This window comes from Jutongia huaianensis (genome assembly GCF_014384985.1).
GTDB lineage: Bacteria > Bacillota > Clostridia > Lachnospirales > Lachnospiraceae > Jutongia > Jutongia huaianensis.
This window is the reverse complement of sequence record NZ_JACRSX010000018.1, coordinates 1-57,671: the sequence shown is the minus strand read 5'-3', so window position 1 is coordinate 57,671 and position 57,671 is coordinate 1. Positions and strand designations below refer to the sequence as shown.

Here is a 57,671-nt window from a genome sequence, read left to right as displayed (position 1 = left end):
GTTTTTGATGATCTGGATCGCCTTTCTGTAATCTGTTTCGCCCGAAAGTCCTTCATACCGCTTTGCGGCTCCTTTCATGGCGCCCAGTAAGTAAAGCGAATGATCGTTTATACTGGCCTGAATGTCCGGGTATGCGCGGAAATCGGCAACGACGGAATATTCTTCGCCGTTCTTCTTCTGTTCTTTTGTGGTCTTCGTATATTTTGAAGCGCCGTCCCAGACGCTTTTCCAGGTGTTCCCACTTAAAGAACACTTCATTCCGAAAATGTTGTTTGCGTTCACGGCCAGGTCAGTAGAGCCGTAACCGCTTTCTAAAATTGCCTGTGCCATTGTTACGGAAGCAAGTATTCCGCTTGCTTCCGCGTCTTTCATGGCATACGGCGCGATTTTGATAACAAAATCTTTTTCCGACATTGATTAGTCCTTCTTTCTGTAAAATCTGGCCCAGATCTCGAACAAATAGTCCCAGCCCTTACAACACACGATCGCCACGATGAACGCCGCGAAAATGACGGCTACAAGGTAATACCACACGAACGCGATTGACGCGTAAGACAGGTAAGCAAAGAAGCCGATCACGCAAATTGCAAGGGACAGAATAAGAACCTGGAACTTTGTCGGGATCTTGTCCAGGAAGCCGATCCCCTTTGTAAACTCTGTGATAACCGAAATCAATGTACAGATTGCGGCCACAATCAGGATGATTTTTGAAGCGTTTTCAATGATAAATTCAATGTTCATGTTGTTTTCTCCCTTCTGGTGTAAAAATAGTTTTCAGTTATAATCCGAAGCCGGTTCGAACAATGGTTGTTAAAAGCCCGATGGCCGCGACGATAATAGCCGCCACAACAGTTCGGAAAAGCCATTTATTCGATTCGGTGAGATCTGCGACGGTCTTCTGGACGTCTTCAAGATCGCTTTTGATTCGAAGAATTTCTTTTTCGTTTTCATAGGTCTTGATTTTGGCGTTGTTGTAACCGTCAAGTTTTCCTTCGATCTTGATAAGTCGATCAAGAACTTCTCTTTCAAATTCTGCTTCCATACCGTGAACCCCCTTTCCTGATTATTAGACAAAAAACAACCTGGTAAAATGCCAGGCTATGAATTGTTATCTGGAACCCGGAAAGAAAATTCGTCGATAATCTTTCGGAGAAGGTTTCCGGCCGTGAAGTGGCTTATCAGACCGAAATAACTTTGCATGGTGTTGTTGACTTTCTCCCATGTAAGCCGGCCCATTTCAAACATTTTCTGAATGAACCGGATCCGGCGATACATTCTTTGTCGTGTCGATTTTCGAACACGGATTGTCAGCGGCGTAATAAGGGCGCCGACAAATGTTACCGGAAGATAAGCCGGTCGGATTGATGTCTTGTTATTTAATTCAAGGTGCAATTCCTCATTCAGAAATCTTTCGATTTCATCCCTTGCCGCGAACGCCTTTTCCTTACTGTCAAAAAGTGCGATCACGTCGTCTACAAACCGAATATATTTTTCGATATGAAGAACGTGTTTACAAAACTGATCCAATTCGTTCAAGTAAATGTTCGCGAACATTTGACTTGTCAGGTTTCCGATCGGCATACCGCGATTGTATAACCAGTCTTCTTGTTTGCACAACTCCGGCTGGACGCCGGAAGGAAGGCCGAAGGCGGTATGTTCGCAATTTATCAGTTTATCCAGGTCGCGAAGAATCAGTTCGTCCTTGATATGCTTTTTCAAGATCTTCATAAGGATTTCGTGATCGACGCGGTAAAAGTATTTTGCAATGTCAAGTTTTAAGACGTACCAGTGTTTCGGACTCCGGTTGACCTTCCGAAGCCAGATCTGTAACTGTTTTCTTGCCTTGACGGTTCCCTTACCCTTCCGGCAACCGTAACTATGCGTTATATACTGCCGGTCGAATAAAGGGTTTAGTTTCTGGTAATACGCCCATTGAACGACACGATCCCGGTACTGTAAAGCCATGATAATTCGGGGTTTCGGCTCATAAATCTGTTTCATGCGGTACTTACCGACACGATAGGACGATTCAAGCGGATTCCCTGGGATCCCGTCTTTCGGGTAGTATGTTAGTCGATTCGTGAGATCAATGATTTCTTCTTCCCTATGCGCGGAGAATTTCAAGTTTTCGTCGCGGTTGTGCTTGCCCTGGGAAGCGTTGCGATCCGCTTCAAGTAGGTTCGACGGGTCGATGATTTCTTCGTGCGTAATGTCGAAAGTCTTCATTGTGGTTAATTCCTTTCGTTGGAATTGTGCGCCCTTGCTTTCGGCGTGGGCGCGGCGCTGATCGTTACGCCCTTCACTGGCTTTCGCCAGGTACTAACCGCATTATCAGCAAATTTAATTTCTCCGGCGCTATGGCCGGAACTGAAACAGATCCCTTTTCCCTTTCTTGCACTGTGAAAAGTCCGTAAACTTTCCCGTCTGGCTAAAAGGATAAGCGGAGAAGAAGCCGATGTTCGTCCTGACGTTCGAACGTGGGTTGTTCAAGTTCAACGCGGAAGGGCCAGCGTTCGAAGTGTTGTTGTAACTGCCAGAGACAATCGGCAAGCGTTTTTGACCTGTTCCCTCTGCCGGAAATTATTTTCCGGCGGTTGTGCTGGTTTCCTTTTGTGATCGGATCCAGCCGCCGAGTAGCCGCCCGATTTCACATAACTTTTCTGAAACCAGTATGTAACGCTTTTCGTCTACAAATTTCATGTCATACGACAAATCATTGAACATTCGCAATAATTCAAGCTGAACGTCCGCGTCTTGAAGTGTCGTTTTCTTGAAATACTTCTTTTGTGCCGTGATTATAAGAATCAGGAATTGAAACAGACACTTTTTATAGTCCGCCACAAACCCCAGCTTTTCACTTCTGGGATATTTCACAAAAGAAGTGTACAGATATTTCATAAGGTCTTTTGACCTTTGAAGAATTATCAGGCCGCTTCGTTGTTCCCGTCCTTCGTCGGTTTCGGGATTTCCGGGCGCCCCGTATCTTCGCATATTTCCCATTGTTGCAATCCTTTCTTGTGTCTCAAAAATATAGGGGCTACTATCGTAGCCCCAAACAGAACACGGCTATCAGATTGCAGATTCCAACTCCATAAAAGCGGAGAAGAAGCCGATGAACGACCAGACGTTCGAACGTGGGTCGTACAAGCTCAACGCGGAAGGGCCAGCGTTCGAAGTGTGGCTGTAACTGCCAGAGACAATCGGCAAGCGTTCGTCTTCGTTGTTGATCCAAAAAGCGCCGGTATGTGTGACGCCGCTTACCGGTGCAAGGAATAATTCCTTCAAGATCTCCGGGATCGTTGTCACGCCGGTTCCGGCCACAAGATTTCCGAAGTTTGCCGTGTAGGTACTGCCGGCCGCGCCGGTATCGGTTGCGATCTTGAAATCTTTTGTATATTTCAAGGTGCCAGGTGTTCCAGGCTCTACCAGGCTACCATTCGGAAGAATGGCCTTCCAATATGTGGACGCGGCAAGGTGTGAAACCTGTTTTGCGGCCAGGTTGCAGACGAAGATCTGGATTTCGCCTTTGTAAATTCTAAGGCCGGACATCCATTTCCAGACGTCACCCACGTAGTCGGCGATACCGTTTCGCGTTCCGTCATGGAACCAGGTCGCCGGGCCGGATCCGGTCGCGGTTCTGGTTGTTCTTGTTCCGCCCGATCCGTCGCTTTCGGTTGCGGTTGTCTCGCCAACCTCATAGGTGTATGTGTGGTGTTTTCCGTACTGGGTGTTGCCGCGCGGAATAAAACCGGATTTATAGATCAAATGGTTAATGACCGCACGTTCCGGGATTGACGCTAAATGCCAGCCCGTTCCCTTCGCATTACAAGCCGCGTGTGACGCGTCGTAATTGATGGACGCTTTCGGATCCACCAGCGGCCAGGAATAGGCCAGACCGTCCACAATACAGTTAATAAATTTGCTGAAAAAGAAGCGCTTGTATTCCACATCGTCAACCACAAAGGCCGAATGTGTCTTTTCGCTTCCACCGTCGAATAACTGGGCGTTTGTGCGCTTATTAAACGGGATCATAAAGGACGGAAGGCCCTTGACGTCCGAAATAATAGTGCAACCGCCGCCAGTCAATCCTTCCGTGGCGAATTTCAGGCTGTCAAACTGGTAATTATTCATAGATTACACCTTCTTTCAGCGCGAACAGTGTCAAGGTCACGTTGTCCATAGAGAACGGAACCGGATCGCGCTTGATAATTGTTTTCTGGCTGTTTTCTGTTTCTTCGGAATAGTCCGGGTTCGGGATTTCTTCTTCTGTGTAGGCTCTGGCCGGAATGTCCACCTGTGCCACATAAAGAAGACCGACACCGGTTTCCAGGTTGCCGGCCATATCCGAAGTAATGTCGATATGGACGTCGTTGTCGGCTTCGTATTTTTTCAGATTCAGCATGATCTGATCGCCGACGTTCAGCCAGGTTTTCGTTGTGGAATAGGAAATCTTCTGGCCTTCGTTTGCTTCGATAATTTTCATCGTCTCATTCCCACCTCTCTTTTTACATCATTCATTCGCGCGTTGATTTCTTCCGCGTATTCGCGATTCTGGGCGGCTGAATTGCCTTCGTGGCCGCCACCGAAGGCGCGTAACATCGCGGATTCCTGGGCGCGTCTTTCGTCTGATTTAATAATTACATTTGCTGGCATTAGTACAGTCCCCCGATCACATGAAGTTTTAATGTTACATTTTTGGCGCTACCATAGTAACGCACCTTAAAGGCGTTCAGGGCCTTGTCGAATACTTCTGCATACTCGACCGGGCCGTCCGCTTCCGTGACCTCAATATCGACCTTGTAATCGGTCTTATTGACAATCTTCGGAAGGGTGATCGTCTTCGCGGAATTGGTCGCCGGATATTTCAGCGAATTTGTGAGTGTCGCCGTTAATATCTGGCCGCGAAGATCGTCAACTGATTCCTGGATAAGTCGAAGGTGAATGGCGTTCGTGGCCGCGATCAGGTTTCCTTCCAGGATCCCCATGTCTTCGTTTCCGAAGTTGGTCGCGCTCTGCTGTGTGCCTTTCTGGTGGATCTCACCAGGGGCCGGCGTCCATTCTTTCACACCGTTTCCCAGATCCACGACGGAAACCCGTCTAGGGTACTGGACAATTCGGTCTTTCCAAAAAACCGGAATATACATCTTTTATCGCTCCTTTCTACTCATTCCCCGAAGACTGTACAATTTTGATCGCATAACGATACATGACGCCTTCGTCGAATTCCTCTTTGTTCAGGCTTTCGTTACCGCCGGCCCATAAGAAGCCGCCGCGATGATAGAAGCGAATTCCTGTAATAGAATCCGGGGCGTTATGATCGAACATAACATAGATCGCGATCCGGCCATCGGATAAAGTTTCCACATGGTCGATCGGAATTTTTGTCCAGGTATTCCCGGAACGGTATTCCGCGTAAGCGACAACCTTTTTCAAATATTCCTTCACGTCGTCGATTGCTTCGTCCGTTAAAGGAATATAATTTCCTTCTGTCATGCTGTTTCGATCTCCTTTCATTCTTCGTCCGCGGCGTATTTCTCCGCGGTGCTGTCATAATATAAGTTAAGTCCTTCACTTTCAGGCGCGACGGAAACGCCGCTTTCCGCCAGCGCAAGACCAGTCGCCGGATCTGGATAAGAACCGGTTTCCTGGTCGCTGTCCGTCGGATAAACGATTGTCTGTCCGTCGGTGGCGCCTTCAAGATCGACTGTAACTTCGGATAAATGCAAGCCGGTTGAAATGTCCGGCGTGGTTCCGGCTGGCGTGTACTCTGCGAACGCTTCTTCTCCCTCTGCTTCAAGTGAAAGCTGAACTTCGGTCGGGATAAATCCAACCGCGGCCGCCGGATATGTGCCACACTCGAAATCACCACAAAAGGTATAGAAAAACGTCTGGTACTCTGATTTATCGAAAAATTTAAGCGTGATCCCGTTCTGAAAAGCCATGTAGTCGAAACGGGAACGCGCATTTTTAACTTTATTCAAATAATTCAGAAATTCTTTTATGGAAGTCTGCGTCACTTCCGTTCCGACTGCAATTCGGAAATGGAAAGGCGCTCCGGCGTATGTGTACCATTCTTCAACTGACGTGTTATTGTCGCCAAATACGGTGTCAATCATTTCTGTCATGGCCTGGCTGGTTCCTAGCTTAATGTACCAGTAAATCGAATTTCGGATCAGACTTCTTTTGATTTCCGGCGAAAGCGACGTGTTATAAAACAGAACACGGCTTTCAACTGCCAGGAAGTCCAGCTTGTCGTCTTCGACCTTATCCAGATCCGCCCAGATATGCACCCGGCGCAACCGTTCCATGAATTTCTTTTTCTGAATATCAAACACCCGGCACGAAGCCAGGCGTTCAGGTGTCTTCATTTCTGCCGGAAGCGCGTCTTCTGTCCGGTAATCGTGAAGGCTAATCATTTTCAACGCCCCCGTAAACGAATTCGATCGTTCTTTCCTGGGCGACGGATGTTTCCGGGACGACCTGGAACGCCGGGGATTCGATAACGACGCGCTTTCCGCCGGCGGCTCTGACAAATTCTGTCAGGGTGTCCGGGTTAATGTCCCGGCCGATCTTTGTTTTTTGCCACTCGATATATGTATCTTTTGCGGCTTCGATCGCGCTCTTAATGGCCGCCAGATTGTTAATGTCACTTCGGCCAATATAATAGGTCGCCTTAATATCATATTTAACGACGTCAGGCGGTGCGATCTGGTCTTTGTCTGTAAGCGGAATAATCGGGTTGTTTTTCAAATATGCCAGACAGCCGTTGCAAAATGTCTGTGTTGGCAATTCTCCGCCGTTCAGAAGAATTCGAATGTCAACAACCGCGTCTTCCGGCTCGTAGATCTTCACATCCTCGATCGCCGCCGAATTGTACTGTTTCACCCAGTATTCGTAAGCGTCAGACGGGCCGGCTGTGGAATAGGACGACGGCGCCAGGAAAATTCGTTCACGGAAGTTTTCTTCTGTTTCTTCTCCGGCCCCACCTTCCGACTTCGTTATGTTTGTAACTTCGGCAACATAAGGAACCGGATCGACCAGGGTTTCAATCTGGCCGACAATATAATCATTTCCGACCGTTCCGACCGTTTCACACGTACAATCGACGTCGATATGATCCGCGCCGGCCGTGACCTCTGCGAAGTCGTCGGTTGCGAAATAAATTCCGTCCCCGGCGGTGACTCTGGTTCCGGCCGGGATATAAACCACTTCACGGCGGATTTCGGACAAAATAAAACGAACCGTTGTGACTGCCGCCTTCGGTTCGTTGATAAAGGTCTTTTTCATGGATCCTAAATGTTTCAGAAAATCGCCGGTTGAATACTTCAAAAGGTTCTGTTTTGCCGCAAAGTCAAGCTGTTTATACATCTGGAACCACTGGCCGGCTTCAATCTTTAACTGAATGTATTCTTTATCGCCTGGGCGAAGGATCTTTTTCTTCCCGGTTTCCTGTTCATATTCATTTTGCCAGTTTGTAATATTTTCATTCAAGATCTGATCGAATGTAATGTCGTCTATGAACGATACGTCGGGAAGATCATATAGTTTCTGGATTTCATCAGCCATTATATACAAGCACCACCTTCGGAATTAAATTTCCGTTTCCATTTGCTTCGAACCGGACTTCATCGACCGAAACGCGGTCTTCGAATTCTTCGACAACTTCGATCGCTGAAATGGTATAAAGGTTCTGGGCCTGGTAGGCCGGCGCCGATATAACATCAGGATCAATCCCGACTTCCCGGTTCATCGGAATAGTGCCTTTTAAAACGGATAAAATAAAAGACACCTTTTCCATGATTTCTTGACGAAGGGAAAGTTCCACTTCGCTATTCATTACAATTTGTACGCCGTCAATTTCAATCATCGTTCGCGCCCCCCCCCTAATAGTATTCCGTGGCCGTTACGGCGATTTCGACAGAAACAAGTTCGCCGCGGTTCCACACTTCCTTAAAGTTTGCGTCGATGGAATCAACCGTCCACTTTCCGCCGCCGATCTTGTGGCCGCCAATTACTAGCGGACAAACTTTTCCACTTTCACAATACTTTATCAGTTTGTCCTTCATAATACGGGGCCGTACACCGTGACCGGCGCGGATCTTCATTGTGAACGACACGCCTTCGTTGTTCGGGCCGATGAATTCCCGTTCCGATTTCTTCCGGTAACGGCTGTGTTCGGAATAGTTCGCGGAAGCGGCCTGTTTGAAATCATTGAAATTACAGATTTTCTTGTCGCTGGTTTCGAAGATAATGTCCCCGAAATATCCGATCATTTACACCACCGTCCTTCCTATGTCGGATAACTGCCGGAAACGGTCAGGTTGCCGCCCACATGGACGTTTCCGGTCGTGCTGATTGATTTTGCTGAAATGCTCCCGGCGCTGATCCTGCCAGTTACGGTTGCATTGCCGCCGACTGCCAGATTCCCGGAAACATTCAATCCTTCGACGTTCACGCTATCCGATACCACATCAAGGCGTTTCGCCTTCTTGTCGTACCGGATATAACTTCCGTCCCCGAAATCTTTTCGCCAGATCCCGGCGACGCCTTCCGGCGGCCGGTTTCCTTCTGCATACGGCGGCGGAAGAATCACGCCGCGCGTTCCGCCGTTTTCCAGGTGTACCACATATACAAGGGTTTCAACCGGTGGCGGATCAAATTCATTTGAGAAAAACGGCATATAAGGCGAAACGGCATTGTCACGGTCTTTATAGACGACCTGGGCCGTCCCGTCCGTGTAGTTAATCGCCGAAATATAGCCAACTCTTATAATATCGCTCATGTGTCCCCCTTTTTATCCTGGAATCGTCAGGACTGTTCCCGGCCAGATCCAGTGACCGTTGCTTGACGATGATTTTCCGTGTGATTTTGCGGCCGATTCGATGGTCGATTTATTTGTGTTATAAATCTGCATATACTTAGCACCGGATCCCAGGAATTTTGTTGAAATTCTCCACAAGGTATCGCCGCTTACAATGGTATAGGTCTTCGCCTTCGTGGAACTGCTGGCGGCTTTCTTTGTGGTGTTCCCGGACTCCACGGTCGCAACTGTGACGCCGTTTACAATCACGCATAGGTGCATATCAAGGCTTACGGTATAACCGCCGCTGGCGTCCTTTGTGTGTGTCACGGTGTCAATGTAATATTTCCCGTCCAGCTTGCCGAAGCCGGACATTTTTATATTTTTACAAGCGATATACTTCACATCGCCCCTTGTTTTCACGTTAATAGACTGGCATTTCCTGTTATGCTCTAACAGTTTCGCCTTCGCCTTGATTTCCGCGTCTTGAAGGCTTTCCGCGGTTTCGTTCAGTTTCAGGATCCTTGATCCGTTCCTCATCATAAATTTATATTTCAGCGTCTTGTTTTTCTTAGAATCTGTATAGCAGATCTGAACGCCGTCATATAGTCGCGTCATGCTCTTAGTGGCCGACCAGGAAGAACATTTTGACCGGTCAAGTGAAAGACTGGCCGCCTTCTTTTCATAGTCCGTCTGATCGAATACAACCATTTTCCGGTTATATAATTTCATAGCCAGGTTATAAGACGCGCAAAGGCTGAAAGCGAATTCAACGTCCGTCTGGTCGGATTGCTCCATTTCGTCGATCGAATAGTCCTGGCCGGAGAAATACAAGCCGATCTTTGCCGTTGCGGCAATGCTCGAAAGAATTCCTTTGACCGATGTTTTCTTCCAGGTCTTCGATTTCTTCGTGACGTTGAAATCCGTGTTGATCGGTGTCGCTATGCCCCCGATCGTGGCAATTTGCGGCGGCCCGGAATATCCCAGGTCGTCAATCAGGAAATAACCACAATTCAGGCTTCGATTGTCGCCTTCTTTGTTCCAGTTCGTTGTCTTGATGGTAGCTTCCACATAGTCGCCCTGAATAGGGATCCAGCCGCCCCACCAGACGCCGCTTCGGTTGTTTAATTTCAAGGAAACAGTGTCGGCCGTACCGCTCGCGTTGTCCACATACTCGAAGCCTTCTGTATAATCGGTTATTTTCTTTGTGATGTCCTTTCCGTTGTATTTCACGGAAACGTAAGACTGTCGCGCTTGCATGGCTTACACTCTCCATTCTGGAAGGTCTTCGTCGCTTTCTTCCGGCAACTCCGGGATATAAACCGGAGTGCCATCGGAAAACACGGAAATGTCCAGAAGGTGGGGATTGCTGTCCATCAGTAAGCCGATGTATTTCACGTCGCCATAAAAAGCGTAGGCGATAGAGTCCCACATATCGCCAGAAACGGTTGTGTAGTATCTTTTTTCGTCCATATCATGGCCCCTTCTTTATGCGAATGAAGTCCTTTCCTTCCCCTTCTTCCATCTGTCCATCATTTCATTAAACTTCTGCTGTGACATTTCAAGGGCTTCGTTCACATCTTCCTTGCTTGCGTTGCCCTGGATCACAACCGAAGGCGAATAGACAAATTTCGAACTATCCGTTGAAGAATTATCTTCCTTCGTTCTGTTGGTTGTGTTACTGGTTGTCACGTTGTTGTAAAGCTGTTTCGTGACTGATTCCGCCGGCTGGCCGTTGCTCTGAATTCCGACAAGCTGTTTCATTCTGTCGAAAACAGAAGCCGCGCCGTCATTCTGGTTGCCCTGGACGACTCCGGCGACGATGGATTTCATATTCGACCACAATTCAGCCAGCGGAAGAACCGCTTCTTTGCCGGCTTCTCCGCCGCCCAAAAGGTTGTTTCCACTTGCCCCGAAGATGGTCGGTTTGTTTAAAATACCACCGTTTTTATACCAACTGATCCCGAAATGGGGAACAGAAGGCGGATTGATTGAAAAACCGCCCGAAATAGAAACGTGCGGAAGTTTCAGCTTTGGAAGGCTCCAGGAAAAGTTGAATTTGCTTTTTAATGCGCCGATCGCGTTTGATACGGCGTTTTTCGCTGATTCCATCTTTCCACTGATCGCCGACACGATATTCCCAAAAATGCTTGTGACCGTGTTCTTCGCGGCTGATAAGCCGGAAGAAAAGGCCGAACGGATTCCAGATAATGCCGACGACACATTTGCCTTCGCTGTGTTTATTTTGTTGCTCATAGTTGCCCGGACATTTTCAAACGCCGAACTTGTAGCAGACGACACCGCCGACCAGGCCGCCGAAGCGGTTGACCGGATGGACGAAGTAACCGAAGAAACGGTCGCTTTCGCGGCGTTAATCTTGTTTGAGATATAACCCGTCGTCGTTGTCCAGGCTGAATTTGTCGCGGATGATACCGCCGACCAGGCCGCCGAAGCGGTTGATCGAATGGATGAAGCGACCGAAGAAACGGTCGCTTTCGCGGCGTTGATCTTGTTCGAAATATAGCCGCTTGCCGCCGTCCAGGCCGTGTTTGTTGCCGACGATACCGCCGACCAGGCCGAACTTGTGGCTGATTTTACGGACGACCAGGCCGCCGAAGCGGTTGATTTGATCGTCGAAGTCACGGACGAAACAACCTGTTTCGCGCCGTTAATTTTTTCGGAAATATAACCGGTTGCCGCCGTCCAGGCTGAACTTGTGGCTGATTTCACCGCCGACCAAGCCGAACCCGTGGCTGATTTTACGGACGACCAGGCGCCCGAAACCGCGTTTACGATCGGAGAAAGGAAAGACGAAATCGTGTCTTTGACCTTCTGAATTCCGTCCGAAACGGTTGTTTTGATAAACTCCCAGGCTGAAAGGATCGTGTCCTTGCAGTTCTGCCAGATAAACTGGAACGGAAGCGTGATAATCTGAAAAGCGGCCGAAATGATTTCGCCGATCAGCATAACCCCGACTTTCACGATGTTTTTTATCGTTGTCCAGGCTTCACTTACCTTTTCGGAAATCTGCGACCAGATTTTGGAGAATTTCTCCTTGATCGCGGTCAATTTTCCGCCTGTTAATTTATCTATGAAGGTATATCCGGCCGTATAGTAGCCTTTTACGCCCTCGATTGCCGCCGCGGCGATTCCCTTAATTCCGCCGCCGTGTTCCTCATACGCGGACTTGATATTCGATAACTTTTCAGAAATCGTATCTTTCGCCGCTTGCATGATGGATCCGGCTGTTTTTTTGATGGACGAAAACGCGTCTGAAACCTTATTTTTGATTACAGATAGCTTTCCGCCTGTCGCTGTGTCAATCGCATTAAAAGCACCCACGACAACGCCTTTCAGCGCGTTCAGGGGCGCAAGTGTCAGCGAAGACAGGGCGCGAAATGCACCCGAAAAGATATTTTTCAATCCATCAAGGGCTTTCGACCAGTCGCCCGTGAAGACGCCGCTAATAAACTGAACGACACCCTGGAAGACCTGTTTCACGCCCGAAAAGATATTTGTGATCGTCTGTTTCCAGCTTTCGAATACAGACGAAAGGAACGCAAAAGCAACCGGGAATTTGTCTGCGAATTCCTGAATTGCGGCCGAAGCCTTTTCTTTCAGGTTGTTAAATACGCCGACGATCCAGTCGCCCAACTGTGACGCCTTTTCTTTCACGGTGTCCCAGTTTTTATATAGCAACACGCCGATCGCAATAACCGCCGCGATTGCCACACATACAAGTCCAATCGGACTTGTTAGAAATGCGAAAGCCACGCCCAGCGCCGAAGTAACGGCCGTTCCGACCGCACAAATCGCGTTCCAGGCTGTCAAGGCCGCCGTCTGCGCCCATGTGGCCGCTGTGCTGATTCCCTTAACAACTGCGTCCTTTGCGTATAATGCGTAGAGATAGGCCGTTTCCAGCCTGTCCTTTGCTTTCAACGCAAGGTTCACGATCATAGCTTTCTTTTCCGCGCCAAACACTACCACAAGGGCCTTGACGGCTTTTACCGTGTTCATAGTGTCCTTTGCGAATTCAACCATCTTCACCGCCGCAACTGCTCCGGCGATTCCGGTAATAATCGGGATAAGAAGTCCCCATTCATCTAACTTCTGATAAACTGTCGCCGCGGCCCCGATAACTTTCATCATGGCCCCGATAACGGCCGGGATTGCGACCGTTGCAATTTGGGAAATGGCCGGTTTCACTATCTCCCATGCCTGGAACAATTTGTCTTTCAGATCCAGGGCGACCGCGATCACTTTGTCGATCGCTGGCTTGTTTTCTTCAATTTTCGCCTTGATATTCTCGAAGGCCGTGATTCCCGTATCACGTAAAAAAATAAATGCGTCCGTGGCTTTCGTGCGAATTTCGTCAAAAGCTGGCTTCGCCTGGTTAAAGGCCGCGATCGCTTTCTTCGCGAAATTCTCCGCCGCCGGAACGACTGTGTTATAAAATGACTGTGCAACGCCGACCGCGCGGTCAGTAATCGACGGGATCACATCAGCAACCCCTTTGATTGCGTCCTTTGCAAGTGGCGCGAATACCTCGCACAATCGAATTTTAGCGTCATCGACCGCCGAACCAAAAATCGCCATTGCGCCCGGTAACGTGTCCGTCATGGTATCGGCCATTGCGTCCAGGGCGCCGTCGGAATTCTCGAAGGCTTCTGTTAGCTGTGTCCAGGTGGACGCGGCCCCGTCTGCGCCTTCTGCGACGCCTTCCAACAAATAGCCGAACTGGGTATAATAGTTCGTGCCGGCGATTGCCGCCATGTAGTTGTTTTTCTGTTCCTGGGACAATCCAGACATCGCGCCGTTTAATTCCACAAGAATATCTTGCATATTCCGCATTGCGCCGGAACTATCGTAAATAGAAACGCCCAGTTCCTTAAATGCTTTCTGCGCGACGTCTTTCGTTGTCATTCGAACCAGCATAGAGTTCAAAGCCGTTCCGGCTTCCGCTCCCTTGATACCATTGTTCGCAAGGATACCCAGGGCCGCGGCGGTCTGCTTGTAGTCCATGCCGGCCGATTTTGCGGCGCCACCACAACCGATCATCGCTTCCATTAAGGCTTGCGCGGTTGTGTTCGATTTGTTATTCGCCTGGACAGCGACGTTCAAGTAATTTGTCAGATCGTCAACGCCCAGGCCCAACGCACTCATTGAGTCAGTTACCAAGTCCGAACAGGTGGCTAGATCCATCGAAGTAGCTTCCGACAAGCGAAGAACCGGTTCCAGCGCCGAAATAGAATCATTCACGTTCCAGCCGGCCAAACTCATATAACCTAATGCCTGGGCGGCTTCCGTGGCTGTCTTAGTCGTGCGTTTTCCCATCTCCTGGGCCGCCGCTTGAAGCTGTTTATATTCATCTTCGGTCGCTCCGGCAATACCGGCCGTTTCGGCCATTGCCTGGTTAAATTCCGAATATGTGTCCACCGCGTCTTTGACAAAATCGCCAATTTTTACGGCCGCGAAGGCGGCTGTTGCTATCTTCGCGGCCGTTTTTGCGGCTTTTCCGATTGAATCTAATTTGTTATTAACTCCACTAACCGATTTCGTGAGTGAACTTTGGATTTTTCCACCGATTTCAAGCGCCAGTTCGTAGCTTGTTTTCTTTGCCAATTTCGCTCACTTCCTTTGCTATGTCGATATACTCGTCAAGCGGAAGATCTGTGAAAAAATCTATTCCGGTGTTTGTTGCCATCGCAAGATGGACGGCCGTTTTTTGAATGTCGGCCCCGGAATCGTGCCTTACTCGTCTTTGTATAAAAAACCCACAACGGCGTTTTTAATCTTCTGGATCTCTGCGGCCGGAAGATCTTCGAAAAACTCCGCCGGAAGTCCGGTCACTTTGGTAGCGACGATCTTCGCGTATGTGGTTGTGCTTTCAGGTACGAAGCTAGATACACCGGTCTTGTTGAAAGCCTTTTCGATGGCCGTCAATGTACGTCCGGTCAGATCTTCCAGCCCGTGAAGATCTAATTCTGTGAACGTGTCGTCCTCGAATTTGTAGGGCTTTCTGAATTTGACGATCAGCTCGTCTTCTTCTTCCTTCTTCGGAAGAAGGGTGTCGGCGATTTCCTCGTTTGCCGGAACGACTGCGATTTCATCGCCGCCGATCATGTCTTCTCTTTTCTGCTCTTTGTTCTCTGTCATTGCTTATTTCCTCTCTTTCCTAGATCTGGCTTCTTACTTTCTGCAAACGATCAACGCCGTTCAGCTTCCAGATCATATTGTATTTATCAAGTTCCAGGACGGTAGTTCCAGCGATAGCGATCTTGCAGTAAGTAACTTCACGGGTGACTTTCGGTTCGCCCTTGCCGCCCTTTTTTAAGGATCCCAGGTCAAACGCCTTGACTTTTCCCTTTGTCGTTACGACAAGGCTTTCAAAGTCGTTTGTCTGGGTTGCGGTATTTAATACCTGCATAGATCCGCGGTAAGTAATCTGGCCGGTCTGGGTGATGAAATCGAAATATTCGCGGCTGATATTGCCGAAAGTTGTTTCAGTTTCCAAGGAACCGAAAGCGCCTTCGATCGCTTCTTCGATTTCGCCGGCGATTCCGGCCCCGTCGATGGTTTCCGTCATAGATTCGAAGTTTGGAAGCGTTACTTCGTTGGAAACTCCGACGTACTTGTGGCCGGCTCCGTAACTGTTGAAATTGTTTAAGACTGTCGGAATCTTATAGCCCATTATTCGCCACCCCCTTCAAGTGCGTTCTGTGTAATGGTAGGATCAAATTCAAAGACATTGTGAATGTCTTCGGCCGGCGTATATCCACCGATCTTCGTGTGAAATTTGATAGAGCCATTCAGGATATTTGCAATCGGGTTTTCGTCATGGTCGAAAGTGATTTCGCCGCCGGCGATGTCGTCGGAACCCTGTAAACCGTTCAACTGCATATTAAAGCCGGAAACAACCTCGTCGATCAGACGGTAATTCGTCAGGTCGTCCACATCCTGGAAGAATGTAAGTTTGAAATTGTTTTCAATGTAGTCGAAAATTGTTACAATGTTGATCCATCGGTCAATCGGATCCGTGGAAGACGGATAAACCGCGGTATTATTGCCCCAGTTCTTCCAGCCGTTCATATTGATAGCGGTAACGACTCCGCAAGCGTTACAATAATCGTTTGCTTCGTCCAGATCAGGAAGGACTTCGGAACCGTCCGCCAGGCATAAGCCGGTGATCTTCGCGTCCTTGTTGGATGGGGAACGGGACGGAATACCGTTATTATTTGCGGCTAAATACTGTAAATTTGCCGCCATCATGGCTGAATAGTACAGTTTATAGTCGCCAACCTTTACCATCGGCCACATAACAATTTCGCCGCGGCTGGAAATGGCGTTGTTGTCCTTGAATTCCTTCACCTTGTCAATGGAATCCGCCTTTCCCTCTGCGGAATCGACGTCCATCACCACTTTTCCGGTGAAAAGGCTGGAAATAGAAGACGCTTTCGCGTCCAGGGCCAATGCAACGGCCGGAACGTGCGACCAGCCAGGGGCCAGAAGTAAAGAAGGTACATATCCGTATTTCGGATAAACCATGTTTACCAGTTCCAGGCCGGTTTTCTTCTTTGTGGCCATGTCAATAGAAGCGCTTTCGTCGTGATGTACGTCGAAGCCTTCGTCTTTCAGCATATTAAGAATTTTCCAAAAGTACGCGTCGTGGACGAATTTCTGGTTCCGTCGCCATACGCCAGAAGGTCGTTCGGTTTCGTTATTGAACCGGAACATTGTGTCATAGATTCTAAAGTTATCCATATTCAATTTTCCCTTTCGCTTATTTCCAACATCTGCCGCCGATTGCAGTCGGCTTCCTGGCTATATGTCGAAGTGCTGGCGGTCTTTATCTGACCGCCATTGCAGTTTTGGCTAAGTCATTCGCATAAGCGGCGCCGGCTTCCATACCGTTCATATACGCCAGCATGACGATTTCGAACAGTGGGCGTTTACCACCAGGAACGCCTTTGATTACTTCACATAAACGTCTAGCGTCTGTGATCTGTTCGGAAGTTAAGGACTCTTTTTTGGTCTTACCCATGAAATCACTTCCTTTCTGTGTGTGCTGTGTTTTTTGTATCTATGAACATGATACTTCATAAATACAAGTTTGTCAACCTTTATTTTTTGTATTTATGAAGTTTTTTGTATTTATGATATTTTAAGATTGACTTTACAAAATTTTGGATATATAATCAGGTCAGAAAGCGAGGTGAAAAAGTTGAATATTGGTGACAGAATAAAAAAAATAAGAAAAGAATTAGATCTGACACAACAAAGATTCGGCGAAAGAATCGGTGTTAAAGGGAACACCATCGCGCAATATGAATTAGGAAGAAGCAATCCTGTTGATTCCGTCATTTCTCTAATGATAAGAGAATTCAACGTAAGCGAAGACTGGCTTCGATACGGCAAGGGTGAAATGTTTAAACCGGCTCCGTCCGACGTGTTGGATCAGTTGGCAAGCGAATATAATTTGTCGAACGCTTCTTATATAGCGATCGAAAAGTTCGTAAATCTGAAACCAGAAAAAAGAAATGAATTGATTGAATTTTTCCTTGATATTTCGAAGGCCATCCTGGAAAGCGATGTCGATCCAAGCGCGGCGGCACTCCCGGAAAACTTCGCCGCTGGATTTTCAGAAGATTCTTTGATCCAGGCGTTTGTGAACGCTCCAAAAACGCCCGAAGAACTGGAAAAGGAATTCCCGGCCAGAGAGCCAGATCGGAATAAGGAAACGGGCTAGGCGCTAAAAGCGCCCGGCCTTCTGCTTATAAAGCTATACTACCAGATCAACAAATATATTTTCGTTCTTCCAGCGAAATTTGAATTATAATACACCGTCTTAAATGCCGGATAGCAGATCGCATATATACGCCGGTCGTTGTAATCTATGTATTTAATTGTCATAAGCACCACCCCTTTTCCAGAAAGGCCGGGCTTGTTTATTATAATTTTTGTGAGTTATATAAGATACTGGTAATAAATAGCAGAAAGGGAATTATGATTTTGAAAGTAATAGTCGGCGGTGTGGTTGTCTTCCTTGCCGTGTGGGCCTGGAAGATCCGCATATACTTGAAACGCCAAAAGAGAAAGGAACGCGACGAAGCGCCGTTTCACCGGTGGGCCGATGAAGTCCACCAGCGACCGGGCCAGAAAGAAAAACTTCGCCAGGCAAAAGAAGAAGATATTTCCGTTCACTTTGAAAGTGAAAAGAAATGTTTCGCCAGGATGAAGGCGCCGGACGACCAGGAAGAAGTCTGGTGCGGTCTGGGAATGTGTCAGTGTGGCACGTTCAAGGCCGATCATTTACCTTGTAAGCACATTTACAAGCTGGCCTTAATTAAAGGGCTGATTCAGTAGTTTTATAATAAAATAAAAACAGCCGGTCAACGACTGCAATCACTGACCGGCTTTAATACCAGGCAACCGAAAAAGGTCTTCTGATATTGGAAATAAGCACCCTATATTATAGCAAAGAAGGCCAGAAAATGCAATCGGCTTTCTTTTTTATACCCTTTTTCGGTTCCTGGAGAAAGGGGCTTTTCATGGCTTATGTCAGGAATAAGAAAAAGATCCTGAAATTCTGGTCGAAAAAGAAAGCGGCTCTGTATGTCCGCGTCTCGACCAGGTATCAGGTTGATAAAGACAGTCTTCCTTTTCAGCGTAAAAAATTAAAGGAATACTGTAAATTTTTAGGAATTGAAGATTTTGTGATTTTCGAAGACGACGGATATTCGGCGAAGAATACCGATCGGCCGCATTTTCAAGAAATGATGTCGCGTGTCAGGGACGGGGAATTCTCCCACCTGATCGTCTGGAAGGTAGATCGCGTGTCCAGAAATCTTCTGGACTTCGCGGCGATGTATCAGGAATTAAAAGACCATAAGGTCACTTTTATTTCGATGAACGAACAATTCGACACTTCGACCGCCATCGGCGAAGCTATGTTGAAAATTATTCTGATTTTCGCCGAACTTGAACGGAACATGACTTCCGAACGTGTAACCGGAATCATGCTGGATCGCGCGGAACAGGGCTTGTGGAATGGCGCGCGTATGCCGGTTGGCTATCGCTGGAACCCGGAAATCAAATTCCCGGAACCAGATCCAGAAGAAACAAAGATCGTTCAGTTTATTTTCGACGAATACGAACGGGTTCGTTCCACGACAAAAATCGCCCGGTATCTGAACCACAATCAGATCGCGTCGAAGCGTGGCGGCCAGTGGACTTCGAAGCTGATCCGTGATATTATCCGAAGCCCATTCTATATCGGGACATATAGGTATAATTTGCGTGAGTCAGGCCGCGGCCCATTGAAGCCGGAAAGCGAATGGATCGTCCGGGAAAATAACCACCCGGCCATTATCGCAAAGGAACAGTTCGACCGTTGCAACGCGATAATGGATGAAAACGGAACCAGCCGCGACACATCCGAACTTCGGGCCAGGAAGTACGTTCACACCTTTTCCGGCCGGCTGGTGTGCGGCAAGTGCGGCGCGAATATGATCGCGTCGAAGGATAGAGCCAGGGCGAACGGCTGGCGGCCGTCAATGTACCGTTGCGCCCAGCGATCGCGAATGATGGATTGTGACAACTCGAAGACCATAAATGAAAGCTATATCGGCCCGTTTATCTTTAACTATGCGGCGAACCTGGCGCGGATCCAGAAGAATTTTAAGAACATTAAAACCCTGGAACAGTTGGAAAAGGAACTATTGAAAGGGCCAGAATTCGAAAATATGAAGGTCAGCAAAGAAAGCCTTCGCCGGACGTTCGATGCCCTGGCCTTCCAGGAAGTCGGAAAAGGTGCGTATCTGCCGGACATTAACCTTTCAGACGGCGACGACGATTACACGGCGGCCGAACAACTTTCCATTCTGAAACGCGAACTTGACAAGTGTAAGACCGCGATTGACCGGTTGACGGATCTTTATCTTTACGATCCCGATTCCATGACGAAAGAAGAATTCGCAAAGAAGAAAAGGGATCTTGTGAATAAGATCGCCGGATATGAAAAACAGATCGAGGTCAGCCAGGCCACGGGCGACAAGGACGATCTGGCCGACCTGGAATTCATCAGGAAGGCGTCGGCGTTCCTGGTCGCTCAAAGGATCGTTTCGAAGAAACACGTTGATTATATCCAGATGGCCCTTGACCTGGACAATGAAATCCTGAAGGATTTTGTCGATCAGGTAATCGACCGGATCGAAATTCTGGAAGGCCGTGTCCGGTCAATCCGGTTCGTGAACGGTCTTGTCCATGAATTCACATATTCAACCCCGGCGGATCTTCCGGTCTGCCAGAAGTGCGGCGGCCGTATCGGTTCGACGTGCGGATGTCGGACAAGAACCTTCGATTTCGCCGGCAAGCCGTACCGCCGGATCAAGGTCGGGGATCCAGGCGACAAGTTCCACGGCGTCACCGGTGCTGTGTGTCCTGAATGTTCCGCCCAGGCCGGCCGCTGGCACCATTGGAAATGTGGAATTGAACGGTGTCCGATCTGCGGCGAACAGTTGATCGCTTGCGAACACGGGCCAAACGGGAAAGACTAGAAAGAAAGCCGCCTTCGGGCGGCTCTTTCTTTACATCGGATTGATAAGCGTCCGAAAATGGAAACACTGAATATTATATCCACCAGCACCGATTGTCTGGACTTTTGCTGTGCCTTTTTCGCCGATAACTATACCATCAAGATTTCCTTTCGGAGAAACTCGAAGTTTACTAGCGTCGGTTATCTTTCCGACAATTTCGTTTGTCCGTTCGATAATATCATCATACTTTCGAATTCTTTCCTGGGTAAGATCTTTCACCATTGTTTCGCGCCACGGAAGGGAACCGTGATCGAACTGTGTAACGTGCGCCCATGCCGCGCGGAAATCTCTTTTCATTTTGTCGTGTTCTTTTCTGTCTGCTTTTCTTTCTTCTGGTGTCTGATTGCTTCTGTTGTTAAAGCGCTGGCAATACTCCCGATCTTTTCGAAAATATTCTTCCCGGGCGGCCTGGTATTTTGGATATTCCAAATCGAAATATTCAATACAGTTTTGCAACCATTTGTCCAGGAAGTCGTTGATCGCTTTAACATTTCTACTTCCGGCCTTTTCTTGTTCTTTTGCAAGCTGATTTTCGTATTTTTGAAGGTTTGCCTTCGCTTCTTCAAGATCGCGAACCGTGTATCGAAGGTCATAATCACTATAACAATACGGGTTGTTTTCTTCATAGTTGGAAGCCTTAGCAATTTCAATTCTTTCTAGCTTCTTATTCAGTTTTTCGATTTTGGTTTTTGCGCCGTCAACTCTTTTTTGAATAAATTCTATACTAGCCATGTGCTTATTTCCTTTCCTTGTGTGTTCCTTTGTTATGGCTATATAATACACTATAAAGTGTAATATGTCAAGTATTTATTATACATTTTCTTTACTTTTTACACTATAAAGTGAAAAGCCGCCATTTCTGGCGGCTTCGGTTCATTCGTGTTCAAGATATTCTTTAATTCCTGGAAGTGTGCGTTCGTTGAATCTTATCATGTGGTCGAAAGCGGTGTCGATCTGGCGTTTCGTTGGTCGTCTGTCGGCTCTGTAATCAAAGAATACGCTTCCGCCCAGATCTGGGTTCCGAATGATCGCCCATCCGTCAGAATATAATTTGTCCAGGGCTTCGTCGAAATCATAAAACTTTCTTTCCCTGGCCTTTAAAATATAATGTGCTTTCGTATGATGTCCGGCGAACGAACAACTGTAATAATTGCCGGAAGGATCTATCAATCCATATTCGGAAAGGAAATCGTCCGGGGATGTGGTTCTATTCAACTGATCGGAATTCGGTTTTTCTTCTGTCTGTTCCTGGCGCTCCTGGTTAATTTCTTTCATGGCCGCGTCATACTTCATATTGCGGTGTATGATTTCTTTCGCCTTCTCGCCGGTGGCGAACCCATTATTTACAAGCGATTTCAAGTGATTTTTTAACAGCGTGAACAACTTTTCTTCGTTCTGATCTGTTACCGGGCCGCCAATTAGTTCATAGACAAGTTTCGGCCGCTCAATTAAATAAAGGCCATTATCCAGATACTTTCGTTCCTTTTCGTCCCAGAATCCAGGAAGAAGGCGGCTGGCATGATACCATAAATTTTCGGAAGAATAGGCCCACAATCTGACTTCCTGATATGGCGTCAAGTGGCGGCCGAAGGCTTCCTGAACGTCCCGTTCATCGTCGAAAACCAGATTGTCAACCGGTTTGTATTCATTTATATTTTTGTCGCAAGAATACGGATCCAGATAAGCCAGCGGCCGGCGCTGGATGTCTTCTTCGATTTTTCGGATCATTTCTTTTTTCTGATACTCTTTGAATTTATCTGCAAGCGGTCGGATCAGTTCGCCATCCTCGACAAGTTCAAGTTCATTCACGCCGACAAGAATCTTCCGGCCTTCCAGAATTTCAACGACAATTTTCTTCTTTTCTTCTTCGGATATTTCGTCCGTCATAAGACAGGAAAGAAGAAGTTCTTCGCACTTCTCATATTCGCGGTTTTCGTCCCAGAACCAGGATCGGGCCAGGTGACACACAAATTCGCCCTGAATTTTGAAGGATAATTCTTTCATTTTTCACTTTTCCTTTCTTCGGAAAAGCCTTGTATTTTCAAATAGATTGCAACGTCTTGTTTTCTTAAACAGTCGGACATCCCTTTTTATCCATGTTTTAAATCTGCTCCCCCACTTGAAATGGTCAAACACAATTTTCATGTACATTATTTATGTGTCTATATATAAGACAAACCACGAATGAAATCGGTTCATTTAAACTAATATTTTCCAATAAAATATCCCGAATGACCATGATCATCCGGGATTCCATTACTTATTCGCCGTACTTTTTTTATTTATTTCGAAATACTGATTTAAACAAACCGCCTTTTTTTCTGTTTTTACTGTTTTCTTCTTCCTTACCGCCCGGCGTCTGCGGCTGTGCCAGCGGATCCTCTCCACCAAAACCCGCAGGATACAGCAAATGCTCATAATGTTGACGAAGCTTTGCCCAATCCGGTTCATAGAAATACTCCGGCTTTGGCACCTTGATCTGTGCATTCTCATTGATCAGACATACGATTGTCTTATCATCTGTCGTGTCTTCGATATTCCACAGTGGCACACTTGCTGTCATGGTACTGCAGATCTTTTCCGCCGTCGCGGCATCATACATACTCTGATAGCCCCGGCGCATACAGTCCAGATATAACTGCCAGTCCTGTGCTGCATCCAAAAACTCTCCATTAATATAATAATGGTACAGATCAATCGGATCCTGAAGATTTTTATTACCAAGCACACAATACGGATTCATAAAGAACTCCGTTGCACTTAGATACACATTTTTTTTATGTCTGTCAGAATTTTGAATTTCCTCTCTGGTCGCCGGAAGATTTAATAACTGTGGCTGAATCACTCTTTCGAGGATTCCATCCGTAACAAGCATAACTGCTGCTACTCTTTCCGGAAAATAACCAAATTCCCACGATTGCTCCCCTGCCCGGAGAGGCATTACCGAGACCCCGTCAGATCCCTTCTGCGGAAATGTCGCCACCTTTGTCTCTCCGGACACGGTCCGGACCAGAATCCCTCCATCACCGGCATGACCATAAACCACTGTCCTGCCATCATAGAGCACCACATGAAGAGTTGTGTCATATTCATTGAGCATATCATCGCAGTCCTGCACATATTCTTCAATAGCTTTCTCTGCATACTGAAATCCTGCCTTGAGACAGACCTTTTTCTCATCAATTCCATAATCGGCCCGTATATGACGTTCTAAATATTCTACCAGCTTCTCTGTCGCAAGACCGGATGCAATATCCGAATGACGCGCACTGCCAACCCCATCTGCAGCTACGCCGACATATAATCCCGGTGCGATCTCCCCATGCATATTGGCATCCTGACATACAACCCCTGCTTTTATATGTGCTTTTCCTTTGATAGAAAATCCATAGCTTAACATGTCATACGCCCCTTCTCAAATGTCAGAAATGATCTCCTACCACTCGCTGACATCCCTCTCCTCGATATCCGCTGCCATACCTGCGCCCTCCGGCAGATTATCCAGCTCAATCCTGTCTCCTACCTGGCTCTTGGAGATTGCACTCATGCTGTCTACCAGCCAGTCAAAAATACCTGTGAACTCATGCTGCTGCAATTCGATCACGCGGTCTGTCAGCTTAAAAAGCTCTTCTTTATCATAATCATCGACACCTAAAGCCCAGAATTTGAGACGTCCATTACTTCCCTTTGACTCCTCCTCGTGAATTCTGGCGGCTGCCTCCTGCATCGCCTCCGGTGTAGACATAGAAACGCCATCCGTGATCATAAAGATCCACGGCTTAAAACAAGGAACCCCAACTCCCTGATATTCTCTGGTACGTTTCTTAACCAGATCAATGGCTACCTGTATCGCCTCTGCCATATGTGTCTGTCCACCCGGCTCCAATGTGATAGCCGGCATCTGATCGATCGGCATAAAATCACTGACAATCTCTACATGTGTCTCAAATGTAACAATCGCTACCTCGACACGTTTCCTCGCAAGCGGATCCTGACATACCTGCTGCTTGAATTTTGCGATCGCTTCATTCAGACTCTGAATCGGTGCTCCTTTCATTGAACTGGAAATATCCAGCAGAAGCACACATGCCATATGCGGTTCGCTTGGTGCTGCAATCCCCCCAAACAACTGCTCCTTCGTGATCTGTTCACTCATTTTCCTTCCTCCTGTTTCCTTTTCATTGCTACCCCTTGGTGTTACCTCTATCAGCTGTTAAAATACCATACAATAAATAAAATGATAAAAAATGCAATTACTCCATAGATGATAAATACAAAATGCGACTCCAGGAATGTCGGCTCCTTCGGGCGTACATCCATATAATTGTCTGCCATATGCTCCTTCGGATGAATCGGCTGACTGGCTGCAATTCTTCTTTTCTCTGCGGCCGCCTCTGCCTCCGCTTTTCGCTGTCTCTCCTGATGCTTTTTGATCATCTCGCAATAAGGACATTCCATTTTGTGGATAAAGTAAATATGGCCATGCGGACATTTAATATAGTCTTTATTTTGTAAGACTTCCATGATCACCTGCATCCACTCACTGGCACTGGCACGCACCGTTGGATCCTTATAGCCATCCACAAAGGTACGATAAAACAATCTCTGAAAACTCTCCGGAAGGAATGTAAAGTCCGGCGCATAAGTCGGATATGTGATTCCCTTTTTCTTGTAAAAGAATGGTGAAAATCCTTTACGGATATTGTCGGAAGGCTGTGGTATATCCAAGGATTCATCCATTTGCTCTGCCTCCTCCGGGTCGATCGCGCACGCAAAAGGATGACAGCCATTCATAAATAATGAAAATAAATTAACTGCCAGCGCAAAACGATCCGTCTCCTTACTATATGTCGGAAGTGGCATAGACGATAAGCTCTGCCCGCCATATAAACGTTTCTGCAGCTCCGGTGGTATATAATTCGCCTGTCCCACCTCACAGCGATACATCATCTGACCATTTACAATATGATACGAATCAGTGTCTACCAAAGTAACCATCAAAGCTCCCGGATCGTCCATATCCAGGTTGACACAGATATTCTGTGGATTCAGATCGCCACAAACCTGGCCAAAACTATGTACCGTATCTACCGCTGCGCAAATATTATATCCGATAAATAATCGATCCTCCAGATTGATCTCCTCAATCCCGGCACCACATACCACAGTAAAGTCCTCAGCACTATGAAGTCTCGGCATAATATAACCTGCAAAGCCGGACTCCTCATAGATCACGTCCAATGGCCATGTAACCTGCCGGCGCTGAATATCCGTTAACTGATAGCGAATCATCAGAGAGAGCTTTTCCAAACGACGCTTTGTTCTTTTTTCCTGTTTGTATATTTTTGCTACGATATCATCTGCCCCTTCTACGGCACATATCGTCCCTTCACCGCCCTTGGCGATTGGCTCCGGATCAATATTATATATTTTTCCCGATGCTCCCCGATACTTTTTCATTTAATCCTCCATGTCTACAGACAGGCTTTTTTTGCATATTCTGCTGCCTTATCTGCTGCTGCGGCTGCCTCCTGTGCCTTAACCGCCGCCATCCGTGCTGCTTCGGCCGCCTCCTGGGCGCGGCTCACAGCCATCTCCATCAAATGCTGTCTGGACTCATCAACAGGTTCATCACTGATTCCCATTGCTTCGTTGACAATCCGGTCGATCACCTGACCATCGGCTCCGACACGAACCGGCTCCCGTGGTCCTGACTCCATCTCAACATAATGCTTTTTCCGTTCCTGTACCTCTGCAAATTCTGTCTTTTCTACACCGGCCATCGCATAATACTTCTTGGCCAGCTCTATATTCTGTCCAAAGAGAATACCATTTTCGTACATATACGCTAATCCAACGTATGCACGCCTGCTTCCCTTACTCTCCGCTCTGTGATAAAGCTGATACGCTCTGTTTAAATTCTGTTCAACCCCATATGTACCATTCAGACATCTGTCCGCCATCTCACAGGTAGCCTCTACATCCTTCTGCTCAATCAGCTGCTCCAGATCCTGATTTGTTAATTTTGTATAATCCATGCCCCATCTCCATTTCTGCAAATATTATTTGCACTTTTACCACTATGCCCTTCCAAAAGACAATCATCTCTGACCCACAGGCATAACTCTCCAATACACATAAATACATAGATTAAATTTATCATATCAGGCGCAAAAAGTCAATGATTCTGCCAGTTTTCGGCAGTTTTCGCCCCAGTCGTTTTCTCCTGAAAACAGGATGGATTCCGTCACTCTGCCAGATGGAATTTTCCGATCTGACTGGAGAGCCGGCCTGTCTGCTGTGTCATTTCTTCTGCCGCCGCCGTATTCTCTTCGGAAACACTGGTATTGTTGTCTACAATACTGCCAATGGTTCCCATCGACTGAGAAATATTATTCATGTATTCTTCCTGATTTTCTATGATCTGCGCTGCTTTCGTAATCTCGTCACGGGCTTCTTCAAAGCTCTTCAGATTATCCTCAAGAATCTGAACCGTATGCTCTGTGATGTCAATTCCTTCCCGAACGGACTCGTTATTTTTCTGGATCATTCCACGGATCTCACCGCTGGCATCCGCTGTATTCTCCGACAGTTTCCGGATCTCATCTGCCACAACGGCAAATCCCTTTCCTGCCTCTCCTGCCCTTGCCGCCTCAATAGAAGCATTCAGTGCAAGAAGATTAGTCTGACTGTTGATACTGTTTATCAGCTCCAGACATTCCCCGATCTTTGCGGAGCTTTCTGAAATCTCATGCATTTTATCGCTGAGAAGGTTGATCTGATTGTGAGTAATATCACGAAGATTTTCGTTGTTGGCATTTACCGCCACAATCACTTCCCGTACACTGCCGGTCGCCTGTACCATGCCTTTCTGCAGATGAGTCATATTTTGTGCAAGATCATCTATACTGTCCGCCTGCTGTCTGGCTCCCTGCTCAACCTGACCGGACATATCGGAAACCTGCATAGAAATACCCTGAAACTGCTTTGCACTCTGCTCAATATCACGAACCAGTCCATTCAGATTGCCTGTAATCTCCTGAATTGCCTGCTGTAACCTTTCAAAATCTCCCCGATACTCAATGTCAGAAGTAACAGCCAGATTTCCTTCTGCAATATCCTCCAATATACGAACAATATCATTGATATATGTATTTAATGACGTAACCATCCGGTTTAATGAGTCCTGCAACACTTTAATCTCCAGGCAGATCTCATCCTCATCAAAAACAATATCCAGCTGTCCCTGCGCCACTGCCGGGATCTTTCTGGCAAACTCCTCCAGAGGCTGGAACCATTTACCGATAATCCTGCGGTTATACCAGATGCTGCACCAGACACAGGCTATAAACATAAATATGTAAAATATCGTAGTCTCTGCCAGAAAAGCATATACCTGCAACCAATCCTCTACCATAAAGACACGGAAATTGCCATCCTCCGTTGTCATTGCCGTAACCGTTTTGGCCTTTTTCTGATAATCAATGATCATTTTTACGGAAGCGTCCTTTTTGCACTTTGCATAAACGCTGTCGCTGACCTTTACCGAAACACCCTCTCCAAGCTGCAGCTGCTCCGACGGATGTGTCACGATCATTCCATCCTTTGATGCCAAAAATGCATAATTGCGCCCATTGTAGCTGTCCGAAAGAATCGCCGTCAACTGATCCATATAGAAGTCAATGCCAAATACACCGATCGTCTTTCCGTCAATCACAACACGCTTGCTCATAGTTATACAGTAGTTCCCCGTCTGTTCATCAAGATATGGAGCACTGACTGCAATGTCATCATTGTCAATGGCATCAGAATACCAGGATCGCTGCGTCACATCAAAATCAGCATCCGGCTTCCAGCCATTATTCATAATTACAACCGTCGGCAGTGACGGATCTGATAAATATGTACAGGAAATCTCCTCATATTTCTGCGTTATGTGATCCAGATACTGCACAGCAGCGTCATAATCCTTATAGAGATCTCCCTGCGCCTCTATATTATTAACAAACATATTTAATATGCTCTGCTGCTTTAATACCCATTTCTCAATCTCTGCCCGGTATTCCTGCGCCTCAGAATTGATTGCCGCATTACCTCTGTATACAGACATAAGGGTAACGCCGACAAATGCGATCCCAAGCACGATCACCAGAATAATACAGATATTTCGGTTGATGATCTTCGTAAATAAATCACTGTACTTCAATAATTGACCATTGTTCTTTTTCTTTTTCTTTTTTTTCATTCATTTCCCTCCTGTACTTTGCCATTACATCTATTTTACCATGACGCCCCTGCTTTTGTATATACAAAGCCACCCTATTATACAAAACTTTACTACGGTTATTAACCCGGCGGCTGATCGATCTTGCCAATCTGGTTCACTAACAGTCCTACCTCTTTTTCAAGCTGTTCACTTCGAAGCTTTTCCAGCATCTCCCGCCGTTCCTCCGGATTCATATCCTCCGATACCAGATCCGTCCGGTTGGTCAGCGCAAGACTTAAAGCAAATCCGCCGCTCGCCACATCCAACAGCATTTGATCACCCCCACTTTTATTGTGTGGGGTTTTCATCATGGTATGCTGGCAAATGTTAGAAAATGTTAGAAAAAACTCCCGCAGATACACTACTTCTCTGCGGGAGTTATAAAATAACTATTTTAAATTACATCTTTGGCAGGCTGTCAAAACCAGGCTGCAGATCTTCATCGGTAGGAATATAATCCTTCATAGTACCGTCATGGAAACTCTCATATGCATACATATCAAAGTATCCTGTACCGGTGAGACCAAATACGATCGTCTTCTCCTCGCCGGTCTCCTTGCACTTCATCGCCTCATCAATGGCTACCTTGATCGCATGACTGCTCTCCGGTGCCGGAAGAATTCCCTCTACTCTTGCAAACTGCTCTGCTGCCTTAAATACTGCTGTCTGCTCTACGGAACGTGCTTCCATCAGGCCATCATCATAAAGCTGTGAAAGTACAGAGCTCATACCATGATAACGAAGACCGCCGGCATGGTTCGGTGAAGGAATAAAGCCACTGCCCAGCGTGTACATCTTTGCCAGAGGACAAACCTTTCCGGTATCACAGAAGTCATATGCGTATTTACCTCTGGTGAGACTTGGACAGGACGCAGGCTCAACCGCGATCACCTGATATTTCTTCTCGCCGCGGAGCATCTCTCCGATAAACGGAGATACCAGACCACCAAGGTTGGAGCCGCCGCCGGCGCATCCGATGATGATGTCCGGAGTAATATCATATTTGTCAAGAGCAGCCTTCGTCTCCAGGCCGATCACCGTCTGATGGAGAAGTACCTGAGAAAGTACACTTCCCAATACATAACGATAACCCTCGGTGCTTGTTGCTGCCTCTACTGCCTCAGAAATGGCACATCCAAGGCTACCGGTGGTTCCCGGATGCTCTGCAAGGATCTTGCGTCCTACCTCTGTATCCATAGAAGGAGACGGTGTCACGCTGGCACCATATGTACGCATTACCTCACGACGGAATGGTTTCTGCTCGTAGGAGCATTTTACCATATATACCTTACAATCCAGATCAAAATATGAGCATGCCATAGAAAGTGCTGTACCCCACTGACCTGCACCGGTCTCTGTGGTAACACCCTTTAAGCCCTGCTGCTTCGCATAATATGCCTGTGCAATGGCAGAGTTTAACTTATGGCTTCCGCTTGTATTATTTCCCTCGAATTTATAATAAATCTTTGCCGGTGTATCAAGCTTTTTCTCCAGACAGTACGCACGTACCAGTGGTGACGGACGATACATACGATAGAATCCCAGAATCTCATCCGGAATATCAAAATACGGTGTCGTATCGTCAAGCTCCTGCTTTGCAAGCTCTGTACAGAATACATGCTCTAGCTCTGCCAGTGTCATTGGCTCGTGTGTTGCCGGATTTAAAAGTGGTGCCGGTTTATTCTTCATGTCCGCACGAACATTATACCACTGCTTCGGCATTTCCTCCTCACTCAGGTAAATTTTGTAAGGGATTTCCTGACTCATCATGATGTTTTACTCCTCCTGTGTTGGTTTATATCTTTCTGTTGCGTTTTCGCCTAAATATCCTTAAATATTTTACTCCATTTCACAAACAGCGTCAACGAAAATACTACATACCGGACAGATTTTTTAGAGATTATGACCGATACTCCACCACGTCATCCCAAGCCTTCCGCGGCCGCGGTGCCGGAGCCTCATCCCCGTACCCCAGTGCCACAACACCGGTGAGCTGAGCCTTCGTTCCGATCTCCTGAACCAGCTCATTATAGGCAAAGCAGGTATTGGCGATCCACAGAGAGCCGACACCCAGCTCCGTGGCACGCAACAGCATATTTTCCACTGCTACCCCGATTGAAAGAGAATCACAGCTTTCCACAATTCTCTGCTCCGCCCCGATCTCCTCATAGAATGTCCCACCATTAGTATTTAAAACTGCCACCAGCACCGGAACCGCCTTCATGATCTCCAGCGTATGAGTTGCATCCGGCAAGCCATAGGCAAATCCCGGCAGATCTGTGATACCCTTTTTCTCCCGCTCCATCCCTTTCTCCATGGCTTTCACCAGCCGCTCCTTTGCGTCTCCCTGATATACAATAAATTTCCAAGGCTGTCTGTTTTTGGCAGAAGGCGCCAGAAGTGCCGCCCGTAGAATGTCCTTGATCTTCTCCTCCTCCAATGGAATATTCTTATATTTTCGTATGCTTCTGCGATCTGTAATTGCTTTCATCCTGATCCCCCATTCTTTTCTGAACATATCAAGTTTTTCCTTTATTTTCGCACATATCCTCTGCCAGCTTCAATATCTGAAATTTTTCAGTTATTGAAGGATCATTTTCTCCTGATCCGGTGAATCTGTGGACGAAGCGTGATCTCTGTCACAACGGTTCCTTCCCTCATCTGAAGAATATTCCGCACCGTTTCTGCTATCTCCTCCGGAAGCAAATAGGAAGCTTCCTCTTCTCCCTGAGCAAAGTCCGCATTCCGGTACAGATCTGTTTTTGTCATATCCGGCTGAATCGTCACAACACGGACACCATACTTACGCACCTCATCAAAAAGACTCCGGGAAAAACTGCTGAGTCCCGCTTTCGTTGCCCCATAAGCACAGCCATGAGGATTACTGAGCTGCGCTGTCACAGAAGAAATATTGATAACTGTCCCACTGTATTTTTTCAGATCCCGCAGCAATAAATTCGTTAAAACCATCGGCACTTCCAGATTGGTCCGGACCAATTTCTGTATTTTCTGTACATTTAGTTCCTCGTGAAGTCCATAATACCCCACACCTGCATTATTCACCAATAATGACACATCATTCCGGCGGCGGATTTCCTTAATCTGCCGCTCCAGTTCCGGCGTATTCAAAAGATCGCATACAATCGGATGAAAATAAACTTCCTCCTCCGGAAACTCCCGTCCAAAGCCATACACTTCATATCCCATCTCCACCAGTACACGGCTGATCTCTCTGCCAATCCCGGAGGATGCTCCTGTCACAATCGCTGTATTTTTCACACTATTCCCTCCACCGGAAGATCTTCTCCTCCGGCATCCACTCACAAATCCTGCTCACCACATGCTGTTCCATTTCGTTCATTAGTCTGTCCGGATAATGGTACACACCCTTCTCATTTACAAACGGAAACTGTACCACCGCAGAATCCTTCTGACTCCGCCTCAGCTTTTTCATATAATCCTGCGAAATCCGGAAAGACCCCACGCTGACATCCCATACTTTCTCCATATCAATCTGTTTCCTCACCTGATCCAGCATTGCATCATACTGTGTCCGCCAATCCGGACAGTAAATGATCGGATCAAAGCATAAACGCACCGGAAATCCATGCTCCATTGCCCTTGCAGCACACCGGAGCCGTCCTTCAAGAGATGCCGTTCCGTGCTCACACTCCCGCCGGATCCGTTCCGGCGAAAGGGTAAAGGAAAAGATGGCATTCTCATCCGGCTTCAATCTGTCCCATAAATCGGTCCGGCCACATTTCGTCCGTATCTCAATACGAATCCCGGCATGGCTGCGGACAAATCCCAGCCAGCTCTCCACAAATCCGGTCAGATCCTCCAGCGCCATAAGATCCGTGTCATAGGATACACATAGATAGACCGGATGTTTCTGTAAAATTCCCTCCAATTCTGCAAAAGTATCCTCCAGATTCACAAAGATAACAATATTACCGGAGGGATACATCCCCTTGAGATAACAATATTCACAATTATAAACGCAGTTCATCACACAGGAGGTATAATAAAAATACTCATTGCCAAAGCTCTGACAAACCGGCGCTCCCTCGTAGATCAGCCTTCCCTCCTTTGCCGCAAGGATCAACGCCGGCCGTTTTTCCTGCAAAGCAACATCCTGTTTTTTGCGGCAGAACACATCCTTATAATGATGAATGGGTATCTGCACTGCATCCGGAAACCTCTCCAGAACCGCCTTTGTCCTTGGATGCGCTCTTACCGTTTCCTCTACATAGATATGGGAAAACGCTTTATTATAATAATCTCTGTTTAAGCTCTTCAAAACGCTTCTTCCCCTCTCTTCTGTCGCGGCACGGCAATTCACCGTCGGCTCTCATTTTATCTAATACATTCTGATAATCCACATCTGCCAGTGTCCAATATCTGACACACTGTACCACGGCCGCCCTCATAGTCTGAGAACAATGAAGCTCCTGACAAAGCTGTTCTGCCACAGTCATACAATGCTGTTCTTTTTTTTGCTGCTCCTCATCCGGTTCCAGTACCTGTCCCAAATCTGACACATATGATTTGATCTGTTCCAAATTATTCTCCACAGCATGCTCTAAGATCCGTGGTGTTATTTTCTCCCCTGCTCCCTCATCTGACACGGCCTTCATAAAACTCATCTGATGTGGTCCCAGCCAGAAGGAACCCGCCTGATACACCGCCGCACTTTCCATATCATGAAGAAGAACCCTGCAATCATTTATATGCTGCTTTCCCGATAAATGAAGTTTATCCCGATTATCCCCACTCATTTCCCAGACGACCGGTTCCGTTATAATCTCTGCCTCTGCAAATGAATGATGATACAACATGTCCGGATAATAAGTATGTCCCGTATTACGGTCAGTAATTTTGTGACATAAATATATTCCACTATATCCCGTCTCTGTATCATCTTTTTTCTCACTTGCCGGATTCTCTGCCGCACATGTCCCTATATTGATCAGATGATCTCTTTCGCCCGCTCCGTATCTGCCAAACACCGCCGACACCCCACATGCCGCCGCAGTCATTCCTGCGCCGGTGATCACCAGACGCAGATCGCCGTCCATATTTTCGTACACATCAAAAGGAAGCCCTGCCACCGCCTTTTTCAAAGAAAAAGCACGGATCAAAGGCTTCGCCTCCGGATATAACGCTGTAAAAATATATATCATACGCATCTCCCATCAAACTCCCCGTCAGTAATTGATTACTCCTTTGCCTCATCCTCCGCTTTCGGGGCATTTTTCCCAATGCTGTCATAATTCTCCAGAAAATGATGCTTCACACCATCCTTCTTATATGCGATCACGGTGCTGAGATTCACATTTTCCACACTCTTAAAAATATTACCCTCCACAAAAGGATTCGTTTTTTTCAGCTCCCGGATCAGCTTTTTGATCTCCAGACGTTTGGAATTGCTCTGTCCATCCTTATCACATGAAGAACAGGTATCTGTAAATTTGCAGGCACACTGGATAAAATGAAGCCCATTGGCATCACGCCATGCCTTAATATCATCCTCGCGGATCAGATAAAGAGGACGAATCAATTCCATTCCCTCAAAATTTGAGCTGTGCAGCTTCGGCATCATGGTCTGCATCTGCGCACCGTAAAGCATGCCCATCAGAATTGTCTCAATGACATCATCGTAATGATGTCCCAGTGCGATCTTATTGCAGCCCAGCTCCTTTGCCTTGCTGTAAAGATACCCCCGGCGCATTCTCGCGCAAAGATAACACGGCGATTTCTCCACATGGAAAACGGCCTCAAAAATATTTGACTCAAAAATCGTAATCGGTATATTTAGTCTCTTGGCGTTATTCTCAATAACCTTGCGGTTTTCCGGACTGTATCCCGGATCCATTACCAGAAAAACCACTTCAAACGGGAACTTATGATGACGCTTCAGCTCCTGAAAAAGCTTTGCCATCAGCATGGAATCCTTGCCTCCGGAAATACAGACTGCAATCTTATCCCCTTCCTTTACCAGCTCATAATCATTGATCGCCTTGGTAAAACGGCACCATATCTTTTTCTTGAACCGCTTGCGGATACTCTGCTCCACCTCCAGATAAAACGGCGTTTCCTCTTCCTGCTCCTTCTCATTTTCCTCATCCATCGTGCTCATGAGCCACGCCAGATAACCACCCTGCAGGCTGTATACGGTATGCCCCTTCTCCCGGAGAAATGCCGCTGCCTCCAGGCTTGTCTCTCCCTTTTTGCAATAAAGCACTGTTTTTTTGCCATCCTCCTCCGGAACCCATCCGTCAAGGATCTGCTGCTCCGGAATGTGCTCTGCTCCCGGTAAATGTCCGTAAGAATACGACATTTCATCCCGGACATCTACCAGATGATACTCATCCGGACGCCATTTTTTTAATTCCTGTATTGTGATCTCTGTATTATCCATCATCTCCGTAACCTAAGCCTTTCCTAACCATATCTCAGCACACTATACCGCAATACACACAATTTTTCAATGTTATAACCGCTGTCACAGGACAATTTTTGTCCGCCTCAACAGATGCCATATTGTTTCATGCTGCAGCTGTTACATTCCCCTTCGAATCTCATCAATCTCCTGCTGCAGCTTATCACACTTCTGCCGGTTCGCTTTCATCTGCTCCCGCAGCTCCTGCCGTTTCTTGTCTTTGAGATATCTGCAGATCAGTAATATCACAAAAATAATCAGAAGGGGTACATAATCCTGTCTTGAAACATCCACATAATATCCCAGCCAGTTTTCCACAAACTTCAATGCGATAAAGCACATCAATAAAATAATATAAGGAAGCAGCCTCCCTATGATCGATTTCTCTGCAAGTCCTGTCTGCAGCTCTGCATTAGCCCTCTTATATTGAAATATTTTCTTTTCCAATTGCAGAATTTTTTCCGTATCTTTATGATCTGTCCTGAAATCATTTCCACCTTGCATAGGATCACCATTCCTTTTCGTCTTTATTTCGTCGCTGCCGTTGTCCCAAAAAGTTTTATTTTTCCACTTCTTTCTCTACCTCGCTTCGGATCTTCTCCCCGCCCTGGCTTTTCCATTCCTTAACAAACTCATCAAAATAAGACAACGGCTTCTGGCCGGTTACGATTTCCAGGTACGCTTTCTTTTCCAATTCTTCCAGACGCCACCAGTTCCCCTTCATAGTTTCTGTTTCTCCAAAAAACAAAGATTTCACCTGTCTCGTCTTTCCCTTTCCAAGTACAGAACATGCTGTCATACGGGATGTATAGGCAGCCCAGTCCTCCCATGATTTTTGTGGTTTTTCCTCTTTTTTCTGCTCCAGATAATTGCTGCAGGAAATATAATAAGCCCCCTCCAGAAGTCCCAGATCATTCAGCTTTTTCCGTCCCTGAATCGCATCCTTCAAAGAATCATAACAACGCATCAGGGCATCCTTATAATCTACGTTGATCGCTAGCGGACGTGCTGTTGGATCAACATTATCCTGATAATAATGCTCCATTTCGCTAACATCCTCCTCACCATAACGAAGGTCATCAAAAAGTGCGCTGACAATCTTCATAACAATCTCCGGATGCTTATACCCCTTACGGACAACAACACATTTATCACTGGGATTCTGGGAAGCATAAGATGTGCTCCCGGCAGAATCCGTCTGGATCAGATATGGCTGCCACTCTGCTTCCGGATTCTTCTGCATCGCAGACATCAACGGATTATTCGGAGACCACCACGGTCCAAAGAAGGAACCGCATTTTTCAGAAACGATCAGCTCAATAATATTATTGCTTTCCCGCATAAGAAAATGATTGTCTAATGTTCCCTGCTGATACATCTTTCGCAGCTTTTGCAAAGCTGATTTTGCTTCTTTTTGAACCGATCCGTAGACAACCTTTCCATTTGCATTGTACAGCCATTGCTTTGGAAATGCGCCACAGCTTGCAAAGATAATGTCTGTCTGATATTCATAGCTGTAGCCGCAGCCTCCGGTCAGCTCATCATCACAGACAAGTCCAACGGTCTGTCCCTTTCCATTGCCTCCGGGATCCTTCTGTACGAATTCATGGACAATGTGTTCCACATCCTCCACAGTTTCCGGTGCAGATAATCCCAGCTTATCCATCCAGTCCTTTCGGAGCCAGCACAGACTTGGACCATCCTCAATACTTGTCTCCGGCAATGCCATTAGCTTCCCGTCAAATGTCACATTGTCCAGAATCTCGCTGCCGTAGCTGTTATAAATTTCCTTGATCCGGCTGCTGGTACAGTCTTTATATACCTGTGTCAGGTCTTCAATCATATCGTTATCCACCAAAAGCTGCAGCAGATCCATATCATTCACAACCATCACATCAGGCAGCTCACGGGAGGCAATCGTCATGGATACCATCTCCTGATAATTGTCATTCACCCCTGCCTCAAAGACATCTTTGTTTTGTATATTAAGTTTCTTTTTCAGATATCTTGTATATCCGTTATTCTCATAAGTATCCCCCTTCGGCAGGTTTGAATTATTCAGGCCCGTCATCTTTCCAAGGGTATATGTCACTTCCTCCGGATACCGTCCAAAGGGTGTCGTCTCTGCCGTTTTCCAGTCCTGCTTGCGATCCGTCGTATCCGTTTTCTCCACCGGCTGTTTACTGCAGCCGGTCAGGATCAGACATCCCGCCAGAGATAACGCCATCATCTTTTTTAATATATTTTTTATCACTATCTTGAAACTCCTAACTTTGCCATAAGTGCTTCCTGTAAAACCTTAGACACATTTAAATGGGAATTTTCTGCTTCCTGTACATTATACACGCTTTTTATACATCAGCCAACATATTGACCGGTATAATTTACACACTTCCTCAGACATCAAAACACGATATCACAGTCTCCCATCATCAGGAAATCTGTAATATCGTGTTCATTTATAGAGGCTGTTTATGTCATTTAGAAGTCTTTCGCAACCTTTGAGCCACTGGCTCAAAGCTGCTATGTGAAGCATAGAACCGCTTGCCTGCGTTTTACGCAGGATTAGCAGTTCTCTTCACTCAGAAAAACGCAGGATTTGCGTTTTTCAATATAAAACAGTAGTGCTTCTTGAGCAGCGTCTCTAGCTGCGCTAGAAGCACTTTTTATATTATCCTTTTACTGCTCCCGTCAGTCCGTCCGTGTAACAACGCTGCATAAACAGGAACAACACAGCAATCGGGATGGATACACAGACCGCTCCGGCAGCAAACCGGGTATACCACTGGTAAATATTTTCCTTTTCCAGCATATTCCAAAGTCCAATGGCTACCGTGTAATACTTTGCATCGGTTCCAATGATAACCTTTGCCAGTACGAAATCGATCCACGGTGCGATAAAGGATGTCAGCACAGTGTACACAATAATGGACTTTGACAGCGGGATCGTAATGAGCCGGAATACGTTCCATTTGGTTGCTCCGTCAATGTATGCCGCCTCGTCAATGCTGCGGGGGATCGTATCAAAAAATCCCTTCGCCACATAGAACTGCAGGATACCGGAGCCCCCGGCATATACAAGCACCAGAGATACCAGCTTGAGAACGCCCTGGGTCATTCCAATTCCCTTTAAGATATAATAGATTGCGATCATTGCCATAAAGCCCGGAAACATTCCAAGCACCAGTGCCACATTCAGCAAAAGCTTTCTGGACTTAAAGCGAAGTCTGGAAGTCACATAAGCGATCGATACAATAAAAAATGTAGACAAAATGCAGGAAAAGATCGCTACGATCAATGTATTTAAAAACCACTGTGGAAAGTTAAATACATCTGTGTCCGTAAAAAGGGACAAATAATTATGAATCGTTAATTTATCCGGCAGGAAGGTACTGGAATAAGAGCCCTTACCTGCACGGAAGGATGTCATGATCACCCAGAAGAGAGGAAATATCCAGACCAGTGCCAGGATGGTCAGACACGCATGTACGATAAAATTCGTTAATTTCTTTCTAATGCGGTACTTATTCATTATTGGAATCCCTCCTCATTCTTCAATGCCCCTGACTTGCGGTACGCCGCCAGAGAAAATACAGCTGATAATACAAATACTGCAATGGAGATCACCGCCGCGTAGTTGTAATCCTTAAAGTCCATGGTCAGTTTATACAGCCACGTTACCAGCAGATCCGTCTTACCGGCAGTACCATTATTGTAGCTTAACGCTGCCGGAGCGCCCTTTGTCAGCAGATAAATAACATTAAAGTTATTGATATTTCCGATAAACTGTGTGATCAGATACGGCGTCGTCACAAACAGCATATATGGAAGTGTGATCTTGAAAAACTGTACCACTGCATTGGCACCGTCCACTCTGGCTGCCTCATACAAATCCGCCGGAATATTCTGAAGAATACCCGTAACCTGAAGCATCGTATACGGAACACCAACCCATAAGTTCACCACGATGATGGTAATTCTTGCCCAGGTAACATCAGTCCAGAACGGAAGGCTCTTCTGGATTAGTCCAAGCTGCTTCAACAGAACATTGATAGAACCCTCCGGCTGCAGCATAGTCCGGATAACTAACAGTGATACAAACTGTGGAATGGCAATGGAAAGAACGAAGATAAATCTCCACATTGCCTTCCATTTTGTTTCCTTGCGGTTAATTACGATCGCAAGGATCATTCCCAGAATATAATTTAAAAATGTAGCTAAAACCGCCCAGACGATCGTCCATCCAAGCACATGCCAGAAGGCTGTGCCAAGTCCGCTGGAGCTGTCTAAAAGCTTTCCAAAGTTTGCCAGTCCTACCCAGTCAAACAGCTTTCCCGGCGGCTGATGATTTCTGTCATAGTTGGTAAATGCGATCGCTGCCATAAAAACAAGAGGCAGGATCGTAAATGCAAATATACATATGATTGGCCCTGTCAACAGGGTTTTATGCAGGTTCTGATCAAACAGTGATGCTACGTCCCCACAAAAACCCGGAAGCGGCTTCCCTGCTTCCTTCAAAACCTGTGCCTGATAAGCTGATTTCAGAGAAGATCTCCAGGCAAATACAAATGCGATGATCGCAAAGACCGCCAGAATTCCATAAAGCAGGATCAACATGGAATTGTCACCGGCAGTATACTCATACACCTGCTTCGCTTCATTAAATACTTCTCCGCCCTCATTTGTTCCCAATGTTGTCAGACCGCCAAGCAGTCCAAAACCACTGATGACCATAAAGGCAATAAACAGAATTTCTACTGCCAGATACAACAGACCCTTCACAACCTGTTTTCTGCAAATATTGCCGGTTCCCATGATAACCGCACTGAGGCGGGTGAACGTATCCCCGTGCCTCAGTGCATTGCTCACGGAAATGACCTTTGCATGCTCCACCTTATTTGCCATAGGACATTTCTCCTTTTACCTTACTGATTTATTCTGTCTTTCCGGACAGCCTTCAAATTTCTACAGTCCGTTGCTCAGAATACCCTTTACCATTTCCTTTGTCTTCTTCTCAGCGTTTGCCTCTGTAACATCACCCTGTACGATCTCTTTTCCCATCGTCTCAGCCGGTGTCCAGTAGCTGCCCATCTCTGAAAGAAGTGGCTGTACAGCCGCTGCATTTGCAATTTCGTCTGCCTGTGCCTTAATTACGGTATCCTTCATTACTGCTTCATCTGCAGCAAGTATTTTGTTGATCGGTGCGATTCCTCTTGACTCAAAACGGATCTTCTGGCACTCCTCCCCTGCAAGATAACGGGCAAGTGCTACGGCAACCTCCTGATCCTCACATTTTGGATTTACGCCAACTGCCTTACTTCCGGCGAAGGACTTCATCTGACCTTCCTGTCCGTTAATGGTTGCAGTAGGAAGCTGTGCTGCTGCAAAATTCTTTCCAAGTGCTTCCTTGATCGCCTTTGCATCCCAGGAACCGCTGCAATATGCGCCCAGCTTTCCGTCCTTAAATTTTGCAATACTGCTTCCGTCCTTCTCACAGGAGAATTTCTTATTCTTTGCAAGATTTACCATATATTTTGTTGCTGCCACGCCGGCCTCACTATCCCAGTCACAGCCTGCAGATGCATCTGTTCCGTCACCAAAGAGAGAACCGCCTGCTGCGTAGTAGAATGCTTCAATATACCAGCTGTTATCCAGCGGGAATGCAAAGTTTGTAACGCCATTGCCCAGATTCTTTGACATCATCTTGTCCAGAGATTTTACCTCATCCTCACTGAATTTACTCTTATCATAATACATAAACCATGTGTTTGATGTGTACGGAACTCCGTATACACTTCCATCATATGTAACAGAATCGATCATTGCTTTTTCGTTATTCTCGTTGATCTCATCTACGGTAGATCCACCCAGCTTAGAAAGAGCTCCTGCTTCAACCAGAACCGGGATCTGATCGTTTGCATACATATAAACATCTGCTGCCGCATCCACATCCTTCGTTACCACATCCTTTGCATCTCCCTCGGAGCATACACCATACTCAAAAGTGATATTCCACTCCGGATGCTGCTCATTAAAGGAATCACACATTGCCTTGAGGATACCGTCATTATATCCCTTTATCTTTGCCTGATCCTCCTGCGGTCCCCACACCGTCAGTTTCACATCCTTTGTCTCTGTCTTGGCACTGCCGGTATCAGAACCGGCCTTGTCTGTTGTTGATGTTGTCTTGCCACACCCGGCAAATACAGATGAAATCATTGCTGTTGTCAGCAATAACGCACATAATTTTTTCGCTCTCATAACGAATTCCTCCTCATTCTTTTTCCATGCAGCAGCTTCATTTCTGCTGTATTGATTTGATAAATTCATTATAAAAGCTGGCAGGTTTTGGGTAAATATAAGGAATTTTAGAAACATACAAGATTTTTGAGAAGAGGCGGCCAAACGGCTGCCCCGCTCAGCCACGCTATTATCATGCGCAACGATCACTACAGTTCTTCTATTTCACAAAAAAGGCCGTTTACAGACGATGATTTTTCTGTTCCTTCGGAGCATGGATATGGTCTGAAAAATATTGAAAAAATTGCCTGTTCTCCCCTTCGGATTCGCTGCAATACATCACATCTTGAAACGCTATCCATTGACTTTCCGCTTTTACCGACAATCTGATACCCTGCAACCTCAAAGGCATCCAATACATTCATGACAGATTCATCTTCCCCCTCCTTTATAACAGCAAAAACCCCAGTGATAAAACCATCACTGGGGTTATAGTACCAGACAATTCTTAAAACATATGAATGAAATTCTTAAGAGTTTTTTAAGGTTGCTTTCCGGCCACTCTCCTTCGCACCTTTCTCAAAGCAATTACTCCCTTAGATATATCGCTTATGTCAACATTTGTTCCCGGTTCCAATTCTTCAGTAATTCTTTCAATCGCCTGAAGCGGATCCATAGAATGATATGGATAATATAATTTTCTTAATTGCTCCGGCTTGATCAGTTTATAAATCTGCTTACTCGACTTATCACTGATATAGGACCAGTAGCGATATATATAGCCAATCCAGTAAAGCTCCTCTCCATCAAACTTATTCACCCCGTAAGAACTGGCTCCATACTGTTCCTCTATCTCTTTAATCGCATCAGACACATCTAATGATTCAAATGCAAATCCAACATTGTCCATTCTTTTTGCAAGTTCCGAATTCATAAATCTTCGTATAAATATTTTTGAACTGCACTCTTCGCTTTTCTTTGACATTTGAAACAACGCCGCCTGATAAGCACACATTCTCAATCCTAAAGAATCTATTTTTTTCATTGCAAAATCTCCTCGATATACCTTCCCTGATTTCTGTATTTTTTTCTTGCCAGCTTCACTTTATCCATATTCATTTGAAATCCTTTTTGTTTTGTATCCAGATACATCTCCTTTTCAGAATCCGTCAAAAAACATCTTTCCAAAAGGGTAATATTGTCTAATGCTTTTTCACTGATGAACACATATTGTTTTCCCGGATTTGTTGCAGATAAACAATGCTGACACTGTACATCAGTTATTTCTCCATCAATAAAACTGTCTATAATTTCAAACATTCTGTTATCTGCAATCGGTGCAATGATATAATCAACTCCCTTATTTGTTTTCAACAGTTTTTTGACTGTTTCCGTTTGAATATATTCCTGAAGTTTTCCTCTATAATAGGCGATCGTAAGCATCCATTCTCTATCAACGCTAAATTCTCTGCTTATTAAATTGGAAGCTGCAAATTTCAACATATACAACGATGAATTTTTATGTGTTGCAACAAACATTGCTGACTGTTCCAGGCTTTCCCCACAATAGAATCCATTGCCAAAGTCATTGATCTTTTTGCTATAATCAAGCCCGGGTGCTCCTTCTAACTTTGTTTTTGCCCCATGAAACAAAAGAACCTCCCCGTCCTTCACCATATCTTCCCTGTAAAACTGCTCCTTGATCTTATTCAAACGAATTCCTTTTTTAAACACATACTCATAAAATTTGCGCATGTGTCTTTCCGATATATTATTTCTATTGTTGACCCAATTACTCACTGTTATTCTGCTGACACCTAACTCATTTGCCAATTCTTCCTCGGAAAATCCCGTAATTTCCAATACACTTTCTATATCCTGCCCAATTAAGAAATCCATAAATATCACCATCCAACTTTTATGCATAATATTTTACATAGAAGTTTAGTTATTGTCAACAACTTCTATGTAAAGTTTTTAATATAGAAGTTTAATTCTAATAGAAAAGGCAAAACCTGTATTTTGCCCTTTCTACCGACTATATTACAAACATTTTCCTTTACACCGTTTTTATTTCACCGAAACCTTAACTTTATATTTCTGCGCCTTCTTCATAAGCCATATACGATCACTTTCTGACAACTTAGTGCTGATGATCAGTTTTTTTATTTTTCTGGAACCGACCTTTTTCTCCTCAAAATACGGGGACCGGTGAAACTTTCCATTTATAAATTCTTTCACTGTTTTTCTGGAGATCTTCTTAAAATTCTTTATCTTACTCAGATCCAAAATATCCGTTGGATTTTCACCAAACAGACTATCCGATTCATAAATTTCATCAAAATCCTCATCCATACTATTATTACTGTCTGTAAAATTCACATTTGGCAGCTTCAGGGTACGAATCCTGTTCTGACGACAGGAAACCCATCTCAGCTCCGTGTTATTGCTAAGATCCAGCTTTCTCAACTGATTTTGCTTACAACTCAGTACTTCCAATTCCTTACACTTTGTCAGATCCAGCTTTTTGATGTAATTATTTTTCACATTCAATGTCCTGATATTAGGACATAGTTCTGTTGCAAATGATGTCAACTGATTATCCTTAACATTGACCACTCTGAGAATATTTTTGGCAAGCTTAATATTTTTTAATTTATTGTCCTGTGCACTTAAAGTATATAATTTATTATTGTTGCTCAGATCCAGCGTTTCCAACTGATTTTTGTCACACTCAAGATCACTGAGATTTTTATTCTGACTCACATCAAGACTTGTCATTTGATTTCCATTACACGATAATCTTTCCAGATTCTTATTTTGACTTACATCCACTGTTGCCAGTGTCGGAGAATCACAAACAAGCCATTCCAGATTTTTACATCGAGATACATCCAGCTCATTTATCCGGCATGCCATGGCCTCTGCCTCTTTGAAGCTCCAGCGGTCATATTCACAGAGAGAAAACCAGGTTATGTTATTCCCTGCGACTTCTACCCGGTTGATCTCCGATGCTGTCAGCCATATGTATTTCAATGATTTCGGACATCCTTCGATTTTTAATGTATTCCCCTTCACCTTCGCCAGAGAAAGACTCGTGCAGGAGGTCAGATGCTCTATTCCACGGACATCTATGGTATCCTTTTCCCACAGATCATTTCCGGTAATAATCTGCTCTGTCGTCTCATCTCCTATATATGTTGCAACCAACGCCTGTTTCGGCGTTACAATTTCTGAACCCTGCTCAACAAAATTTTCCACAATATTAATCTGCTTAATTTCCTCTTGGGAAAGTACCCCATCTCCATTGATATCATAATATTTTGTTTTCAAAACGGTTCGAAGCCAGTCTGCCGGAAAATTTTGCTCATTAATTTCCAGACTGCCTGCTTCTGCCGCTTTTGCTCTGCTGCCCTGCCCCCACAAAGGCACCAGAATCATTACCGTAACCACAACACACCATAAATTCTTTCTCCAATTATTTTTCAATACGCGATTCCTCCTCAAATCTTCTCTTCCAATCCTCTGTAATATTTTGCACCTTAATATCACTGGCAGCAATCACCTTGGTTTCTGTTCCATCCACTGTACCTGCTGCCGTTCCATCCGCTTCCATTTCGACTTTATACTTTGCTCCACTCACCTCCATCTGTATTTCATTTTTCTTCATCTGACCATTTGCGACTCTGATATCTCCTACATTTTCGACCCCTTTAATATCAAAAATATCATACATAACATCAAGTTTTTCAGAAACAGCCACTTCTTTCTCCGCATCTGCAATATAAATACACATTCTCTGAATTCCGGACCCCTCCATGGTTACAAAAGCCGCCTCACATTTTCCATCTCCGTCAATATCACCATAAATTGCATCTCCATAAACATCTTGCATCAACAGTCCGTCTTTTTTATGGAAAATCTTATAATCGCAGACCATATGCCCTTTATCATCAGACTGATCTTTTACCATTTCGACCTGATACCCCGTGTCTTTAGAAAACGGATTATCCACTGTGTGATCCGAACACCCGCAAAGCATTAGAACCATTATTACAGATTCCATCAAAGCCCTTTTCGCATACAACTTTTTTCTACCATTAAATTTTTTCATATACATTACCCCTTGCTATACTGATCTATGATCTTTTTGATCGCCTCCGCTTCCTTTTTCGAAATATGTTTTCCCCCCAGAAATGCAGTCAGAAATCCGGGCAATGATCCCCCGAACGTTCTCTCCACAAAATAATTGGACTCATCCCGCTGCACCCGTTCCTGTGGGATCAGCACCGAAACAACCGCATCCTCGTTCCGAATATATCCTTTTTCTGACAGCTTGCGAATCACCGTATAAGTTGTGGATTTCTTCCAGCCCAGCTCCTCATCGCACCGCTTTACCAGCTCTCCGGATGGAATCGGTGCATATTTCCATACGACCTGCATAAAACGATAGTCACTGTCGCATAACTTCATATATTCCATGGTTATTCCCCTTCCCGGTGCTCAATAAATAATAGTAAAAGCATCATAAGTCTATTGTTATCAACCCATTTTAACTTTATAATAATAAACCTGGAATGTCAAGAAGACAGCAAATCAAATCTTGTCATTTTATGCCATTTACGCTATGATAGAAGAGTGTGGCAGGCTATACCTACGCCGCATTGACACAGTATGATTTTCAAAACCAAGTAATCACAACAAAAAGAAAAGAGGACAAAAAGATGGATAAGGTTATTTTAGCCTACTCAGGCGGACTTGACACAACTGCAGTTATTCCATGGTTAAAGGAAACATACGGCTATGAGGTTGTATGCTGCTGTATCGACTGTGGACAGGGCGAGGAGCTCGATGGATTAGAGGAGCGTGCAAAACTCTCCGGTGCTTCTAAGCTTTACATTGAGGACGTTGTTGATGATCTTTGCGAAAACTACATTATGCCTTGTGTACAGGCTGGTGCCGTTTACGAACATAAATATCTCATGGGAACTGCTATGGCAAGACCTACGATTGCTGCAAAGCTGGTAGAGATTGCCCGTAAGGAAAATGCCGTTGCAATCTGCCACGGTGCAACCGGTAAGGGTAACGACCAGATTCGTTTTGAGCTTGGTATCAAGGCATTAGCTCCGGATATCAAGGTTATCGCTCCATGGCGTGACGACAGATGGGGTATGGATTCCCGTGAGGCAGAAATTGAGTATTGTAAGGCACACGGCATTGATCTTCCGTTCGGAACCGATCAGTCTTACAGCCGTGATAGAAATATCTGGCATATCAGCCATGAGGGACTGGAGCTTGAGGATCCTGCTCAGGCACCAAATTACGATCATATGCTTGTTCTCGGTGTTACACCGGAGAAGGCACCGGATGAGGATGTAGAGCTTTCTATTTCTTTTGAAAAGGGTGTTCCTACTGCTCTGAACGGCAAGAAAATGAAAGTTGCTGATATTATCCGTGAGCTGAATACCATCGGTGGAAAGCACGGTATCGGTATTGTTGATATCGTTGAGAACCGTGTCGTTGGTATGAAGAGCCGTGGTGTATATGAGACTCCGGGTGGAACAATCCTGATGGAAGCACATCAGCAGTTAGAGGAGCTTGTTCTTGACCGTGACACCATCGCATTGAAGTTAGAGCTCGGCAGCAAGCTTGCAAGCATTGTATACGAAGGTAAATGGTTCACACCTGTTCGTGAAGCAATCTCCGCATTCGTTGATGTAACACAGCAGTATGTAACCGGTGAAGTAAAACTTCGTCTCTACAAGGGCAATATCATTAAAAATGGAACAACTTCTCCATATTCTCTGTACAGTGAGTCATTGGCATCCTTTACCACAGGTGATATGTACGACCATCATGATGCAGAGGGCTTCATTACATTATGGGGTCTCCCACTGAAGGTTCGTGCCATGAGAATGAACGAGCTCAAGAAAGATAAGACAAAATAATCTGATACAGCCATTCATAAAAAAGGGCAAAACCAGCGTTTTGCCCTTGCTCACTCTACGCTACGAGCATTTTCCTATACACTAAAATAAAACAGCCCGGATTTGATTTCAAACAACTCCCTTTGGGGTGAAATCAAATTCAGGCTGTTTTTTAGTTCAAAGCAGCTTATTTATTTTAACAACTCCCGGATCATCTCCGCTGTATAAGTAACGCATACCATCTTCTCCGCCTCGATGCGGTACAGCGCATTTGCGGCAATATGTTCTGCTGCCTGCTCGATATCACGAATTCCTGATGTATCCTTAAAAATATCCATGATCGCATCCAGTGCTTCCTCTGTAATCACAATCTCCTCGCTTCGCAGACCAATTCTCTTTAATACCTTTGGCATCGCAAATTTGGTAAAGATCACTCTCTTTTCTTCCAGGCTGTAGTCCGGCAGCTCGATCACAGCAAAACGAGACATAAGTGGTGCACTGATGGCCGCCTTGTCATTCGCCGTAGCAATCGGATAAACCCCGGTAGTCGGAATATTACATTCTACATAATTATCGGTAAATCCAAGATTATCCAAAAGTGTCAGCAATACATCCGCCGGATTTCCATTTCCCTTTCCGGCAGAAGCCTTGTCCAGCTCGTTGATAATGAACAGCAGATTAGAGCTCTCTGCATTGGCAAACGCCTCCATGATCAGACCGGGTTTTGCATTAGCATAAATCCGGGAGCTTCCGGTAAGCTGCTCCGGATCATTGATAGAACTCATTTCCAGCGTTGTCCACGACATTTTCAAAATCTTTGCAACAGCATAGGCAATCTGTGACTTTCCGGTACCTGCCGGTCCGATCAAAAGAATACCATATGCCGGCAGGGTATGGGTACGATTGATCTGAATGATCGTCTCAATAATACGCTGCTTTACATTGTCCAGTCCATATAACTCCTCGTCCAGAATTTTTCTGGCCTCCACCGGATCGATCGGCTGGAAATCTGTATTTTTCCACTGAATATTTAACATAATAGAGAGCGCACGCTGTGCATGACGGCGCTCCTCCGGCGTCACCTCTGTAGATTTCGCTACCGCAAGATTACGTCTCGCCCAGAGACGGATATTGTCCGGAAGTGTACTTCCCGCACACATCAGATAATCCGTAATACTCTGAATACTGGTAAGCTTCATATCATCGGAGTCTTCAATCTCATCAAAATCAACGACTTCCTTCGAAGGTGCATCACTCTGCAGCAACCGCTCGATCATAAACTGCAAAAATCCATTTTCTCCGGAAAGCTTCGTACCTCTCATAGCCACACCGGTCTCAAAGATCTTATAAACTGCGTATCCCTGATCTGTACTGGCACCGGACAGCTTAACCATAATATGGTTTTCTCCAAGCCACTTTACCAGCTTCTCAAAACGTGCATCGATCTGTAAAATATCATGAGACGTCTTTTCCTCATCACATGTAAATGCCGTCCCCTTTGTGGGTGCTGTAAACATACCGGAGGAATGATGCATAAGCTTCTTTTCCTCATCCTTCAACAGTATGACCGGATGTGACACATCCGGCACTCTTTCATTCGAATAAACTAATTCGTATGTCTTCTCTGCTTTGACTGCATCCTTCTTCTCCTGATTAAAATCAAAAACTGGCATCTTGTAACCTCACATTTCTGTTTATTCTGTATTATTTTCGCACAACTTCCCACTTCAATAATGCACTTAAAATTTGTACTCTAACTATTTCACCACTTTTTACTTAATGAACCCTATGAAATTATAGGATGAAATGGTAAAATCCGCAACTACTATTTTTCGATCTCTTCTACTTCTTGAGCACCTGTGGAATATTTATGGTGCACCTTGTTCCCTTTCCTGCCTCACTCTCAATTTTCAGACAATATTCCTCCCCATAATAAAGCTGGATTCTCTGATTTACATTCCGGACACCATACCCCTTTGTCTTAAATTCCAATATAGATGACAAAAGCTCCGGTTCGATTCCCACACCATTATCCTCCACCGTCAGATAAATATTGCTGTCATCTTTACGTCCTATTATTTTAATATATCCTCTGCCATCCTCCTTCAGGTCAATTCCATGATCAATGGCATTTTCCACCAAAGGCTGCAACAGCAGATTTAATGTCTGATATTGCAGGATTTCCTCATCAATATCCATGATCACATCAAAGTCATTATCGTGCATACATAACTGAATCTCCAGATAGGACTTCATATTTTCAATTTCCTTCTCAATGGTCAGCACATTTTTGCCCCGATTCAAAGAAGTCCGGTAAAAAGAGGATAATGCCAGTGTGATCTTGCTAATGTCCTGCTGCCCTGCCTCCAGCGCCTTCCAGTTGATCAATGAAAGGGAATTATAAAGAAAGTGTGGGTTGATCTGTGCCTGAAGTGCCGTCATTTCTGACTTTCTCTGGGTCAGCTTGCTTTCATATACTTCATGGATCAATCGGTTGATCTCCCCCAGCATGCTTCCAAATCCACGGATCAGACTTCCCACCTCATCCTTCGCATCACTGGTAACCATAAGCTCCATATTACCTTCCTCTACCGCCTGCATATTATCCCGGAGCCGTTTAATATCCCGCACCACAAACCTTGAAAATGCTTTTGAAGCAACAACCGACGTCACAATGCAAATGGCAATAATTCCAAGAATCAGCACAACAAGCGTCTGCACCTCTCTCGCCATCATTTTCTGCGGCTGATATGCGATCACCTGCCAGTCATCTACCCCTGCATCTGCAGACACGATCAGATAATTGCTCCTTTTTCCCTTTTCCTGATCCGCCATTTTCTCTTTTAATTTTTTTAAGGATAATCTGCTTTTTCCTTCTGTCCCATTCTGGGTACTTTGATCTTTTCCATCCTTCTTTGCGCCGGTCTTATTGCCGGCTTTTTGATCAAAGGTGTCCTTCTCAAACAATACATTTCCTGCTTTGTCTATGACATATAGTCCATAACCGTCTCTGGAAATGTCATCAAACCCGGAAAATAACGTATCATAATTCACATCCAGATATAAAATTCCCTTTTGTTTATTCTGCTCCATAATGGGCATGGTCCTTGCTGAAAAAGATGTTTTTTCTTTTCCGTCAATGATCCATTTTACCTTCTGACTTAAGGAATCCTTATATTCCCTGTACCATTTTTCACCCTCTATGGTATGAAGTGCATCCACCGTTGTATCATGCTTTACAATATCCTTATCCAGATATATGGTGATCTGGTTGATATTTGGATTGAAGTATTTTAAAGACGAAAGTACCGGATCTACCGTCGCCGTATACTGCTCATACATAGAAAAAATATCATCATAATCACCGATCAGTACATCCGAGATTGGATGGTTAAATGCAATATAATCCGACAGATTATTGTAGACCAATATTTTAGACTTCAACTGAGATGCTCCCTGTGACAGAGAATCCTCAATATTTCTACGCTCCCTCTCCATCAGGGTTTTCCTCTCCTGTGACAGCGCAAAGAGTCCCAAAAGCAGGATCGGCACCGTGCCAATGCAGATGTATATGATCATTATTTTCTTTTGTATTTTTGCATTTCCAAACCAGTTTTTAATCTTATTTTTCATTATTTACTGTTCCACCATTTCCTGCATTCTCCTATTTACTGATTCCGATACTTCTGTGGACTCACACCGTAATATTCCCGAAAGCTCTGACAAAAATATGATACATTCGGATAGCCCACAGCATAACTGATATTTACAATTTTATTATGAGTCTCCTCCAGCATTTCCTTTGCCTTCTCCATGCGAAGTGCCTTAATAAATTTGCTGAGATTCTGTCCTGTCTCCTTCTTAAAAATATGACTGAGATAACTTGGAGCCAGAAAAACCTGATCTGCCAGCATATCCACACTCAGTTCCTCACCATAATGAGCATAAATATACTGCTTCACTGTCTCAATCTCCCGATGCTCCATCTGTGGATTGATTGCAAAACTCTGTTCTAAAAGTTTAATACCTTCATTAATGATTTCCGTCACCTCCTGGAAATCATTAGTCCGGTATAACCGGTCAATATCCTGATTCAGACCACCGGACTTTTCCTTGGGCAGTATTTCGTATACATCCTTCAATAAATTTGAAAAAATAAATTTTACATACATTTGTGAAAAATTCTTTTTGCTCTGATACTTCTCGCACAGCCCTTCAAAATGACGACGCAGCCCTGCCATATCCTTCATTTTGATATCCTGCCGAATCTGCTTCATCAGAGTATCGTCATCAATCTGGGAAAGATTTGCCTCTGTCTGCTGCTCTTCACTAAACACACGATCCTCCGGTACATAAAATTTATTTTCCATCAGAAGCTCCAGCCGTTCCATTTCCTCTGCCAGCTTCACCGGCCTCACAAACTCACGGCTGACCGCAATATAGCACTTCTCCGCATATTTCTCCTCTATGGCATCCAGAAGCTTTTGCGCCATTTCCTTTCTGGATTCCACATCAATCTCCCGTTCCAACAGAATGATTCCCTGCTGTGGGTTCATATTCAAGTACAAAAACGGCTCCTTCATTTCTTCCCGGAGATTTTCCAGAAAATCCAGACCGGTTCTTCCAAAAAATTCCCTGTCAAATTCCAGCAGCATCATATTATGAAAGTCCTGTACATACTCCAGACTGTCTGCCCCCCCTAAGCTTGCCGCCAGATCCTGTGGTGCGGCACCATTCAACAGGGACAATAATACATGCTCCCGGACAAAATTACGGTTCTTTTCCTTGCGCTCGTCCTCCAGACGTTCTCCCTCAATCTCCTGCAGCACCTTCTCCATAGTATTGCGGAATTCCTCCGGATCCACAGGCTTTAAAATATAGCTGTCCACCCCCGATTTCATTGCCTTTCTGGCATATTCAAACTCTCCATATCCACTAAAGATCACCATTTTTGTCTGAGGATATTTTTTCATGACATTTTCTGCCAGCTCAAGTCCATCCATAAAAGGCATTTTAATATCCGTCAGCAAAATATCCACCGGCTTTTCCTCCAGAGCCTCCAATGCCTTTACGCCATTGACCGCCTCCCGGATTTCCGCCTCCATATGAAGCTGCTTCAACAAAAATTTAATACCGTTTCTCTCTATTTTCTCATCATCCACGATTAATATCTGAATCATATCCGACCTCATTTCTATAAGATATCTTTTTGCATTATTTGACATCTTTTATTTCCGCAAATCCACACAAAATCATAATTACTGATTTTTAGCATTCTTTTTTAGATTTAGTTTACCACATCTGCCTTGGAAACCCAAATTTTTCTCTAAATTTTCATGACAATTTCACCTTCTAAATACTGCTTCCGAAAATCCTGTAAATTCTTCAAAAAACTCATCTTTTTCAATATGCCAAATAACTCCCTTCCGGTATTCCTACCGAAAGAGAGTGTAATTGTTTCTTTATTTTACAATATTTTTTAGACAAAAAATTAGCTTTTTATTTACTCGTTCCTGTCCTCCAGATTTCCTGATCGTACTGCTCAATAGTCCGGTCTGATGAGAAAAATCCTGCTTTCGCAATATTTACCAACATCTTTTCTGCCCACTCCATACGATCATTATAATCATGATATGCCTTTTCTCTTGTTGCAATATAGTCCTTAAAATCAGGAAACGTCATAAACCAGTCCTTATTCAAGAGCTCATTATACAGGCGTGTCAGGTGTTCTTCATCTCCTACCGCCATCATTTCCCTGCCAACAATAAAGTCCACCGCTTCCTTCAAAGCTGTATCCTTTTCATAATAATCTCGGGACACATAGCTGCCCTGCGCATACCGGTCAATAACTGTCTTGCTATCCTCACCAAAGATATAAATATTATCTTTTCCTACCAGATCTGCAATTTCCACGTTTGCTCCATCCATAGTTCCCAGTGTCAGCGCACCGTTAAGCATAAACTTCATATTACCGGTACCGCTTGCCTCCTTGGAAGCCAGAGAAATCTGCTCTGAAATATCACACGCCGGAATAAGCTGTGCTGCCTTGCTGACATTATAATTCTCTACCATTACCACACGAAGATATGGATTTACCTGCTCATCCTTATTGATCAGCTCCTGCAGACAAAGGATCAGATGAATAATATCCTTTGCGATCACATACGCCGGTGCTGCCTTTGCGCCAAAGATAACTGTAACCGGCTTTTCCGGAATAATGCCACTCTTAATTTCCAGATACTTGTGAATGATATAAAGTGCATTGAGCTGCTGTCTCTTGTACTCGTGAAGACGTTTTACCTGAATATCGTAAATCGAATTTTCATCAATCTCAACTCCCTGTGTCCGCAAGAGATATTCCTTCAACTGTTTTTTCTTCTCAGCCTTTACCCGCAACAGACTCTCCAGCACCTTCTGATCTCCCTGATATTGCAGTAATTTTTCCAGTTCTGTGGCATCCTTTTTAAATCCATTGCCAATCAGCTCCTCGATCCAGGAAGTCAGCTCCTCATTGCAATGAAGCAGCCAGCGGCGGAAGGTAATACCGTTTGTTTTATTATTAAACTTCTCCGGATAAATTTCATAAAATGGTTTCAGCTCACTGTTTTTCAAAATCTCCGTATGAAGATATGCCACACCATTTATACTATATCCATAGTGCATATCAATATGCGCCATATGTACTCTGTCCTCTTTATCAATAATTGCAACTGCCTCATCCGGATATTTTTTCTTTGCCTCATTATCCAAAATATGAATGATCGGAAGAAGCTGTGGCACAACCTTCTGAAGATACGCAATCGGCCATTTTTCCAGTGCTTCCGCAAGAATTGTGTGATTTGTATAAGCACATGTTTTAGCCACAATTTCCATAGCTTCTTCAATACAGATGCCACGGATGAGAAGCAGACGGATTAGCTCCGGGATCACCATTGTCGGATGGGTATCGTTGATCTGGATTGCCGCATAATCCGGCAGATCATGAAGATTACATCCCCTTGCCTCACATTCCTCCAGAATGAGCTGTGCCCCGGCTGACACCATAAAATACTGCTGATAAATTCGCAGAAGCTGTCCCTTCTCATCACTGTCATCCGGATACAGGAAAAGAGTCAGATTATGTTCTATATCCTCCTTATCAAAGGAAATGCCATCTTTTGTAATCTTCTCCTCCACACTGTCAATATCAAACAAATGAAGCTGATTTGTCCTGTTCTCATAACCGGTGACCGCAATATCGTACAGAGAAGCTTTTACAATATGATCACGGAACTCCACGGTATAGCTTTTGTCCCTCTTTGTCAGCCAGCTATTTTTCTCAATCCATGGATTAGGATATTCCTTCTGCAGATTCTGCTCAAATACCTGCTTAAAAAGTCCCAGGTGATAGTTGATACCAATGCCGTCTCCCGGAATCCCAAGAGTCGCAATAGAATCCAGGAAACACGCTGCCAGACGTCCCAATCCACCATTTCCCAGCGATGGCTCCGGCTCAATCTCCTCAATCTCATAAATACTTTTTCCATTCTTCTCCAATTCCTTTTTCACCGTATCAAAAAGACCCAGATTGATCAGATTATTGGACAATAGTTTTCCAATAAGAAACTCTGCGGAAATATAATAAACCTTCTTTTTTCCGGCATGGCTTTCCTTCTGTTTTGCCTGCTCCTTTACCAGCTCCAGCAAAGCAATATAAATTTCCTCATTGCTGCAATCCTTTAAACTTTTCTGATAGTGATCCTTTACAAATTTCTCAAGCATTTTTCTCCTCCTGACGATTTCAATTTTATATTTTTAAATTTTGTTATATTAACGATCATAAATATCTGCCATCTTTCCCAGAAACTTAATTTCCTTCTCGCCAAACTCGCCCCTCTTCAGTCTCCAGCGCCAGTTTTGACCAATCGTTGAAGGCAGATTCATTCTCGCATCATTATCTTTTTTCAAAATATCCTGCATTTGAAGAATGACTGTATCCGCCACACTCTGATAAGCCAGCCGTATCACTGCATTTGCCAGTTTTTCTTTGAATTCTGAGCAAATTTTGTCACTTATACAAAGTCCTGTATAATCCAGCAGATACTCATACCCCTCTTCCGGCAGCGAATCAAAATATCCAAGTAGTGTTTCATTATCATGAGTTCCGCTGTACACCACACAATTTCTCTCATAATTATGTGGCAGATATTCATTATTTCTTTTCCCATCAAATGCAAATTCCAGAATTTTCATCCCCGGATATCCGCTTTGCTTCAAAAGCTGTCTGACACCCGGCACAACCACGCCCAGATCTTCTGCAATCACCTTTGCATCCCCAATTGCTTCATCAATGGCTTTGATCAGCTTTTCTCCGGGTCCCTTTCGAAATGCTCCATCTACCGGTACCCCTTCTGCCGGAATAGCATAATATCTTACAATCCCAATAAAATGATCAATTCGCACAACATCATACATACTGCCTGCTGCTTTAATACGCTTTTTCCACCAGGTAAAATGATCCTTTTCCATAATATCCCAATCATAAATGGGATTTCCCCATTTCTGTCCGTAATCCGAAAATGCATCCGGCGGACACCCAGCCACGTCAATCGGATGAAGTGTCTCATCCAGTTGATACTGTCCCGGATTTGCCCACACATCGGCACTATCCAATGCCACATAAATCGGGATATCTCCAATAATCTGTATTCCCTTTTGATTTGCATATTTCTTTAATGTATTCCACTGCTCAAAAAACTTATATTGTACGAAACACCAGAATTCCATTTTTTCTTTCAATAACTGACGATAATATTTCAAAGCCGTCTCTTTACGGCAACGTATGTCCTCACTCCACGACAGCCATTCAACACCTCCGAAATAGTCTTTACAGGACATAAAGAGACTATAATCCTCCAGCCATTCCTGATTTTTATGAACAAAATCCTGATAATCAGACGAAGACTTTTCCTGCCACCGCAGAAATGCCTTTTTCAAAATTCCAAACCGGTTCACATACATTTTCTGATAATCCACATCATAAACCAGTTCGCCCCAGTCTATTTTCTGAATTTCTTCCTTTTCCAATAATCCTTCCTTCTGCAGCAGATCCAAATCTATAAAATATGGATTTCCTGCGAAGGTAGAAAATGACTGATAAGGACTATCTCCAAAGCTTGTTGGTCCAACCGGAAGTACCTGCCAGTATTTCTGTCCGGCTTCTTCCAATTGATCTACAAAATGATAGGCTTCTTTTCCCAATGATCCGATACCATATGGCGACGGCAGGCTGCTGATTGGCAACAAAATTCCTGCGCCCCGCTCCAGCCGTTTTGACTTCTGCTCCATGCTCATCACACGTTTCCTCCATCTTTTCCATTTGCAGCGGCCTCGTTTCATTCTCCGCTGATATTATGCTATCAGCTATTTGTCAAATATTCTATATACCATTTCTTAGATTGATATCAATTTTTACAGAATTCAATATTCAAAATAAAAACACAGTATATTTCTACCTTTGTTCAATAAAAATATACTGTGCCGTATTTGTTTTATAAAAAAAAGCCCATAGCATATAACTATGAACTCGATTTTAATGAGACACGGGGGATTCGAACCCCCGACAACTTGATTAAAAGTCAAGTGCTCTACCAACTGAGCTAGTATCCCATCTTCGTCAAATAGACGAAAATGCCCAGAACCGGAATCGAACCAGTGACACGCGGATTTTCAGTCCGCTGCTCTACCAACTGAGCTATCTGGGCAAAAGATATTTACTATCTTAGTAGCGGGGACAGGATTTGAACCTATGACCTTCGGGTTATGAGCCCGACGAGCTTCCAGACTGCTCCACCCCGCGTTATTTAATTAACCGAAGTTAAATGGATGGAGAAGGATTCGAACCTTCGAAGGCGAAGCCAACAGATTTACAGTCTGCCCCCTTTGGCCACTCGGGAATCCATCCATAAAAGCCGATGATCGGACTCGAACCGATAACCTGCTGATTACAAATCAGCTGCTCTGCCAATTGAGCCACATCGGCATTTCTAAAAATGCTATTTAGAATTTAAATGGGACCTACAGGGCTCGAACCTGTGACCCTCTGCTTGTAAGGCAGATGCTCTCCCAGCTGAGCTAAGATCCCATATAAAACGACCCAGACGGGACTCGAACCCGTGACCTCCGCCGTGACAGGGCGGCGCTCTAACCAACTGAGCCACTAGGCCATCAATCAATAAATATTGATCAAAGAAGGTAGTACCTTCAAAACTGTATACCGATTATAACATCTTCCCGCTGCTTCCGCAACCAGCTTCCCGTTTCTTTTGGATAAGCCTTCGACCTATTAGTGACAGTCAGCTGCATACGTTACCGTACTTCCACCTCTGCCCTATCTACCTCATCGTCTCTAAGGGGTCTTATG

The 57,671-nt window shown here is 45.1% G+C and carries 56 protein-coding genes, 7 tRNA genes, 1 rRNA gene and 1 pseudogene (1 of these 65 running past the window's edge); 4 read left to right on the top strand and 61 right to left on the bottom strand.

Annotation, left to right across the window (positions count from 1 at the left end; translation table 11 throughout):
- The 22 genes from H8704_RS11710 to H8704_RS11605 form a co-directional block, all read right to left on the bottom strand.
- Positions 1–414 carry the beginning of a glucosaminidase domain-containing protein gene (locus H8704_RS11710; protein ID WP_249298371.1) on the bottom strand. Its footprint begins 1,374 nt before the window's first position, so only the first 414 of its 1,788 coding nucleotides appear in the window; its start codon is at positions 412–414; the stop codon falls past the left edge of the window.
- A gap of 3 nt (positions 415–417) precedes the next feature.
- The gene (locus tag H8704_RS11705) at positions 418–741 is read right to left on the bottom strand and encodes a hypothetical protein (RefSeq protein ID WP_117469538.1); all 324 of its coding nucleotides are present in this window, start codon (positions 739–741) and stop codon (positions 418–420) included.
- A 37-nt stretch (positions 742–778) separates the two neighbouring features.
- Positions 779–1,042 carry a hemolysin XhlA family protein gene (locus tag H8704_RS11700; RefSeq protein ID WP_117469537.1) on the bottom strand — a complete coding sequence of 88 codons (264 nt, stop codon included), beginning with the start codon at positions 1,040–1,042 and terminating at the stop codon, positions 779–781.
- A gap of 56 nt (positions 1,043–1,098) precedes the next feature.
- Entirely contained in the window at positions 1,099–2,226 is a 1,128-nt protein-coding gene (locus H8704_RS11695; RefSeq protein ID WP_118515527.1) for a reverse transcriptase/maturase family protein, read from the bottom strand.
- Positions 2,227–2,580: 354 nt separating this feature from the next.
- Positions 2,581–3,000, bottom strand: a complete 420-nt coding sequence (gene avd / locus H8704_RS11690; protein ID WP_117469535.1) for a diversity-generating retroelement protein Avd — start codon at positions 2,998–3,000, stop codon at positions 2,581–2,583.
- Between the two features lie 69 nt (positions 3,001–3,069).
- The gene (locus H8704_RS11685; protein WP_249298370.1) at positions 3,070–4,131 is read right to left on the bottom strand and encodes a hypothetical protein; all 1,062 of its coding nucleotides are present in this window, start codon (positions 4,129–4,131) and stop codon (positions 3,070–3,072) included.
- Complete coding sequence (locus H8704_RS11680; RefSeq protein ID WP_114002346.1) at positions 4,124–4,483, bottom strand: hypothetical protein; 360 nt, start codon at positions 4,481–4,483, stop codon at positions 4,124–4,126. Before H8704_RS11680 ends, H8704_RS11685 begins: the two co-directional genes overlap by 8 nt.
- Positions 4,480–4,653, bottom strand: a complete 174-nt coding sequence (locus H8704_RS11675; RefSeq protein ID WP_181824097.1) for a hypothetical protein — start codon at positions 4,651–4,653, stop codon at positions 4,480–4,482. Before H8704_RS11675 ends, H8704_RS11680 begins: the two co-directional genes overlap by 4 nt.
- On the bottom strand, positions 4,653–5,144 hold the full coding sequence (locus H8704_RS11670; protein WP_117469533.1) for a hypothetical protein: 492 nt from the start codon (positions 5,142–5,144) through the stop codon (positions 4,653–4,655). The genes H8704_RS11675 and H8704_RS11670 overlap by 1 nt, the downstream gene beginning before the upstream one ends.
- A gap of 16 nt (positions 5,145–5,160) precedes the next feature.
- Complete coding sequence (locus H8704_RS11665) at positions 5,161–5,514, bottom strand: hypothetical protein (RefSeq protein WP_249298369.1); 354 nt, start codon at positions 5,512–5,514, stop codon at positions 5,161–5,163.
- Positions 5,511–6,416, bottom strand: coding sequence for a phage tail protein (locus tag H8704_RS11660; protein ID WP_249298368.1), 906 nt, complete (start codon positions 6,414–6,416; stop codon positions 5,511–5,513). Before H8704_RS11660 ends, H8704_RS11665 begins: the two co-directional genes overlap by 4 nt.
- Entirely contained in the window at positions 6,409–7,566 is a 1,158-nt protein-coding gene (locus H8704_RS11655; protein WP_117787503.1) for a baseplate J/gp47 family protein, read from the bottom strand. The genes H8704_RS11660 and H8704_RS11655 overlap by 8 nt, the downstream gene beginning before the upstream one ends.
- Entirely contained in the window at positions 7,559–7,867 is a 309-nt protein-coding gene (locus H8704_RS11650; protein ID WP_022118182.1) for a hypothetical protein, read from the bottom strand. The genes H8704_RS11655 and H8704_RS11650 overlap by 8 nt, the downstream gene beginning before the upstream one ends.
- A 16-nt stretch (positions 7,868–7,883) precedes the next feature.
- Positions 7,884–8,273, bottom strand: coding sequence for a phage tail protein (locus H8704_RS11645; protein ID WP_022118181.1), 390 nt, complete (start codon positions 8,271–8,273; stop codon positions 7,884–7,886).
- Between the two features lie 17 nt (positions 8,274–8,290).
- Complete coding sequence (locus tag H8704_RS11640; protein WP_117469529.1) at positions 8,291–8,782, bottom strand: hypothetical protein; 492 nt, start codon at positions 8,780–8,782, stop codon at positions 8,291–8,293.
- A 12-nt stretch (positions 8,783–8,794) separates the two neighbouring features.
- On the bottom strand, positions 8,795–10,060 hold the full coding sequence (locus H8704_RS11635; protein WP_242981986.1) for a LysM peptidoglycan-binding domain-containing protein: 1,266 nt from the start codon (positions 10,058–10,060) through the stop codon (positions 8,795–8,797).
- A 3-nt stretch (positions 10,061–10,063) separates the two neighbouring features.
- Positions 10,064–10,273 (bottom strand): tail protein X, encoded by a 210-nt coding sequence (locus H8704_RS11630; protein ID WP_117469528.1) that lies wholly within the window; start codon positions 10,271–10,273, stop codon positions 10,064–10,066.
- Between the two features lie 15 nt (positions 10,274–10,288).
- Positions 10,289–14,422, bottom strand: coding sequence for a phage tail tape measure protein (locus H8704_RS11625; protein ID WP_249298367.1), 4,134 nt, complete (start codon positions 14,420–14,422; stop codon positions 10,289–10,291).
- A 129-nt stretch (positions 14,423–14,551) separates the two neighbouring features.
- Positions 14,552–14,956, bottom strand: a complete 405-nt coding sequence (locus H8704_RS11620; RefSeq protein WP_022118243.1) for a phage tail assembly protein — start codon at positions 14,954–14,956, stop codon at positions 14,552–14,554.
- Between the two features lie 19 nt (positions 14,957–14,975).
- The gene (locus tag H8704_RS11615; protein WP_117469526.1) at positions 14,976–15,491 is read right to left on the bottom strand and encodes a phage major tail tube protein; all 516 of its coding nucleotides are present in this window, start codon (positions 15,489–15,491) and stop codon (positions 14,976–14,978) included.
- Complete coding sequence (locus tag H8704_RS11610) at positions 15,491–16,561, bottom strand: phage tail sheath family protein (protein ID WP_249298366.1); 1,071 nt, start codon at positions 16,559–16,561, stop codon at positions 15,491–15,493. Before H8704_RS11610 ends, H8704_RS11615 begins: the two co-directional genes overlap by 1 nt.
- 85 nt (positions 16,562–16,646) lie before the next feature.
- Positions 16,647–16,841: a hypothetical protein gene (locus tag H8704_RS11605; RefSeq protein ID WP_118563254.1), complete on the bottom strand. Its 195-nt coding sequence runs from the start codon at positions 16,839–16,841 to the stop codon at positions 16,647–16,649.
- A 180-nt stretch (positions 16,842–17,021) separates the two neighbouring features.
- On the opposite strand from H8704_RS11605, the gene H8704_RS11600 reads away from it, so the two are divergent.
- The 3 genes from H8704_RS11600 (at position 17,022) to H8704_RS11590 (ending at position 20,355) form a co-directional block, all read left to right on the top strand.
- Positions 17,022–17,546 (top strand): helix-turn-helix domain-containing protein, encoded by a 525-nt coding sequence (locus tag H8704_RS11600; protein WP_243105336.1) that lies wholly within the window; start codon positions 17,022–17,024, stop codon positions 17,544–17,546.
- Positions 17,547–17,803: 257 nt separating this feature from the next.
- The gene (locus H8704_RS11595) at positions 17,804–18,163 is read left to right on the top strand and encodes an SWIM zinc finger family protein (RefSeq protein ID WP_117469493.1); all 360 of its coding nucleotides are present in this window, start codon (positions 17,804–17,806) and stop codon (positions 18,161–18,163) included.
- Positions 18,164–18,348: 185 nt separating this feature from the next.
- On the top strand, positions 18,349–20,355 hold the full coding sequence (locus H8704_RS11590; protein WP_249298365.1) for a recombinase family protein: 2,007 nt from the start codon (positions 18,349–18,351) through the stop codon (positions 20,353–20,355).
- A gap of 30 nt (positions 20,356–20,385) precedes the next feature.
- Here the strand turns inward: H8704_RS11590 and H8704_RS11585 are convergent, their stop codons facing one another.
- From H8704_RS11585 to H8704_RS11465, 26 genes and pseudogenes are all read right to left on the bottom strand, one after another.
- Positions 20,386–21,126 (bottom strand): hypothetical protein, encoded by a 741-nt coding sequence (locus H8704_RS11585; protein ID WP_249298364.1) that lies wholly within the window; start codon positions 21,124–21,126, stop codon positions 20,386–20,388.
- Positions 21,127–21,267: 141 nt separating this feature from the next.
- Positions 21,268–22,398, bottom strand: a complete 1,131-nt coding sequence (locus H8704_RS11580) for a hypothetical protein (RefSeq protein WP_249298363.1) — start codon at positions 22,396–22,398, stop codon at positions 21,268–21,270.
- Between the two features lie 274 nt (positions 22,399–22,672).
- Positions 22,673–23,794: a protein phosphatase 2C domain-containing protein gene (locus tag H8704_RS11575; RefSeq protein ID WP_249298362.1), complete on the bottom strand. Its 1,122-nt coding sequence runs from the start codon at positions 23,792–23,794 to the stop codon at positions 22,673–22,675.
- A 36-nt stretch (positions 23,795–23,830) separates the two neighbouring features.
- Positions 23,831–24,550 carry a vWA domain-containing protein gene (locus tag H8704_RS11570; protein WP_022464280.1) on the bottom strand — a complete coding sequence of 240 codons (720 nt, stop codon included), beginning with the start codon at positions 24,548–24,550 and terminating at the stop codon, positions 23,831–23,833.
- A 50-nt stretch (positions 24,551–24,600) separates the two neighbouring features.
- Positions 24,601–25,854: a hypothetical protein gene (locus tag H8704_RS11565; protein ID WP_249298361.1), complete on the bottom strand. Its 1,254-nt coding sequence runs from the start codon at positions 25,852–25,854 to the stop codon at positions 24,601–24,603.
- A 14-nt stretch (positions 25,855–25,868) separates the two neighbouring features.
- Complete coding sequence (locus H8704_RS11560) at positions 25,869–26,432, bottom strand: tetratricopeptide repeat protein (protein ID WP_022464278.1); 564 nt, start codon at positions 26,430–26,432, stop codon at positions 25,869–25,871.
- Positions 26,433–26,641: 209 nt separating this feature from the next.
- Positions 26,642–28,639, bottom strand: a complete 1,998-nt coding sequence (locus H8704_RS11555; protein ID WP_249298360.1) for a methyl-accepting chemotaxis protein — start codon at positions 28,637–28,639, stop codon at positions 26,642–26,644.
- Between the two features lie 101 nt (positions 28,640–28,740).
- Positions 28,741–28,932: a hypothetical protein gene (locus H8704_RS11550; RefSeq protein WP_022464276.1), complete on the bottom strand. Its 192-nt coding sequence runs from the start codon at positions 28,930–28,932 to the stop codon at positions 28,741–28,743.
- Between the two features lie 127 nt (positions 28,933–29,059).
- Positions 29,060–30,430 (bottom strand): TrpB-like pyridoxal phosphate-dependent enzyme, encoded by a 1,371-nt coding sequence (locus H8704_RS11545; RefSeq protein ID WP_022464275.1) that lies wholly within the window; start codon positions 30,428–30,430, stop codon positions 29,060–29,062.
- 130 nt (positions 30,431–30,560) lie between these two features.
- Positions 30,561–31,151, bottom strand: coding sequence for a nitroreductase family protein (locus H8704_RS11540; RefSeq protein ID WP_249298359.1), 591 nt, complete (start codon positions 31,149–31,151; stop codon positions 30,561–30,563).
- Between the two features lie 101 nt (positions 31,152–31,252).
- Complete coding sequence (locus tag H8704_RS11535; RefSeq protein ID WP_249298358.1) at positions 31,253–31,939, bottom strand: SDR family NAD(P)-dependent oxidoreductase; 687 nt, start codon at positions 31,937–31,939, stop codon at positions 31,253–31,255.
- Between the two features lies 1 nt (position 31,940).
- Positions 31,941–32,960 carry an SPL family radical SAM protein gene (locus tag H8704_RS11530; protein ID WP_249298357.1) on the bottom strand — a complete coding sequence of 340 codons (1,020 nt, stop codon included), beginning with the start codon at positions 32,958–32,960 and terminating at the stop codon, positions 31,941–31,943.
- Positions 32,932–33,843 carry a 5'-methylthioadenosine/S-adenosylhomocysteine nucleosidase family protein gene (locus H8704_RS11525; protein ID WP_249298356.1) on the bottom strand — a complete coding sequence of 304 codons (912 nt, stop codon included), beginning with the start codon at positions 33,841–33,843 and terminating at the stop codon, positions 32,932–32,934. The genes H8704_RS11530 and H8704_RS11525 overlap by 29 nt, the downstream gene beginning before the upstream one ends.
- A 35-nt stretch (positions 33,844–33,878) precedes the next feature.
- On the bottom strand, positions 33,879–35,081 hold the full coding sequence (locus H8704_RS11520; protein WP_118677611.1) for an ATP-binding protein: 1,203 nt from the start codon (positions 35,079–35,081) through the stop codon (positions 33,879–33,881).
- 141 nt (positions 35,082–35,222) lie between these two features.
- Positions 35,223–35,606: a hypothetical protein gene (locus H8704_RS11515; RefSeq protein WP_022463697.1), complete on the bottom strand. Its 384-nt coding sequence runs from the start codon at positions 35,604–35,606 to the stop codon at positions 35,223–35,225.
- 55 nt (positions 35,607–35,661) lie between these two features.
- The gene (locus tag H8704_RS11510; protein WP_243101863.1) at positions 35,662–37,356 is read right to left on the bottom strand and encodes a type 2 periplasmic-binding domain-containing protein; all 1,695 of its coding nucleotides are present in this window, start codon (positions 37,354–37,356) and stop codon (positions 35,662–35,664) included.
- Positions 37,357–37,773: 417 nt separating this feature from the next.
- Entirely contained in the window at positions 37,774–38,634 is an 861-nt protein-coding gene (locus tag H8704_RS11505; protein WP_118689418.1) for a sugar ABC transporter permease, read from the bottom strand.
- Complete coding sequence (locus tag H8704_RS11500) at positions 38,634–40,007, bottom strand: carbohydrate ABC transporter permease (RefSeq protein ID WP_249298355.1); 1,374 nt, start codon at positions 40,005–40,007, stop codon at positions 38,634–38,636. Before H8704_RS11500 ends, H8704_RS11505 begins: the two co-directional genes overlap by 1 nt.
- Positions 40,008–40,067: 60 nt before the next feature.
- On the bottom strand, positions 40,068–41,363 hold the full coding sequence (locus H8704_RS11495; protein ID WP_249298354.1) for an extracellular solute-binding protein: 1,296 nt from the start codon (positions 41,361–41,363) through the stop codon (positions 40,068–40,070).
- Between the two features lie 188 nt (positions 41,364–41,551).
- Positions 41,552–41,767, bottom strand: a complete 216-nt coding sequence (locus H8704_RS11490; RefSeq protein ID WP_249298353.1) for a hypothetical protein — start codon at positions 41,765–41,767, stop codon at positions 41,552–41,554.
- Positions 41,768–41,883: 116 nt separating this feature from the next.
- A complete protein-coding gene (locus H8704_RS11485) occupies positions 41,884–42,387 on the bottom strand; it encodes an antitoxin (protein ID WP_249298352.1) in 504 nt (167 codons plus the stop codon).
- Positions 42,384–43,055 (bottom strand): DUF3990 domain-containing protein, encoded by a 672-nt coding sequence (locus H8704_RS11480; protein ID WP_249298351.1) that lies wholly within the window; start codon positions 43,053–43,055, stop codon positions 42,384–42,386. The genes H8704_RS11485 and H8704_RS11480 overlap by 4 nt, the downstream gene beginning before the upstream one ends.
- 45 nt (positions 43,056–43,100) lie before the next feature.
- Positions 43,101–43,241 (bottom strand): annotated as a pseudogene (locus H8704_RS14550) (helix-turn-helix domain-containing protein); the annotation flags it as partial.
- A gap of 171 nt (positions 43,242–43,412) precedes the next feature.
- Positions 43,413–44,831, bottom strand: a complete 1,419-nt coding sequence (locus tag H8704_RS11475) for a leucine-rich repeat domain-containing protein (protein ID WP_249298350.1) — start codon at positions 44,829–44,831, stop codon at positions 43,413–43,415.
- Positions 44,821–45,408, bottom strand: coding sequence for a hypothetical protein (locus H8704_RS11470; RefSeq protein ID WP_249298349.1), 588 nt, complete (start codon positions 45,406–45,408; stop codon positions 44,821–44,823). Before H8704_RS11470 ends, H8704_RS11475 begins: the two co-directional genes overlap by 11 nt.
- Positions 45,409–45,461: 53 nt before the next feature.
- On the bottom strand, positions 45,462–45,824 hold the full coding sequence (locus H8704_RS11465; RefSeq protein WP_249298348.1) for a BlaI/MecI/CopY family transcriptional regulator: 363 nt from the start codon (positions 45,822–45,824) through the stop codon (positions 45,462–45,464).
- A 242-nt stretch (positions 45,825–46,066) separates the two neighbouring features.
- Between H8704_RS11465 and H8704_RS11460 the strand changes: the two genes are divergently transcribed.
- Positions 46,067–47,290: an argininosuccinate synthase gene (locus tag H8704_RS11460; protein ID WP_022305514.1), complete on the top strand. Its 1,224-nt coding sequence runs from the start codon at positions 46,067–46,069 to the stop codon at positions 47,288–47,290.
- A 170-nt stretch (positions 47,291–47,460) separates the two neighbouring features.
- Here H8704_RS11460 and H8704_RS11455 read toward each other — a convergent pair whose 3' ends face one another.
- From H8704_RS11455 to H8704_RS11395, 13 genes are all read right to left on the bottom strand, one after another.
- The gene (locus H8704_RS11455; protein ID WP_249298347.1) at positions 47,461–48,942 is read right to left on the bottom strand and encodes an AAA family ATPase; all 1,482 of its coding nucleotides are present in this window, start codon (positions 48,940–48,942) and stop codon (positions 47,461–47,463) included.
- Between the two features lie 169 nt (positions 48,943–49,111).
- Entirely contained in the window at positions 49,112–50,902 is a 1,791-nt protein-coding gene (locus H8704_RS11450) for a cache domain-containing sensor histidine kinase (protein WP_249298346.1), read from the bottom strand.
- 35 nt (positions 50,903–50,937) lie between these two features.
- Complete coding sequence (locus H8704_RS11445) at positions 50,938–52,449, bottom strand: response regulator transcription factor (protein ID WP_022463720.1); 1,512 nt, start codon at positions 52,447–52,449, stop codon at positions 50,938–50,940.
- A gap of 319 nt (positions 52,450–52,768) precedes the next feature.
- Positions 52,769–55,030: a glycogen/starch/alpha-glucan phosphorylase gene (locus tag H8704_RS11440; RefSeq protein WP_249298345.1), complete on the bottom strand. Its 2,262-nt coding sequence runs from the start codon at positions 55,028–55,030 to the stop codon at positions 52,769–52,771.
- A gap of 48 nt (positions 55,031–55,078) precedes the next feature.
- The gene (gene malQ / locus H8704_RS11435) at positions 55,079–56,602 is read right to left on the bottom strand and encodes a 4-alpha-glucanotransferase (protein WP_249298344.1); all 1,524 of its coding nucleotides are present in this window, start codon (positions 56,600–56,602) and stop codon (positions 55,079–55,081) included.
- Positions 56,603–56,844: 242 nt separating this feature from the next.
- Positions 56,845–56,917, bottom strand: a tRNA-Lys gene (locus tag H8704_RS11430).
- Between the two features lie 22 nt (positions 56,918–56,939).
- A tRNA-Phe gene (locus tag H8704_RS11425) sits at positions 56,940–57,012 on the bottom strand.
- 21 nt (positions 57,013–57,033) lie between these two features.
- A tRNA-Met gene (locus tag H8704_RS11420) sits at positions 57,034–57,107 on the bottom strand.
- Between the two features lie 23 nt (positions 57,108–57,130).
- Positions 57,131–57,212, bottom strand: a tRNA-Tyr gene (locus tag H8704_RS11415).
- Between the two features lie 5 nt (positions 57,213–57,217).
- Positions 57,218–57,290 (bottom strand) — tRNA-Thr (locus H8704_RS11410).
- 29 nt (positions 57,291–57,319) lie between these two features.
- Positions 57,320–57,392: transfer RNA gene (locus tag H8704_RS11405), tRNA-Val, on the bottom strand.
- Positions 57,393–57,400: 8 nt separating this feature from the next.
- Positions 57,401–57,474, bottom strand: a tRNA-Asp gene (locus tag H8704_RS11400).
- A 99-nt stretch (positions 57,475–57,573) separates the two neighbouring features.
- Positions 57,574–57,671: ribosomal RNA gene (locus H8704_RS11395) — 23S ribosomal RNA — on the bottom strand; the annotation flags it as partial.

Excerpts from the sequence above, each read along its gene's own strand:
- H8704_RS11705 (WP_117469538.1), bottom strand. The coding sequence starts at position 741 with ATGAACATTGAATTTATCATTGAAAACGCTTCAAAAATCATCCTGATT.
- H8704_RS11700 (WP_117469537.1), bottom strand. The coding sequence starts at position 1,042 with ATGGAAGCAGAATTTGAAAGAGAAGTTCTTGATCGACTTATCAAGATC.
- H8704_RS11695 (WP_118515527.1), bottom strand. The coding sequence starts at position 2,226 with ATGAAGACTTTCGACATTACGCACGAAGAAATCATCGACCCGTCGAAC.
- avd (WP_117469535.1), bottom strand. The coding sequence starts at position 3,000 with ATGGGAAATATGCGAAGATACGGGGCGCCCGGAAATCCCGAAACCGAC.
- H8704_RS11685 (WP_249298370.1), bottom strand. The coding sequence starts at position 4,131 with ATGAATAATTACCAGTTTGACAGCCTGAAATTCGCCACGGAAGGATTG.
- H8704_RS11680 (WP_114002346.1), bottom strand. The coding sequence starts at position 4,483 with ATGAAAATTATCGAAGCAAACGAAGGCCAGAAGATTTCCTATTCCACA.
- H8704_RS11675 (WP_181824097.1), bottom strand. The coding sequence starts at position 4,653 with ATGCCAGCAAATGTAATTATTAAATCAGACGAAAGACGCGCCCAGGAA.
- H8704_RS11670 (WP_117469533.1), bottom strand. The coding sequence starts at position 5,144 with ATGTATATTCCGGTTTTTTGGAAAGACCGAATTGTCCAGTACCCTAGA.
- H8704_RS11665 (WP_249298369.1), bottom strand. The coding sequence starts at position 5,514 with ATGAAAGGAGATCGAAACAGCATGACAGAAGGAAATTATATTCCTTTA.
- H8704_RS11660 (WP_249298368.1), bottom strand. The coding sequence starts at position 6,416 with ATGATTAGCCTTCACGATTACCGGACAGAAGACGCGCTTCCGGCAGAA.
- H8704_RS11655 (WP_117787503.1), bottom strand. The coding sequence starts at position 7,566 with ATGGCTGATGAAATCCAGAAACTATATGATCTTCCCGACGTATCGTTC.
- H8704_RS11650 (WP_022118182.1), bottom strand. The coding sequence starts at position 7,867 with ATGATTGAAATTGACGGCGTACAAATTGTAATGAATAGCGAAGTGGAA.
- H8704_RS11645 (WP_022118181.1), bottom strand. The coding sequence starts at position 8,273 with ATGATCGGATATTTCGGGGACATTATCTTCGAAACCAGCGACAAGAAA.
- H8704_RS11640 (WP_117469529.1), bottom strand. The coding sequence starts at position 8,782 with ATGAGCGATATTATAAGAGTTGGCTATATTTCGGCGATTAACTACACG.
- H8704_RS11635 (WP_242981986.1), bottom strand. The coding sequence starts at position 10,060 with ATGCAAGCGCGACAGTCTTACGTTTCCGTGAAATACAACGGAAAGGAC.
- H8704_RS11630 (WP_117469528.1), bottom strand. The coding sequence starts at position 10,273 with ATGGACGAAAAAAGATACTACACAACCGTTTCTGGCGATATGTGGGAC.
- H8704_RS11620 (WP_022118243.1), bottom strand. The coding sequence starts at position 14,956 with ATGACAGAGAACAAAGAGCAGAAAAGAGAAGACATGATCGGCGGCGAT.
- H8704_RS11615 (WP_117469526.1), bottom strand. The coding sequence starts at position 15,491 with ATGGGCTATAAGATTCCGACAGTCTTAAACAATTTCAACAGTTACGGA.
- H8704_RS11610 (WP_249298366.1), bottom strand. The coding sequence starts at position 16,561 with ATGGATAACTTTAGAATCTATGACACAATGTTCCGGTTCAATAACGAA.
- H8704_RS11605 (WP_118563254.1), bottom strand. The coding sequence starts at position 16,841 with ATGGGTAAGACCAAAAAAGAGTCCTTAACTTCCGAACAGATCACAGAC.
- H8704_RS11595 (WP_117469493.1), top strand. The coding sequence starts at position 17,804 with ATGATTTTGAAAGTAATAGTCGGCGGTGTGGTTGTCTTCCTTGCCGTG.
- H8704_RS11590 (WP_249298365.1), top strand. The coding sequence starts at position 18,349 with ATGGCTTATGTCAGGAATAAGAAAAAGATCCTGAAATTCTGGTCGAAA.
- H8704_RS11585 (WP_249298364.1), bottom strand. The coding sequence starts at position 21,126 with ATGGCTAGTATAGAATTTATTCAAAAAAGAGTTGACGGCGCAAAAACC.
- H8704_RS11580 (WP_249298363.1), bottom strand. The coding sequence starts at position 22,398 with ATGAAAGAATTATCCTTCAAAATTCAGGGCGAATTTGTGTGTCACCTG.
- H8704_RS11575 (WP_249298362.1), bottom strand. The coding sequence starts at position 23,794 with ATGTTAAGCTATGGATTTTCTATCAAAGGAAAAGCACATATAAAAGCA.
- H8704_RS11570 (WP_022464280.1), bottom strand. The coding sequence starts at position 24,550 with ATGAGTGAACAGATCACGAAGGAGCAGTTGTTTGGGGGGATTGCAGCA.
- H8704_RS11565 (WP_249298361.1), bottom strand. The coding sequence starts at position 25,854 with ATGAAAAAGTATCGGGGAGCATCGGGAAAAATATATAATATTGATCCG.
- H8704_RS11560 (WP_022464278.1), bottom strand. The coding sequence starts at position 26,432 with ATGGATTATACAAAATTAACAAATCAGGATCTGGAGCAGCTGATTGAG.
- H8704_RS11555 (WP_249298360.1), bottom strand. The coding sequence starts at position 28,639 with ATGAAAAAAAAGAAAAAGAAAAAGAACAATGGTCAATTATTGAAGTAC.
- H8704_RS11550 (WP_022464276.1), bottom strand. The coding sequence starts at position 28,932 with ATGCTGTTGGATGTGGCGAGCGGCGGATTTGCTTTAAGTCTTGCGCTG.
- H8704_RS11545 (WP_022464275.1), bottom strand. The coding sequence starts at position 30,430 with ATGATGAGTCAGGAAATCCCTTACAAAATTTACCTGAGTGAGGAGGAA.
- H8704_RS11540 (WP_249298359.1), bottom strand. The coding sequence starts at position 31,151 with ATGAAAGCAATTACAGATCGCAGAAGCATACGAAAATATAAGAATATT.
- H8704_RS11525 (WP_249298356.1), bottom strand. The coding sequence starts at position 33,843 with ATGATATATATTTTTACAGCGTTATATCCGGAGGCGAAGCCTTTGATC.
- H8704_RS11520 (WP_118677611.1), bottom strand. The coding sequence starts at position 35,081 with ATGGATAATACAGAGATCACAATACAGGAATTAAAAAAATGGCGTCCG.
- H8704_RS11515 (WP_022463697.1), bottom strand. The coding sequence starts at position 35,606 with ATGCAAGGTGGAAATGATTTCAGGACAGATCATAAAGATACGGAAAAA.
- H8704_RS11505 (WP_118689418.1), bottom strand. The coding sequence starts at position 38,634 with ATGAATAAGTACCGCATTAGAAAGAAATTAACGAATTTTATCGTACAT.
- H8704_RS11500 (WP_249298355.1), bottom strand. The coding sequence starts at position 40,007 with ATGGCAAATAAGGTGGAGCATGCAAAGGTCATTTCCGTGAGCAATGCA.
- H8704_RS11495 (WP_249298354.1), bottom strand. The coding sequence starts at position 41,363 with ATGAGAGCGAAAAAATTATGTGCGTTATTGCTGACAACAGCAATGATT.
- H8704_RS11490 (WP_249298353.1), bottom strand. The coding sequence starts at position 41,767 with ATGAATGTATTGGATGCCTTTGAGGTTGCAGGGTATCAGATTGTCGGT.
- H8704_RS11485 (WP_249298352.1), bottom strand. The coding sequence starts at position 42,387 with ATGAAAAAAATAGATTCTTTAGGATTGAGAATGTGTGCTTATCAGGCG.
- H8704_RS11470 (WP_249298349.1), bottom strand. The coding sequence starts at position 45,408 with ATGGAATCTGTAATAATGGTTCTAATGCTTTGCGGGTGTTCGGATCAC.
- H8704_RS11465 (WP_249298348.1), bottom strand. The coding sequence starts at position 45,824 with ATGGAATATATGAAGTTATGCGACAGTGACTATCGTTTTATGCAGGTC.
- H8704_RS11460 (WP_022305514.1), top strand. The coding sequence starts at position 46,067 with ATGGATAAGGTTATTTTAGCCTACTCAGGCGGACTTGACACAACTGCA.
- H8704_RS11455 (WP_249298347.1), bottom strand. The coding sequence starts at position 48,942 with ATGCCAGTTTTTGATTTTAATCAGGAGAAGAAGGATGCAGTCAAAGCA.
- H8704_RS11450 (WP_249298346.1), bottom strand. The coding sequence starts at position 50,902 with ATGAAAAATAAGATTAAAAACTGGTTTGGAAATGCAAAAATACAAAAG.
- H8704_RS11445 (WP_022463720.1), bottom strand. The coding sequence starts at position 52,449 with ATGATTCAGATATTAATCGTGGATGATGAGAAAATAGAGAGAAACGGT.
- H8704_RS11440 (WP_249298345.1), bottom strand. The coding sequence starts at position 55,030 with ATGCTTGAGAAATTTGTAAAGGATCACTATCAGAAAAGTTTAAAGGAT.
- malQ (WP_249298344.1), bottom strand. The coding sequence starts at position 56,602 with ATGAGCATGGAGCAGAAGTCAAAACGGCTGGAGCGGGGCGCAGGAATT.